Consider the following 56,202-nt stretch of genomic DNA (forward strand, 5'->3'; position numbering starts at 1 on the left):
GCGGCGACGGCACCGCGACGTTCTACGTGGCCGCGCGCGAGACGGGGTACTACGACGTCACGCTCGACTACTCCGCGGACGCACCGACCACGGTGGGCCTGCGGCTCAACGGCCGGGAGGTCGTGGGCCTCGAGGCCGACGCCGCCGGTGCGCGCACCTCGTCGGCGCGGGTGCACCTCGCGCAGGGGATCACGGAGCTCGCGGTCACCGCGCCGGGCGGCATCTCGCTCGGTGCGCTGACGACCACGCGTGCGGCAGGGTCGGACGCGTCGGTCGAGATGGTCGAGGCCGAGGACGTGCTCCAGCTCTCGGGCGGTGCGCGGCTGGAGTCGGTCGCGCAGCCGACCGACGTGTCGGGACGGCAGGTCTCCTGGCTGGGCGGCAGCGAGCAGAGCGTCGCCGTGTGGCCGCGCGCGGAGGGCGTGGGCGCAGGCCAGTACGACCTCGTGGTGCGGTACGCGAACGCGGAGAAGAACACCGGGCACGCGTACAACACCGACGTCATCACGCGCTTCCTCGACGTGAGCGAGGGTGGCGGCGGCACCACGCGCGGCGCCTTCCGGCACAACTACTCGTGGAAGGGCTTCTGGACCCACACGGTGGCTCTGGACCTGACCACCGACGACGGTGCCCTGACGCTCGGCAACGCCACGGGCTGGGCCCCGAACCTGGACACGCTGGCCCTCGCGCCGCTCGTGCTCGACGTGAGCAACGGGGCGTCCTCGCCGGGCGTCGCGGTGGAGGTCCAGGTGCAGCCGCGCTGCCTGGCGGGCACCGCGTACCTCGCCGTGCGTGCGACGAACGAGGAGCCGTCCGCGGTCGACCTCGCCGTCGTCACGGCGTACGGCAGCCGCGACTTCGCGGCGGTCGCGCCCGAGCGCTCCGGCTACCAGTCGTTCGCCGTGCGCGCGGCCCGGCTCGAGGCGGGGACCGTCACGGTGACCGCGTCGACGGACGGGCGCGACGGCCGGTACGACGTCGCGTACGACGCGCTCGACTGCGGCTGACCGGCTGGCCGACGTCGCTCGGGCCCCGCACGGAAGTGGACCGTGCGGGGCCCGAGCGCTGTGCTCTCCAGGGCGGCACGAGGGCCGAGCACCCCGAGGCGGAGCGCCGCGCGGCTACCGCCGGACCTGCTCCAGCGGCTCCGCGAGCCGGGTGCACTCGCTGCACCGCAGGCGTCGTGCCGTCCGCACGACGGGGTTCCCCACGGAGGTGGCGGGGATCCGGATCCTCACCTCGTGGGTGTGCTCCGCGCACGTGGCCGCGCCGCACTCGCTGCACACGGCCGTCGCGACCCGGCCGTCGCGGGGGGTGGTCCCGCACTCTGCACACTGCATGGCTCCTGCTCTCCGCCGGCGCAGGGCGCCGGCTGCTCGGTGACTGCGTCGTCGTGCGCGCCGGGCGTCGTCGCCCGGGCGCGCGTGCCGTTCAGCGGGCGGCGGAGTCCTCGGGGTCCGTCGCGATCGCGCGGACGGGCCGGCACGGGTTCCCCACCGCGACGACGCCCGCGGGGATGTCCCGCGTGACCACGGACCCGGCGCCGATGATGCTGTCGTCGCCGATCGTCACGCCGGGCGTGAGGGTGACCGAGCCGCCGATCCACACGTTGCTGCCGATCGTGACGGGCTCGGGGCGCTCCCAGCCCTCGCGGCGGCGGACGACGTCCTCGGCATGGTTCGGCGTGTAGATCGAGCAGCGCGGACCGATGAGGCAGTCCGGGCCGATCGTGACGAGGCCGCCGCCGATGACCATGAAGTCGGCGTTGATGAAGGTGCGCGCGCCGATCTGCAGCCGGTCGCCGTAGTCGATCGTCAGCGGCGGGCGGAAGTCGATCCCCTCCTCGGCGCCGGGGACGAGCCGGTGGAAGAGGCGGCGTGCCTCGTCGACGTCCTCGAAGTACACGCGCCCGATGCGGGCGCACGTCGCGTGCGCGTCGCGGGTCAGCTCTTGCAGCGCGGGCGACGTGCGGTAGCGCAGCCACCCGCCGGAGAGCAGGCTGCGGAGGTCCTCGTCCGTGGCGGCCAGCTCGGCCATCCTCGTCGTCGGCTCGGTCGTGCTGCTCATCGGACTCCCTCGTCGCAGATTAGTATTTCGATTAAACATATAGGCGACCGCGACGCCGCGCAAGACCCGACGCGCGACCGGTGAGCTCACCGCGGCACGGCCCGTCGGCCGCCGTCGACGGGCGGTCGCCCGCGGCGGGTCAGGACGCGCGGTCGAGCACGCGGCGCAGGCGCGCCTTCTTCTCGTTCTCGCGCACGACCCACGCCACGTCCGGGTCCGACGACCCGCGCAGCGCCGCGAACCGCGGCACACCGGCGGCCGGGTCGCCGACGACGGCGACGCTCCAGCAGTACCCGAGGGCCTGGCGCAGCGTGCGCACGTCGGGGTCGCGGCGCGCGTCGACGGGGAGCGCACCGATCGAGGCGGTCGCGGCCGCGCACGCGTCCAGGGCGGCGGTCGCGGTCGCCGGGTCTCGCAGGAGTCGCGGCTCGCAGATCCCGGCGACGGCGGCGCGGCGGACCAGCGGGTCGGGGTCGGCGACCCACGACGCGACGAGCGTGCGGAGCGTAGCGGGCTCGGCGTCGCCGATCCGTTGGAGCGCCATCGCGGCGGCCTCGCGGACGCGCCACGACCCGTCCGACGCGCGGGCGCGCAGCCGGTCGGTCGGCTCCGCGCGTGCGTCGGCGGGGGCCTCGACGACGAGCCGGCCCAGCCCGCACGTCCCGCAGCACCGGAGGTACTCGTCGGGGTCGTCGGCCAGGGCGCGCACGAGGTCGGCGGGCGCGACGTCGGCGAACGCGCCCAGGAGCTCGAGGTTCGCGCGCGGGCCCGGCAGCCCCGATCCCGCGGTGAGGTGCGCGCGCACCGCCGCCGGGTTACCGCCGAGCGCGCGCAGCGCGGCCCGGTGCTCCTCTCGCACGGTCATGCCGACCACGCTAGGACGCGGCGCCCCCGCCCGACAGGGTCTTTCGGCCGGGCTCGGCCGGGCTCGGGCGGCCGCGAGCCGCGAGCCAGGGGCCGGGAGCCGCCCGAGGGCGCCTGGCCCCTGGCTCAGCGCAGCGGGTCGAACGCGCGGATCTCGTCGGGGGTCTCGCCGGTCGTCACGAGGTGGGCGAGCGCCCGGCCGGTCGCGGGCCCGAGCACCATGCCCCACATGCCGTGGCCGCCCGCGACGTAGACGCCGCGCGTGCGCGTCGCGCCGACGAGCGGCAGGCCGTCGGGCGTGACGGGGCGCGAGCCGACCCACTCGTCGTGCCGGTCGTCGAGGTCGACGCCCTGGAACAGGTGCCGCACGGATGCGAGGATCGCGTCGATCCGCCGGGGCTGGAGCGGCTCGTCCGGGCCGCGGAACTCCATGGTCCCCGCGATGCGGAACCGGCCCTGGTAGGGCGTGCACGCGACGCGGCGCGCGGGCAGGTAGATCGGCGTCTCGACGGGCTCGTCGGTCTTCACGGTGAACGAGTAGCCGCGTCCGGCCTGCACGCGCGTGCGCACGCCGAGCGGCGCCGCGAGCGAGGGCAGCCACGCGCCGGTCGCGAGCACGACGGCGTCGCCCCGCAGCACGACGCCCTCCTCGCGGTCGACGGGGGAGCCGGCCCGGCGCGGCACCCCGGCGTCCGGCCCGACGCCGTCGGTCACCCCGGACCCGTCGCTCGCCCCGGCGCCCACGAGGGCGGGGTGCCGGGCGGCGTCGGGGTGCACGGCGCGCGCGAAGACGCACGCGCCCAGGCGGCCGGGTTCGACGTCGAGCACCTCGAGGCCGGTGAGGATGGTGCCGCCGCGGGCGCGCACGGAGTCGGCGAGCGCGTGGACGTACGGTCCGGGCTCGAGGAAGCGCTGGCCCTCGAGCGCGTAGACGGTGGAGACGCGGTCGGTGAGCTGGTGGGCGCGCTCGCCAGCCTCGACGCGCCGGACGGGGACGGTCTGCCCGGCGGCGGCGACGTGCTCGAGCTCGCGCAGGAAGGGCCGGGCCTCGCGCACGTGCTCGAACGCGACGGTGAACGGGCCGGGAATCGTGCCGGCCTCGACGCCGTGGCCGAGGCTGCCGCCCGCGGCGAGCTCGTCGAACGCGTCGAGCGCGACGCGGTCGATCGGGGTGAGGGCCGCCATCGCGCGGTCCCAGCGGGCCTGCGTCGCGTGCGCCATGAAGCGCGCGAAGAACGTCCACAGGCGCGGGTCGAACCGCAGCGGGACGTGCAGGGGAGCGGCCGGGTCGAGGAGGGCGCGCGGCCCGTACGTCCACAGGGACGGGTCGGCGAGCGGCATCGCCATGCCGGGGGTGAGCCACCCGGCGTTGCCCCACGAGGAGCCCGCGGCGACGCCCTCGCGGTCGACGACGGTCACCTCGACGCCCTGCTCCTGGAGGTGCCACGCGGTCGCGAGCCCCACCATGCCGGCGCCGACGACCACGGCCGTGCGAGGGGCGCGGCCGGGGGGTGCCGACCGGGCGTCGCGAGAACGGGGACGGGGACGAGAGGTCGTGCTCACGCCGGGCTCCTTCGACCGACGCCCGCCCCGCGGGTGGCGAGGCGGGCGCGTGGCTGGTGTGCGGCGGGATGGTGCCGCACGACTCACAGCGTGGTGGATCCTTCGGTGTGCGGCAAGATGTGCCGAAGGATCATCGCTCCCGGCCGCTGCCGCCGCCGCGACGTTCGCCCGCCGACCAGGGGAGGCCCACCGTGCCGAAGGATCTTCGACCGCCCGCGCTGGACGACGTCGACCGTCGCATCCTCGACGTCCTCGCGACCGACGCGCGCGCCACGAACGCGGCGGTCGCCGCCCGCGTCGGCATCGCGGCCTCGACGTGCCACGCGCGCGTCCGGGCCCTCGTGGACCGCGGCGTGATCCGGGGCTTCCGGGCCGACGTCGACCCCGCGGCGCTCGGCCGGGGGCTCGAGGCGCTCATCGCGATCCGCCTCCAGGCCGGGGCCCGCAAGGGCCTGGAGGCGTTCCGCGACTACCTGCTGACGCTGCCCGACGTCGAGGGCGTCTTCTTCGTCACCGGCGACCGCGACTTCCTGCTGCACGTCGCGGTCGCCGACTCGGACGCGCTGCGCGACCTGGTGTCCCGGACGCTCAGCGTGCGCCCCGAGGTGGCCGGGACGAGCACGACGGTGATCTTCGAGCACGCGCGTCCCTGAGGCCCTGGCCTCACGCCACCGTCGTCCCCTCCCGCACGCGCGACCGCAGGACGTGCTTGGTGAGCTTGCCGGAGGGGTTCCGGGGGAGCTCGGTCACGAGCGCGACGTCGCGCGGCACCTTGTAGCGCGCGAGCCGGTCGGCGAGGAAGGCGCGCAGCGAGTCGAGCGTCGGCTCGGCACCGGGCGCGGGGACGACGAACGCGACGACCGTCTCGCCCCAGTCGGCGTGCGGCCGCCCGACGACGGCGACGTCCGCGACCTCCGGGGAGCCGCGCAGCGCCTCCTCGACCTCCTGGGAGTAGACGTTCTCGCCGCCCGTGATGATGACGTCCTTGAGCCGGTCGACGATGAACAGGTACCCGTCCTCGTCGACGCGCACGACGTCGCCGGTGCGGTACCAGTCGCCCACGAGCACGGCCTCGGTCGCCTCCGGGTCGTCGAGGTAGCCGACCATCCGGGTGTCCGACCGCAGCCAGATCTCCCCGGTCCCGCCCGGGCCGACGTCGTCCCCGTCGAGGTCCACGACCCGCACGTCGACGCCGGGCATGCCCGCGTGCCCGATCGAGCCCGCCTTGCGCTCCTGGTCGGCCGGGCCGAGCGCGGTGCCGACCGGACCCATCTCGCTCATGCCGTAGACCTGGTGCAGCTCGCCCGGGTAGGCCGCGCGGATCGCGCGCACGGTGTCGGCGCCGACGGGCGCGCCGCCGGCGAGCCACAGCCGCGCGCTCGACAGGTCGAACGTCGACAGGTCGATGCCCTGCGCGGCGGCGACCTGGAGCGGCGCGACGTACGCGATGGGCGCGCCGAAGAACGCGGTCGTGCGCTCGGCCTCGACCGTCCGCAGCATCTCGATCGGGTGGTACTCGCGCAGCAGCACGGTCGTCCCGCCGAGGAACACCATCGACAGGAACCAGTTGTTGAGGGGCGAGGCGTGCCAGATGGGCATCGCGAGAAGGAAGCGGTCGTCCGCGCGCAGCCCGACGGCCGCCGTCGTGTAGGCCGCGACCGAGCTCAGCCCGCGGTGGGTGTGCTCGCAGCCCTTGGGGGCCGCCGTCGTGCCGGACGTGTAGAGCACCTGGGCGATCGTGTCCTGGTCAGGCGGCACGCCGTCCCACGGCGCGGCGGCCGCGACGAGCGCGTCGAAGTCGTCGCGCCCCGGCGTCCCCTCCGCGTCCTGCCCGACGGCGTCCGCCTCCGTCCACAGCCAGCGCACCGCGGGCGCGGCGGCGGTCGCGACGGGGGCCAGGCTCGCGTCCGCGACGCCCAGCACGGCGCCGCTGTGGGCGACGAGCCGCGCGACCTCGGGCGCCTGGAGCTTGTGGTTGACGGGGACGAGCACGGCGCCCGCGCGCCACAGGCCGAACGCCGCGACGACGAACCCCGGCGTGTTGTAGGTCATGACCGTGACGCGGTCGCCGGGGCGCACGCCGGCGTCCCGGAAGACGGCCGCCGCGCGGCGCGCGGCCGCGTCGAGCTCGGCGTACGTGAGCCGGCGCTCGCCCAGCACGAGCGCCTCCTTGGTCGGGACCTTGCGTGCCGTGCTCTCGAGCATGCTGCCCAGGTGCATGTCGTCCTCCTCGACGTCGTGCGCGGCGTCGTCCTCGACGCCTCCGGCCCGGCGGCCGGTACCGCGATGAATTGAATCATGCTTCAATTCTTCGTGGAAGCCGCCCCGAGGCGGTTCACCCGACGACGACGGAGGACCCGTGCCCTACCGCGAGACTCCGGCGACGCGCGCCGCCCGCGAGCGCAAGCGCGACGCCCTGCTCGACGCAGCGCGGACGATCGTCGCCGAGCACGGGTTCGCCGGCGCGAGCGTGCAGGCGCTCGCGGCGCGCGCCGGGGTGAGCACCGGCGGCGTCTACTCCTACTTCCCGACGAAGGCCGACCTGCTCGTCGCGGTGTTCCGCCAGGCGGCCGACGTCGAGCTCGACGCGGTGCGCGCGGCGGCCGCCGCACGCCCGGACGACCCGCCCGGCGGCGGCACCGCGGTGCGCCTCGCCCGCGCCGTCGACACGTTCGCGCGGCGCGCGCTGCGCGGCCCGACGCTCGCGTGGGCGCTCCTGCTCGAGCCCGTCGACCCGGCCGTCGACGCCGCGCGGCTCGAGTACCGCCGCGCGTACGCGACGACGTTCGCGGACGTCGTGCGCGACGGCGTCGCGGCGGGCGAGATCCCCGACCAGGACGTCGCAGTCGTCGCGACCGCGCTCGTCGGGGCGATCGGCGAGTCGCTCACCGGCCCGCTGTCGCCGCTCGCCGCGGCCCGCGACGGCGGGTCCACGGGCCCGGCGCCGACCCCCGGCGAGCGGGACGCCGTCGTCGCCACGATCCAGCGCTTCTGCCTGGGTGCCGTGGGCGCCCGGACGGTGGCGCCCGCCCCCGCCTGACCTGCCCGCCCGAACCACCCACCTGACCCGACCGTCCGGGCCGCACCCGAGCACCGCCGCACCGACCCGAGCCACCCGCAGAGCCGCAGGAGGACACCGTGACCCCGACCGACACCCGCAGCGACACTCCCACCCGGGCCGCCGGCACCAGCGGGACCGCAAGCGTCACCGACGCCGCGACCGCCGTCCCGCACCCGGCACCCCGCACGACCCACCGCGTGACCAACCAGCCGCCGGAGCGCGAGGGGGTCAACGAGTACCTCGACCACCCCGTGCTGCGCGAGGCGGTGCACGCGTACGGCGGGGCGTGGGGCGAGGACCGGCTCGTCGAGGTCGGCGCGCTCGTCGGGACGGGCGACTTCCAGCGCGCGGCCGAGCTCGCGAACGTCCACGAGCCCGTGCTGCGCACGCACGACCGCCGGGGCCACCGCATCGACGAGGTGGAGTACCACCCGGCGTACCACGAGGTGATCGGGGCGGCCGTCGCGCACGGCGCGCACACGAGCGCGTGGGCGGAGCCCGGGCCGGGCGCGAACGTGGTGCGGGGCGCGGTGTTCTCGCTGTTCGCGCAGGTCGAGCCGGGCCACGCGTGCCCGGTCTCCATGACGCACGCGGCGGTGCCCTCGCTGCGGCACGCGCCGTCGCTCGCCGCGGCGTGGGAGCCGCGCCTGCTCGCCCGCGGGTACGACGGCGCCCTCGCGGCCCCGGGCAGCAAGCCCGGCGTGCTCGTCGGCATGGCGATGACGGAGAAGCAGGGCGGCTCGGACGTGCGCGCGAACGCGACGACGGCCGTGCCCGCCGGGGCCGACGGCGCCTACCTGCTGACCGGGCACAAGTGGTTCTGCTCGGCGCCGATGTCCGACGCGTTCCTCGTGCTCGCGCAGGTGCCGGGCGCATCGGGCGAGGGGGCGCCGTCGTGCTTCCTCGTGCCGCGCGTGCTGGAGGACGGCACGCGCAACGTGTTCCGCATCCAGCGCCTCAAGGAGAAGCTGGGCAACAGGTCGAACGCGTCGTCGGAGATCGAGCTCGACGGCACCGTCGGGTTCCTCGTCGGGGAGCCGGGCCGCGGCGTGCGGACGATCATCGAGATGGTGTCGCGCACGCGGCTCGACTGCGTGCACGGCTCGGCCGCGGGCATGCGCCAGGCGGTCACCGAGGCGCTGTGGCACGCGCGGCACCGCACCGCGTTCGGCGCGGCGCTCGTGGACCAGCCCGCGATGACCGCGGTGCTCGCCGACCTCGCGCTCGAGTCCGAGGCCGCGACGCTCACGTCGGTGCGCCTCGCCGCCGCGCACGACGGCGAGTCCGAGCACGACCGCGCGTTCCGCCGCCTCGCGACGGCCGTGAGCAAGTACTGGGTGTGCAAGCGCGGGCCGCACCACGCGTACGAGGCGATGGAGTGCCTGGGCGGCAACGGCTACACGGAGGCGTTCCCGCTCGCGCGCCGCTACCGCGAGCAGCCGGTCATGGCGATCTGGGAGGGGTCGGGCAACGTCATCGCGCTCGACGTGCTCCGCGCCATGGGCCGCGAGCCCGCGTCCGTCGCGGCGTTCGAGGCGGAGCTCGCCACGACGGCGGGCGCGCACCCCGTCCTCGACGCGCACGTCGCGCGCACGCGCCGTCTGCTCGCGGAGGTCGCGGGGGCCGACGCCGGGGCGCAGCAGGCGCAGGCCCGTCGCGTCGTGGAGTCGCTCGCCCTCGCGCTCCAGGCGTCGCTCGTGGTGCGGCACGCGCCGGCGGGCACGGCCGACGCGTTCGTCGCCGCGCGGCTCGGCGAGGACCGCGGCCACGGCTACGGCGTCCTGCCGCGGGGCACCGACGCGCACGCGATCCTCGCCCGGCACGCGGGGGCATGACCGGCGGCCGGCTGGCGTCTGGAACACACAACCCCCGTCCTGCTTCGGCTACGGTCTCGGAGAGCGGTGGCCCGAGATCGAGGCCGTGATCGGGCCGTACCAGAGGGGGGTCCTCGCGTCGGTGAGCGCCCTCGTCGGCGAGGAGGGGCACGTGGGTTCGTGGGAACGGGGCGACGGCGTCCTCGAGCTGCCCGACGGACGGCGCGTGCGGGGTCGCGGGCTGCGCGCGGGGCTGCCCGGGCCGGGCGACGAGCCGGAGCTCGGCGTCTACCTCACCGGAGGGCGGCCGCCGTCGCAGCCCTGGGAGTCGTGCTGGGTCCGGTGGCCGGACTTCGCGCTGCCGCGGTCCACGCCGGACGCCGTCGCGGTGCTGCGCGAGGCGTACGAGCGGGCCCCCGACGAGCGCGTGGAGGTCGCCTGCGGGGGTGGGACCGGCCGCACCGGCACGGCGCTCGCGCTCCTCGCCGTCTGGGGTGGCGTCCGTCCCGACGACGCCGTCGCCTGGGTTCGCGCGCACTACCGGCCTCGCGCCGTCGAGACGCCGTGGCAGCGCCGCTGGGTCCGCCGCACCGGGGCCAGCACGGTCCCGTAGATCCGGCTCCGGGACAGTGGCGTGCCAGGGAGCGATCGTCCGTGGGTGCCTGGTCGTACCGTCCGGTGCATGGATCGAGAGAGCTTCTGGGAGATCGTCGACGCCGCGCGTGACCGGGCGGGCGCGGGTGCCGACGACCGCGGCGCCGAGGACGACCCGCTGCCCGGCGTCCTGACCGACCTGCTCGTCGAGCGGCTGAGCCCTGACGAGATCCTCGCGTTCGCCGACGTCGCCGGTGCCGTGGCGCGCGACGCCTACGCGTGGCCGGTGTGGGGAGCGGCGTACCTCGTCGAGGGCGGGTGCAGCGACGACGGGTTCATGGACTTCCGCGACGGGCTCGTCCTCGCGGGTCGTGCGACGTTCGAGCGTGCGGTCGCCGACCCGGACTCGCTCGCCGACCATCCCGTGGTCGCCGCGATGGCCGACGGCGGCTCGCCGTGGTTCGGGTACGAGTCCCTCGAGTGGCTCGTCGGCGGTGCCTGGTCGCGCGCGACGGGTGAGGACGACGAGGCGTACCACGCGGCGCGCGAGCGGACGTCGTCCGGGCACTCCCACCGCGAGCCCGCCGGCGAGCAGTGGGACTTCGACGACGACGAGGAGAACGCGCGTCGCCTCCCGCGGCTCACCGCCCTCTTCGCGGTGTGACCGGAACGGGCCGGGGCGCCTCCCCCGGGCGCCGGGGGAGGTGGCGAGGTCAGACCCGCCAGGCGAACAGGCCCGTCGGGTCGTACGCCGCGCGCACCGACGCGAGGCGTGCCGCGGTCCCGGGCGACCAGGCCCGGGCGAGCGCGTCGTCCGTCCAGGGCCCGGGCAGGAAGTTGATGTTCGTCTCCGTCGCGGCCCACGGCTGCGACCACTGCGCGAACGAGGAGGCGGCGGCGACCATGTCCGGCAGCCGCGGCGGGTTGACGCCCACGAGGCTCAGCAGGAACCCGGCGGTGCGGCCGCCCGCGGCGGACCCGCCCTCGACGTCGCGCGCCCCGGCGCCGCCGACGTGCCGCAGCTCGGCCGCGACGAACGGCGACCCGCTGCCCGGCCCGAGCTCGGCGAGGAACCGGTCGAGGAACTCCTCGTCCACCTCCCGCAGGCCCGCGCCGTAGACCCACGACGGCCCGGCGTCCTCCGGGTCCGCGTGGATCGTCGCGACGGCCGTCACGGGCAGCTCGCCCACCGTGTCGGCGAGGGCGGGCGCGAGCGCCCGCAGCGGCGCGGCGAGGCGCTCGCCCTCCGCGGGGTCGCCCGGGTAGGCGAAGCGCAGGGCGAGCACCGTGCGGCCGCGCAGGTGCTCCGGGACGAACGGCAGGCCCGGGAGGGCGAGCACCGCGACCGAGGTCGTGACGTCGTCGGGCGCGGTCGCGGTCCACGACGCCCAGCCGCGCAGGACCTCCTCGACGTGCGGGGCGTCGAACGTGAGCGAGCCCGCGTACAGCGTGCGCAGCGGCACGAGCTCGAGGTCGAGCCGCGTCACGACGCCGAGCCCGCCCTTGCCGCCGCGCAGCGCCCAGAACAGGTCCGGCTCCGTGTCCGGGCCCGCCTCGACGACCGACCCGTCGGCGAGCACGACCCGGAACCCGCGCACCCGGTCCGACGTCAGGCCGTGGCTGCGCGTCAGGGGCCCGTACCCGCCGCCGAGCGTGTACCCGACGACCCCGACGGACGTCGACGAGCCCGTGACGGGCGCGAGCCCGTGCTCCGCGGCCGCGTCGACGACCGCGTTCCAGCGCGTCCCGGCACCGATGCGCGCGACGCGCGACGCCGGGTCGACCTCGACGCCCGCGAGGCCGCTCGTCCCGAGGACGACGCCGTCCGTGATCGGCGACGACTCGCCGTGGCCCGTCGCGTGCGACCGTACGCGCAGCCCGTGGTGGGCCGCGAACCGCACGGCCTCCACGACGTCGGCCTCCGTCTCCGCGAGCACCGCGACGTCGGGGTCGTGCGCGACGAGCGTGCTGTGCGCGGCGACGGCCTCCGCGGCGGTCGGGCCGCCGTCGGGCAGGTCGCCCCGCGCGAGGACGCGACCCGTGACGCGGTCCCGCAGCGCGGCGACGTCGGTGGGCGAGAGCGTGGTGGAGGCGGTCATGGTGCTGGTCCCCTTCGTCGGTGTGCGCGCTGCACGGCCGGAGGTGCGGTCAGGTCACCTGGACGACGACGCGCGGGCACGGTCTGTGACATGCCCGAGGGGTAGGGAGGGCGCCGCCTCAGGTTCGTGCCGTCCCGGCCAGCGGCAGCCAGTCGAGGACGTCCTGGATGGTGCGGTCCCAGAAGCCCCACTCGTGCGTCCCGGGCGAGAACTCCGACCGCAGCGCCACGCCGGACTCATCGGCCACCCGCTCGAACGCCCGGTTGCCGTCGACGAGGAAGTCCTCCGTCCCGCACGCGAGGAACAGCCCGGGGAGATCGGCCGTGCGGCCCTCGGACGCGGCGCGCCGCAGCAGGGCGAGCAGGTCGTCGTCCGAGCCCGCGATCTCGCGGTCGCCGAACACGCGCTCGATGTCCGGCAGGCGCCGCTCGCGGTACGACTCGTCGGCGAGGTCGAGCACCCCGGACAGGCTCGCCGCCGCCGCGAACCGCTCGGGGTGCCGCAGCGCCCAGCGGAACGCGCCGTACCCGCCCATCGACAGCCCCGCGACGAACGTGTCCTCGCGGCGCGTCGACACGCGGAAGAACTGGTCGACGAGGCTCGGCAGCTCCTCGGACAGGAACGTCCAGTAGCGGTGCCCGTGCACCTCGTCGGCGTAGAAGCTGCGCTCCACGCGCGGCATGACGACGGCCAGCCCGCGGTCGGCGACGTACCGCTCGATCGACGTCCGGCGCGTCCAGATCGTCTCGTCGTCGCTCATGCCGTGGAGCAGGTAGAGCACCGGGGCGCCCTCGGCGCGGGCGCTCGCCGACCCGGCCATGCCGATCTGGGTCGTCGTGGCCTGGGGGAGCACGACGGTCATCGACGTGCTCACCTCGAGCACGTCGGAGTAGAAGCTGCAGCGGACGAGAGCCACGGGTCGCCTCCCGGCGGGGTCGGACGGGCCGCCGGCGGTCCGCGGCGGCGGACCCAGTCTGCCCTCCGGACAGGCGGCGGCCGCTCAGCCGCGCAGCGCGTCCAGGAGGCGCTGCACGGACGACCCCAGACCCCAGCGCTCGCCGAGCTCGGCGAGCGCGTCCGGGTCGGCCGGGGCGGTGGGCAGCGCGTCGTCGACGTCGTCGAGCGGGGCGTCGGGCGCGACGCGCACGACGAGCGGGGCGACCTCCAGGTACGGGGCCGCCTCGGTCAGCCGACGGCGCTGGGTCGCCGTCAGTCCCGGGTCGCCCGCGTCGCGCGCCGCGAGCACGCCCGCGAGGTCGCCGTACCTCCCGAGGAGCGCGACCGCCGTCTTCTCGCCGATGCCGGGGACGCCCGGCAGGCCGTCGCTCGGGTCGCCGCGCAGCACCGCCATGTCCGCGTAGGCCGCCCCCGTCGCGACGCCGTACCGCTCGCGCAGGCGCGCCTGGTCGACGACGTCGAGGTTCTTCACGCCCTTCGTCGGGTAGAGCACGCGCACGCCCGCGGCGTCGTCGACGAGCTGGAACAGGTCGCGGTCGCCCGTGACGACCTCGACCGCCGCCCGGCCCGACGGGTCCGGCGTCGCGCCCGCCGCCGCGCGGCGCGCGACCTCGCGCGCGGTGAGGGTGCCGATGACGTCGTCCGCCTCGTAGCCCGCCGCCCCGACGCGCGCGATGCCGAGCGCCGCGAGCACGTCGACGATGACCGGGACCTGCGCGGCGAGCTTCTCCGGGACCTCCTCGACGCCCGTCGTGCCCGGGACGACCTCCGCGACGCGGTGCGCCTTGTACGAGGGGATCGCCTCGACCCGGAAGGCCGGCCGCCAGTCCACGTCCCAGCACGCGACGAGGCGCGTCGGACGACGGTCCGTGACGAGCGTCGCGATCATGTCGAGCAGGCCGCGCACCGCGTTGACGGGCGTGCCGTCCGGCGCCTTGATCGAGTCCGGCACCCCGAAGAACGCCCGGAAGTACAGGCTCGCGGTGTCGAGCAGCATGAGCTCGCCGCCGGGGGTGGCTTCGCTGCGCGCGGGGGCGCCCTCGTCCGTGCTCTGCGTCATGCGGTCATCCTGCCGCACGGCCCCGACACCGGTCTCCCCGGGGAGCGTCGCGCCTGCCCGGCCTGGCCGTCGGGCGGCGCGAGCGGTTCACTGGTGCTCGGAGGTGAGCGACATGTCCACGACGACGCGACGAGCAGCCGGCACGGCCGTCGCCCTCGCGGTGCTCCTGCTCCTGGGGGCGTGCGCGGCCGGGCCGAACGTCGCCGCGAACCCCGGGGGCTACGGGTTCTGGTGGGGCCTGTGGCAGGGCGCGATCCTGCCGGTGACGTTCATCGTGTCCCTCTTCACGGACACGGTGAGCATCTACGAGGTCGACAACAACGGGACCTGGTACGACGTCGGGTTCGTGCTGGGCATCGCGCTCTTCTCCGGCCCTGCGATCGCGCTGCGCGGCCGACGGTCCTGACGAGCGGGAGTCACCCCTCGGCCGGGGCGGTGCCCCGCGCACGGCCGGAGACGAGAAAGATCGCGAGGATCCCGACGAGGACGAACACGACGTTGAAGGTGCTCGCGATCGCGTTCAGCGCCTCGGAGCCGGAGCTCGCGCCGTGTGCGTCGACGCCGTCCGTCGCGAGGAACGTCGTCGGGTCGGTGGCCGCGTGCAGGAGGATCGCGGGCACGATGCTGCCGGTGACACGCATGGAGAGGTACATCATCGTGCCGAAGCCGAACGCGTAGACCACCGTGGTGCCCACGAGCAGGAGGTTCTGCCCCGAGACGAGGTTCGTCGTGTGCAGGAGGCCGAACAGCAGGGACGACAGCACCATCACCGCCTTCTCGCCGTACCCGGCCCGGCGGAGCATCGTGACGGCGACGCCGCGCGTCAGGACCTCCTCGGCGAACCCGACGCACAGGCCGAGCGCGAGGACGGTGAGGACGACCGTGACGTCGTAGGCGCCCCAGTCCGTCGCCGCGAGATGGAGCGCGACCGGGACGAGCACGAGGACGACCGCGACCCACATCCACGGTCGGCCCGCGACCGGCTGCGGCCCGAACACCTCGCGTCGCCACCGGACGGTCCGCAGGAAGACGACGAGCAGCAGGCCCATGACGAGGATCGGCAGCAGCAGCCCGAAGAACACGGTGCCGGACGAGTCGAGGAGCTCCTCGCCGCTGCCCGGCCCCAGCCGGGTGAGCCCGACGAGCCACCCGACCCCCAGGTACACCGCGATGTAGAGGACCGCGAACAGGAAGGCCCGCCACCAGCCGCCGCGGTCCCAGAACCGTTGCCAGCCGGACCGGGGGCCGGCCTCCTCGATCGATCCGGTCAGCTCGGTCATCGTGTGCCTCGCTCGTCGTCGGACGACCGTCGCCGACGGCCGGTCGGTGCGGACGGCGCCACCGACAGGGGCGAGCGTAGGGACAGGAGGACGGGAGCGCGCGGCGAAGCGGCGCTCAGCGCCCCGCGATCTCCGTGAGCGACCCCGCGACGCGGGCGAGGGCGCCCGGGACGAGCGAGTAGTACGCCCAGCGGCCGCGCTGCTCGCGGGTCAGCAGACCGGCGTCGACCAGGATCTTGAGGTGGTGGCTGACGGTCGGCTGGGAGAGGCCGACCGGCCCGGTGAGGTCGCACACGCACGCCTCGTGCCCCTCCTGGGCGGCGACGATCGCGAGGAGCTGGACCCGCGTCGGGTCCGCCAGGGCCTTGAAGGTGCGCGCGAGCTCGCGCGCAGCATCGGGGTCTGCCGCCCCGGTGGCGGCCGGGCCGCAGCAGCCGGGTGCGCCGCGCGGGGGCGCCGGGGGCAGCGTGGCCGTCGTCATGCGGCCATCCTGCCACACATTGACACTCATCGATGGGTGGTCCACGATGCTCGCATCGATAACCTTCAATACGAGGAGTGCTCATGGTCGAGGTGGGGCGGGACGAGCTCCCGGTCGTGGTGATCGGTGCAGGTCCGGTGGGTCTGGCCGCGACGGCGCACCTGCTGGAGCGCGGGCTGGAGACGATCGTGCTCGAGGCCGGCGACGGGCCGGGTGCGGCCGTGGCGTCGTGGGGCCACGTGCCCTTGTTCTCGCCGTGGCGCTACGACGTCGACGCCGCCGCGCGGCGCCTGCTGGAGGCGACGGGGTGGGTGGAGCCGGATCCGGACGCGCTGCCCACCGGCGGGGAGCTCGTGGGGCGCTACCTGGCTCCGCTGGCCGCGACGCCGCAGATCGCGCCCCGACTGCGTACCGGCACGCGAGTGGTGTCGGTCGCCCGCGACGGTGCGGACAAGACACGCTCCCTCGGCCGGGAGCGGCGCGGGTACCGGGTGCGGACGGTGGACGCCGACGGCACGGTGACCGACGTGCTGGCCCGCGCGGTGATCGACGCGTCGGGGACGTTCTCGACGTCGAACCCGCTGGGGGTCTCGGGTCTTCCGGCCGTGGGCGAGGAGGAGTCGGCTGCGTTCGTCACCGGACCTCTCCCGGACGTGCTCGGCACCCGGCGCGACCGGTTCGCAGGCAGGGACACCCTCGTCGTCGGGATGGGCCACTCCGCGGCGAACACGCTCCTGAACCTCGTCGAGCTCTCCGAGTCCGAGCCGGGCACCACGATCACGTGGGCGATCCGCGGTGGTTCCGCGCGTCGCCTCTTCGGCGGTGGAGCCGACGACGAGCTCCCTGCGCGAGGCCTGCTCGGCACGCGCCTGCGGGCCGCCGTGGAGGCTGGGCGGCTGACGCTGCTCACGCGCGTCTCGATCGAACGCCTCGTCCCCGGTGCCGGAACCGTCCAGGTGCTGGGGACCGTGCGCGACGGGGCGCTGAGCCTCGAGGTGCACCAGATCGTCGACGCGACCGGCTTCCGGCCGGACCTGGACATGCTGCGCGAGGTGCGCCTCGACCTGGACCCGGTCGTGGAGGCACCTGCGGCGCTCGCTCCGCTCATCGACCCGAACCAGCACTCCTGCGGCACCGTGCCGCCGCACGGCGAGCAGGTGCTGTCCCACCCGGACGACGGGTTCTACCTCGCAGGCATGAAGTCCTACGGGCGTGCGCCGACGTTCCTGCTCGCCACGGGCTACGAGCAGGTGCGCTCGATCGCGGCGGCGCTGGCAGGGGACCGGGCTGCGGCCGACGCGGTCGAGCTGGCCCTCCCCGCGACCGGGGTCTGCTCGACCGACCTCGCTCTGGAGGCGGACGGCGCGGGGGCGAGCGGGTCGTGCTGCGGCACCGCGCCGGCGGCGCCGCAGCCGGTCACCCTCGGGGTCGGGGCACCGGCCGGGGTCGGGTTCGCGACCGGCGTCGTGCACGGCCGCTCGGGCGACGCGGACCACGGCTGAGCGCCCGGCCGCGCGTCGGGTCCGGGTGGGACCGGCGCGCGGCCGGCTCCTCAGCCGCGCGGGAGAGCGACCGGGGCGACGCCGAGCTCGTCGAGGAGCGTCAGTACGCGGGTGCGGATCTGGTCGCGGATGGGTCGCACGGCGTCGATGCCCTGGCCGGCCGGGTCCTCCAGGGCCCAGTCCTCGTACCGCTTGCCGGGGAGGATCGGGCATGCGTCCCCGCAGCCCATGGTGATCACGACGTCGGACGCCTGCACCGCCTCGGTGGTCAGGACCTTGGGGTGCTCGGCGCGGAGGTCGATGCCCTCCTCCAGCATGGCCTCGACGGCGACGGGGTTGATCTGGTCGGCCGGGGCGGACCCGGCAGAGCGGACCTCCACGGCCCCGCCGGACAGGGCGCGCAGGTACCCGGCGGCCATCTGGGAGCGGCCGGCGTTGTGCACGCAGACGAACAGGGCGGACGGCTTCGCGGTGGCGTTCTCGGTCATGGTGATGTCTCCCGGGGTGAGGCTGGGGGCAGGTCGAGTTCGGGCAGGAGGTCGGCGAGCAGGGCGCGCACGCGGGTGTCGAGCTCGTCGCGGATCGCGGCGACCCCGGCCGGGGAGGCCAGGGCCGGGTCGCCCACGAGCCAGTCCTCGTACCGCGTGCCGGGCAGGACCGGGCACACGTCTCCGCAGCCCATCGTGATCACGACGTCGGCGGCGCGGACCGCGTCGTCGGTCAGCGGCTTGGGGAACGCGTCGTCGGCGGTGATGCCGAGCGCGGTCAGGCTCTCGCGCACGCCCTCGTGGATGTCGGACGCGGGCGCCGACCCCGCGGACCGGACGACGACCCGGTCGCCGGCGTAGCGGCGCAGCAGGGCGGCGGCGAGCTGGGAGCGTCCGGCGTTGGCGACGCAGACGAACAGCACCTGCGGTCGCGCGTCCGCGGGGCGGGTCAGGTCGCTCAGCCGCTGCCGGGCGAACCGTTCCGTGAGCGGCACCAGGTGGGCCGAGACCTTCGCCGAGCGGGCCAGGTCGGTGTACGACTCGCGGACCACGCGCTGCACGACGTCGAACCGCACGTCGGCGAAGGTCCCGGCCAGGTCCTCGGCCAGGTGGTCGAGGGCGGCGTCGACGTCGTCGAGCCCGGCGAGGACGGTCGCACCGTGGCTGGCGCCGAGCGCCGCCGGGGCGAGGGAGTCCAGCAGCGTCGTGACCGCGGTCGTGTATCCCGGCGCGACGCGGTACCAGACCCAGGTGCCGCGTCGCTCGGACGTCAGCACCCCGACGTCGCGCAGCACCTTCAGGTGGTGCGAGACGGTCGGCTGCGAGACGTCCGTGAGCGAGGCGAGGTCGCACACGCACGCCTCACCGGCCGTGGAGGTCGCGATGAAGGAGAGCATGCGCAGCCGCAGCGGCTCGGCGAGGGCCTTGAGCGTCGTGGCGACGGCGCCCGCGACCTCGGTCCCGATCGCGTGCGCCTCGACCTGCGGCGTGCAGTCGGTGTCCGTGACGGTCATCGGCAGGGGAGCGGTGGTCATGGCCTCACCTCTTCCAGCTCTCGTGCTCGGGTCGGGTCGGCGTAGGGGTCGATGGCGAACCAGCGGCGTGCGAGCCACAAGGAGACGTAGACGAGACCGACCAGGACGGGGACCTCGATGAGCGGACCGACGACTCCGGCCAGGGCCTGGCCGGAGGTCGCACCGAACGTGGCGATGGCGACGGCGATCGCGAGCTCGAAGTTGTTGCCCGCCGCGGTGAACGCGAGCGTCGTGGAGCGCGCGTAGCCGAGGCCCAGGGCCTTGCCGGTGACGACCCCGAGACCCCACATGGCGGCGAAGTACACCAGCAGCGGCAAGGCGATCCGGGCGACGTCGAGCGGGTGGGAGGTGACGGCCTCGCCCTGCAGGGCGAACAGCAGCACGATCGTGAACAGCAGCCCGGACAACGCCCAGGGTCCGATCACCGGCAGGAACCGGTCCTCGTACCAGGCACGGCCCCGGGCGCGTTCCCCGACCAGGCGCGAGGCGAACCCGGCGACCAGCGGGACGCCGAGGAACACGAGCACGTTGAGCGCGATCTGCCCCACCGACACGTCCAGGCCCTGGGTGTCCAGGCCCAGCCACGCGGGCAGCACCGTGAGGTAGAAGTAGCCGAGCAACGAGAAGGCGACGACCTGGAACACGGAGTTGATGGCGACGAGCACCGCCGCGGCCTCCCGGTCCCCGCACGCCAGGTCGTTCCAGATCACGACCATGGCGATGCACCGGGCCAGGCCGACGACGATCAGCCCGGTGCGGTACTCGGGCAGGTCGGGCAGGAAGGCCCACGCCAGGGCGAACATCAGCGCAGGCCCGACCAGCCAGTTCAGGACCAGCGAGGAGGCCAGGAGCCGCGTGTCGCCGGTGACCGCACCCACCCGGTCGTAGCGGACCTTGGCCAGCACCGGGTACATCATCACGAGCAGGCCGAGGGCGATCGGCACGGAGATCCCGCCGACCTCCAGCGCGGCGAGCACGTCGGACAGGGCAGGGACGAACCGGCCCAGGACGAGCCCGGCGACCATCGCGAGCCCGATCCACAGCGGCAGCCACCGGTCGAGCGCCGACAGTCGTGGACCCGGTGCGGTGCTGGGCGTGCTCACGGGAGGTCCGGCCCGTCGGTGGCGACGACCCAGGGCCGCGTGGATCGTATCGACATGCTTCTATATTGACAGGTCTCGATGCAGTCGCCAAGTGCGGGTGCCCCTCCTGTGCGGGAGCGTGTCGGGCACCGGGTCGAGATGCTGTTCGTGGACCCCGCGCTGCACGGGCGCGGGATCGGCCGCGCGCTGCTCGACGCGGTCGGGCGCGGTCACCCGGTCGTCGAGCTCGACGTCAACGGAGCAGAACCCGGGCGCGCGGGCCTTCTACCGGGCGCTCGGGTTCGAGGTGACCGGTCGGTCGGAGACGGACGACCAGGGCCGCCCGTTCCTGCTGCTGCACCTCCGCCGCGAGGCCTGATGCCCCGCGACCGATGAGCCGGTGGCCTGCGGCCGGTCGACCCTGAGGAGAGCGGGCGCCCGCCCACGCGACCTCAGGAGGAGACATGCTCGACACGGCGTTCAGCGGGTTCTCGGTCGACGACGTCGACGCGGCGCGGCGGTTCTACGCCGACGACCTCGGCCTCACCGTCAGCGGGGACGACATGCTCTGGCTCGAGATCGGCGACGGTGCGCGCGTGCTCGTCTACCCCAAGGGCGAGGCCCACTCCCCGGCGTCGTTCACGGTGCTGAACTTCCCGGTCGCCGACGTGCCGGGCACGGTCGCGGCGCTCCGCGAGCGCGGCGTGGCCTTCGAGCGCTACGCGGGCACGCCCGTCGAGACGGACGACGACTTCGTCTTCCGCGGGGGCGGCCCGCTCATCGCGTGGTTCACCGACCCGGCGGGCAACGTGCTGTCGGTGATCCAGGACGACGGCGCCTGACGCGTCAGCCGCCGCCCAGCCCTTCCTCGCGCGCCCGCACGATCGCGGCGGCGCGGTCGCGGACGGCGAGCTTGGCGAGGACGTTCGCGACGTGGTTGCGCACCGTCTTGGGGCTCAGTACGAGCCGCCGGGAGATCGACGTGTTGTCGAGCCCGGCCGCGACGAGGTCGAGCACCTCGCGCTCGCGGTCGGTGAGCTGGGGGAACGGTGCACGCACGGCGGAGCGCCCGCCCACGACGTACGCCATCGCCCGGTCCGCGACGGACGGGGAGAGGATCATCGCGCCGTCGGCCACCGCGCGGACGGCGCGCTCGACCTCCGCGGGGCTCGCGGACTTCACGAGGAACCCGCGCGCCCCCGCGCGCACGGCCGCGACGACGGCGTCCTCGTCCTCGTGCATCGTCACGACGAGCACGCGCGCGGCCGGGTCCGCACGCACGAGGTCGCGCGTCACGTCCACGCCCGACCCGTCGCCGAGGTCGAGGTCCAGGAGCACGACGTCGGCCCGCGCCCCGGCGCCCGCATCCTCGCCGGGGTCGAGGTCGAGGTGGGTGCCGAGACCGAGCAGCGCGCGCGCCTCCGTCGCCGACGCCGCGCTCCCGACGACGCGCACGCCGTCGAACGAGTCGAGCAGCGCGGCCATGCCGAGCCGGAACACCGGGTGGTCGTCGACGACCGCCACCCGGATCACGACGCCGCTCCGCGCGCGAGCGCCCCGACCGGGACCAGCGGGAGCGTGGCGCGCACGCGCGTGCCGGGGCGCTCGCCGTCGGGCCGCACCGCGGCGACCTCGAGCCGGCCGCCGAGCTCGTCGGCCCGCTCGCGCAGCGACCGGGAGCCGACGCCGGCCACCGCGTCCGGCGCGACGCCCCGACCGTCGTCCTCGCACGTGACGACGAGCGCGCCGTCCCCGAGCCGTACCGTCAGGCGGCACTCCGGCGCCCCGGAGTGCCGGGCGGCGTTGACGACGCTCTCGCTCGCGATCGCGTACGCGGCCGCGGCGACGCGCGGGTCGAGGCCCCCGCACGGGTCGCAGCGCACGTCCACGACGAACCCGCCGAGGGCCTGCCGCCCCGCGAGCTCGCCGAGCGCGACCTCCAGACCGTGCTCGTCGAGCGACGGCGGCAGGAGGCTGCGGGACAGCGCCCGCACGTCCTCGACGCGCTGCGCCACCTCGACCCCCAGGGCGTCCAGCACCGCGGCCGCGGCCGCGGGGTCGGTCCGCAGCGTGTTCCGCGCGCCCTGGAGCCCGAGGCGCAGACCCACGAGCCACGGCCCGACGCCGTCGTGCAGCTCCCGGCGGATCACGCGCCGCTCGGCGAGGCGCGCGCGGGTCGTGGCGTCGCGCGCCTCCTCGAGCTCGTGCGCGCCCCGCGCGAGCGCGAGACCGGCGCCGAGCACGGGCAGGAGCTGCTCGAGCGCGTCGCGCGTCCGGGCGTCGAGCCGCTCGCCGGCCCGCGCGACGACGTGGACACGGCCGAGCGCCCGCCCGCCGTGCTCCACGGGGAGCGTGACGGCGTCGCCGGACGGGTGGCCGCCGGGGCCCGCCCAGGGCGCCGGGCCCGCGGGGCTGCCGGACGTCGTCGGGCCGGGTGCGGACCGCTCGATCGTCACGCTCTCCAGGCGCAGCGCCTCGCGCACGCCGACGGCGAGGCTCACGACGAGGTCGTCGGCCGTCGACGCGGACGACAGGTGGCGGCCGACGCTCAGGGCCGCCCGGCCCGGGTCGTTCCCCTCCCCGTAGACGAGCGTGCGCACGCGGTGCCGCAGCCACGTGTGCAGGGGCTGCACCGCGAGCGCGACCCCGACCGCCGCGACGACCTGCGCGGCGGTACCGTCGACGACGGTCGTCGCGAGGACGACGACCACGGCGTAGACGATGGCGAGGCCCACGGCCAGCATCGCGGCCACGGTCGCGCGCGAGAGGACGAGGTCGATGCCCCACAAACGGTTGCGCAGCACGCACACGAGGATCGCGGCGGGGAACAGCGCCTGGCACGCGAGGTGCGTGAGGGGGAGCGCGAGGAGCACGTCCGGGTCGGCCCACGTGCCGAGCAGCGGGAGGAACGACAGCGCCATGAGCGCCGTCCCGAGCGCGAGCAGGCCCAGGCCGCGGCGCTCCTCGACAGGCCCGCGGAACCGGCGCCACGCCGTCGCGCCCGCGGTGACGAGCCCCATGACGACGACGCCGACGATCGCAGGGCGCGGGTCGTCGGAGGGAGCGAGGAAGAAGAAGGTGATGGACGCGACGCCGCCCGCGACCCCGCACCACGCGCCCGCGCCGAGCCGCCCGCCGCGCACGAACCACGGGACGAGGACGAAGAGCCCGACCGTGCCCGGCACCCACGCCCACCCGTAGGCGTCCGCGAGCGGCGTGAGCGGGGGCAGGCCGGGGTGGGTCGACGCGTAGCTGCGCCACCCGCCGCCCAGGGCCGCGACCCCGCCGCCGATCGCGGCGAGGGCCACGAGCCAACCCACGACGTGCGGCCGCCGCACGAGGATCACCGCCGCGACCGTGCCGTAGACGAGCGCGACCGTCGCGTCCACGACGACGAACAGCAGGTCGCCCAGCAGGAGCGGCACGCCGGACGTGAGCTGGAGCGCGAGCGCGGACACGCCGAGCACCCAGGCGAGGACGCCGATCGTCCAGCCCGTGCGGGGCATCCCGGCGCGGCCGGGCCCGGGCTCGGCCACGGGCCCACGGTAGGGCCGCGGCACGCGCGGCGAGAAGGGCCCGGGCGGGAGATCACCCGGCCGTGGACGACGGCGAGATCGGCGGTCCCGTGTGGGGTCGGCGGTCCAGACCGCCGATCCCGACCGGACCCGCCGATCTCGTCGCGCGTCGCCGATCTCGCGCGTCGCGCTCAGCGCCGGTCCCCGAGGGCGAAGCCGAGCGCGGTGACGAGCAGCCAGATCGGTCCGACGAACCCCGCCATGTACTGCAGCGGCGACACGCCCGTGAGGAGCGCGAGCCCGCCGAGCACGAACCCGACGACGCCGAGCCAGCGCGGCGCGGCCGCGTGCCGCAGCGCCGCGACGCCGAGCGCGACGCCCGCGACGCCCGCCCCGACCCACAGCCACGGGATCGTCGCGACCCAGTCGCTGTAGAACGCACCCGACTCCGGGACGATGAGCGCCGTGTCGCCGAGGCCGAACAGGAACTGCGTGTCGAGGCCCGAGCCCAGCAGCCCGGCGACGGAGACGAGCACGAGCCCCCAGCCCGCGACCGTCGGGAGGATCGACCCGGCGGGAGCCTGCCCGTCGAGCCGCCGCTTGAGCCCGGCGGCGAAGACGAGCACGAGCAGCGCGCACGCGATCGTCGCGGTGTGGAACACGATCTGCGTGCCCGTGCGGCCGGAGAGGTCGGCGACGATCGCCTCCGCGTCGCCCGCGGTCTCCTCCCAGTTGATGCCGAGCGCCATCGAGGACTGGATCGAGACCAGGCCGAGGACACCGGCGACGACCCCGGTCCAGGCCCACGCGCGGGGCGTCGTGCCGCGGGCGCGGCGGGGCGTGCCGTCGGCGACCGCCGACGGCGTGGTGAGCGAGCTGTCCTGCATGGGACGACCTTCCGTTCGAGGCCGCCACCCGCGGCCGGGGCCCGTCACGCGGTGCGACGGCCCCCGCAGCGTCGGCCGGGCGGCGTCCCGGGTCCCAGGGGCAGGTGTCCCGACCTCCCGGGCAGGTCGCACGGGGCGGGCTCCCGCGCCGCACCAGCGGTTGCGGAACCTCCCGCGCGGCGGGACGGTTGCGGCATGATCCGGTTCCTGCTGAGCTTCGCGATCAACGTGGTCCTCGCCGCCGTGGGCCTCCTCGTCGCCGCGAACGTCTTCGACGGCGTCACGGTGCACGCCTCCGGGTTCACGGTCGCCGTCCTCGTGTTCGCGGTGGCCCAGGGGGTGCTCGCGCCCTTCGTGTTCAACGTCGCGCGCAAGTACGCGTCCGCGGTGCTCGGCGGCATCGGCCTCGTGTCGACGTTCCTCGCGCTGTGGATCGCGACGCTCGTGGGCGACGGCCTGGAGATCTCCGGGGCCTCCACGTGGATCGGGGTGACGGTCGTCGTCTGGCTGATCAGCGCGCTCGGCGGCTGGCTCCTCGGGTGGCTCGTCCTCACCCGCTGGTGGGACCGCCGCCAGGAGGACAAGCGCATCCGCGAGGCGACGGCGCGCGGCTGACGCCGTCCGAGCTGGCCCCGTGCCGCTGACCAGCCGCTGACCGCCCGCCGAGAAGCCGCGACGCGCCCGAGAGGCCGCCGACCACCCGGGTCGCCTAGGCCGACCCGGCGTCCTCCCGGCGCGCCCAGCGCTCGGCGTCGCGGAACCCCGCCTCCAGCGCTCCCAGGACCTCGTCGGTCGCGTCGACGACGGCGTCGGCGCCCAGCTCGTCCACGGTGCCGGTCCGCTCCAGGAGGTTGCGCATCGCGGGGGTCACCCCGACGAGGACGAGCCGGTTCCCCTGCGCGGCGAGCCGTCGGGCGGTGCGGTGGAACAGGTCGATCACCGCCGAGGAGGGGATGTCGGGGAGCGTCCGGAGCACGAGGACGAGCACGGCGCGCTCAGCGCCGGAGCCGTCGGGGAACTGGTCCTCGATGCGGGGGAGCGAGGCGAAGAACGACGTCCCCGCGAACTCGAGCACGGTGACCTCGCCGGAGCGCAGCCGCGCGGGCGTCCGCCGCGACGTCCGCCAGCGCCCGTCGGGCTCCCGGGTGAGCAGGACGAGGCGGGACTGGCGCGCCGCCTGGACGCAGTACAGCAGGAGCGACAGGACCGCGCCGAGGACGATGGCTTGCTGGAGGGGGAGCTGGGTCGTCGCGGCGAACGTGACGACCATCGCGAGCGACGACAGGGGCGACGTCCGCAGCACGAGGAGGATCTCGTGGCGCTTGCCCCGGACGAGCTCGCCGCCGACGACGAGGATGAGCCCCCCGATCACCGGCATGGGGATGAGCTCGGCCAGGCCGCCGAGGAGCAGCACGACGAGCGCGAGGAACACGCCGCTCACGACGCCCGCCCAGCGGGTCCGGGCGCCCGCCTCGGCGGCGACGCCCGTGCGGGACATCGAGCCGCCGCTGGGCAGCGCCTGGAAGAGGCCGCCGGCCACGTTGGCCCAGCCCTGCGAGCGGAAGTCGGCGTTGGTGTCCGACCGGGAGCCGTCGGGGTTGGGCATCGACGGCGCGATGGACGCGGCCTGCGCGAGCGCGACGAGCGCGACGGCGACGGCGCCCCCGACGAGTGCGGGCGCGACCGAGAGGTCGGGCAGCGACAGGCCCGGGAGGGCGGACGGGATCGAGGCGATGTCGGCGACCTGGCGCACGTCGATGCCTGCCGCGACCACGACGACGGTCACGACGACGAGGGACACGAGGAGCGCCACGGGCACGAGGCGGCGGACCGACCGGGCCAGCGCCCACACGAGGACGGTCACTGCCGCGACGAGCGTGGACGCGAGGTCCCACGACGTCACGTGGACGAGCCAGTCGCCGAGCTGGTACAGCCGGTTGTCGCCGCGCGGGTCGTACCCGGTCGCGTCGCCGAGGACCCCTGTGATGATCTGGAGCGCGATGCCGGTCGAGAAGCCCACCATGACGGCGTTGGAGACGAAGCTCATCACGGCGCCGAGGCGCAGCGCGCCGAGCACGAGCATCACCAGGCCGACCATGATCGTCAGCGTCGCGACGTTGGCGGGGTCGGTCGGCTCCAGGCCGGCGGACGCGAGCACGCTCTGCGACGTGAGCGCGATGGCGCTCGTGAGCGTCGTGATCATGAGGACGGTCCGCGCGGTGAGCGAGCCGACGATCGCGGGCACGATGCCCGCGTAGAGGCCCGCGACCGGGTTGAACCCGGCGATGGAGGCGTACGCCATGCCCTCGGGGATGGAGAAGAGCCCGGTCACCATGCCCGAGACGACGTCGGAGCGGCTCGGTCGCCCCGCGCGCCGCAGCAGCCCGGCCGCCCCGCGCCGCCCGGGCGGTGGCGCGGCCCCGGGGTCGGCGTGGACCTCGGCCTCGGCGCCGGCGCCGGTGTCGGTCGTCGCGTCGTCGTCACCGCGCTCCGCCACGACCACCGCCCTCCGCCGTGTGTGCCGGGCCGGGGGTGGTGGCGAGCGCGGGGAACTCGGGGGTCCCCGGGGGGAGGTCGACGCGCAGCGGGGGCATCGAGCGGGCGACGAGCCACAGCGGCAGGACGGCCACGCAGAGCACCGGGAGCAGGTGCACGTCGCCGACGGTGACGGCCGCCATGAAGAGGGCGAGCCAGCCGTCGCGCGCCACGACGAGGACGGCGCCGAGGACGGCGGCGGAGACGGCGATCGCGGGCGGCACGGCGGGGACGAGGGACGACGCCGAGAGGCCCAGGGCGACGCCGATGAACACCGCGGGGAAGATGCGGCCGCCTCGGAACCCGGCAGCAGCCGCGACGACGAGCGCCGCGACCTTGACGACCGCCATGAGCAGGATCGTGGACCAGGCGTACGTGTCGGCCTGCTGCGCGAGCTCCTTCATCTCGTCGAGGCCCTTGAACAGCGTGAGCGGCCCGCCGAGGAGCCCGAGCAGACCGAGGACGAGGCCGCCCGCACCGAGCGCGAGCACCGGGCTGCGGAGGCGGTGGAACAGCCTGTGCACGACCGGGAGGGCGACCACCGCGAGCGCCGTCATGAGGGCCGCGACGGCGCCGATCAGCACGCTGCTCGCGACGTCGCCGAGGGCCGGTCCGGGGTAGTCGGGCAGGTCGACGGAGAACGTCGGGGCCCCGACCGCCGTCATGGTGACGGCCCCCGCACCGGCCGCGGCCAGGGGCGCGAACAGCCGGTCGAACAGGGGGCCGCTCTGCCCGCCGCGCTCCGCGAAGCTCTCCGTGAGGACGAGCGCCGCCGCGACGGGGGTGGCGAACATCGCGCCGATGGTCCCGGCCATCGCGAGCGCCACGGCGCCCGGGACGGGGACGCCGAACCGGGGGCGGCAGAGGAACCACGCGGCGAGCGCGACGTTGAGGGCGATGATCGGGTTCTCGGGCCCGAGGCTCACGCCGCCGGCGAGGCCGAGGACGAGGGCGAGCGCGAGGCCGGGCAGGGCGCGCAGGGGGAGCGGCTCGGAGACCAGCTCGGTCGTCGCGGGGTCGACGCCCGCGTGCCCCGGTGCCCACCGGACCGTGGCGCCCACGAGCAGCCCGGTGACGGTCAGCACGAGGACGGTCCACCACGTCCGCGTGCTCGCGACCCCCCACGCCTCCGGCAGCCGGTCCCACACGAGGTGCTGGATCCACGTCGCGAGCTCGGAGAGCGCGAGCAGCGTCAGGGCGCTGACGATCCCGACGACGAGGGCCGGCACCACCGAGCGCAGGAGGCGACCCGACGTCGTCCCGGCAGCCGGTGCGTCGGACACACGGGAAGAGAACCACGGGGGTGGTCGCACCGCATCCGGAGCCTCGGCATCCCTCACCTCGCGGCCGCGCGGGACGCGGATGCTCGCCGCGCGCGACCCGGGACGCGGGGATACGTTCGACGCGTCACGGGGCGCGACGGCGCGCCCCCGCCGAACGAACGATCCGGAACGAGGTCTGACGTGGCAACGCTCACCGTGTGGAAGTTCGACACCCCCGAGGGCGCCCAGCGCGCCGAGGACGCGCTCCTCGCCCTCCAGAAGCAGGAGCTCATCCAGGTCCAGGACGCGGCCACCGTGTCCTGGGAGGAGGGCAAGAAGAAGCCGAAGACGCGCCAGGGGAACAACACGACGGCGATCGGCGCGCTCGGCGGGACGTTCTGGGGCCTGCTGTTCGGGCTCCTGTTCTTCGTCCCGCTCCTGGGCGCCGCGATCGGTGCGGCGTCCGGCGCCATCGCCGGCGCGCTGACGGACGTCGGCATCGACGACGACTTCATCGACTCCGTGCGCAGCAAGGTCACGCCGGGCACGTCCGCGCTGTTCGTCCTCACGTCGGGCGCCGTCGTCGACCGCGTGCACGAGGCGCTCCAGGCCGAGGGCATCCACGGCGAGCTCATCCAGACGAACCTCTCCGCCGACGAGGAGGCCAAGCTCCGCGCGGCCTTCGACGAGAACGCCTGAGCGGTCCAGGGCCCGCGGCGAGGCCGCACGGGTGAGGTGCCCGACGGCGGTGCGTGACGCCGTCGGGCACCTCGCCCGTTCGCGCGCCTCCGTCCGCGCGCCGTCGTTCCCGTAGCTCCCGCCGTCCCGCCCGGGACCGGACCACGAAGGAGGCCGCCCGTGGGCGCGGCGATCGGCCAGTCCCTCCCCGTCGCGGTCGGCGTGCTCGTGAGCCCGCTGCCGATCGTCGCCGTGGTGCTCATGCTCGTGAGCGGGCGCGCGAAGGCCAACGCCTTCGCGTTCCTCGTCGGCTGGTTCGTCGCGGTCGGTGCGGTGACGCTCGTCGTCGCCCTGGTGGCGGGGTCCGCCGTCCCGCAGGACGGCGGACCGCCGCTCTGGGCGGCGATCCTCAAGCTCGTCCTCGGCGTGCTGCTGCTCCTGCTCGCGCTCAAGCAGTGGCGGGGGCGCCCGCGCGAGGGCGCCGACCCGCCCGCGCCCCGCTGGATGACCGCGATCGACGCGTTCACGCCCGTCAAGGCCGCCGGGCTCGCCGTGCTCCTCGGCGCGGTCAACCCGAAGAACCTGCTGCTCGTCGTCTCGGGCGGCGCCGCGATCGCGTCGGCCGCGCCGGACGACACGACCGCCCAGGTCGTCGCGGCCGTCGTGTTCGCCGTCGTGGCGAGCATCGGGGTGGCGGCGCCCGTCTTCATCTACCTGTTCATGGGTGCCCGCGCGGCCACGATGCTCGACGCGCTCAAGGCCTGGATGACCCACAACAACGCGGTGATCATGGCCGTCCTGCTGCTCGTCCTCGGGGCGAAGCTGCTCGGCGACGGCATCGCGGCGCTCTGACCACGCCGGACCGTCCCGCTAGTCGATGCCCTCGGCGCGCCGCTCGTCGACCGTGCGCTCGGCCTCGAGGTTCGCCTCGCGGTTGCGGCGTCGGCGGCGGGTGGTGCGCCCGTCGTCGTCCCTGTTCTTCCCGTCGCCCTTGCCCCGGGCCGGGCCGTGGCCCTCGGCGTCCGGGTCGTGGAGCATGTGCGACTCGATGAGCTCGTGCCGCTGGAGGTAGGTGTTCCCGACGGCCTGGATCGTCGCGGCGATGGGCAGGGCGAGGAACGCGCCCAGCGCGCCGAACACCGCGCCGAACGCGAGCACGACGACGAAGCTCACCGCCGGGTTCATCTCCAGCGCCCGGGCGGAGACCTTGGGCGAGAAGTAGAGGTTCTCGAGCTGCTGGTACCCGATGATGAACGCGAGCACGCCCAGGGCCTGCGGCAGCCCCTGCGACGTGAGCGCGACGGCGACGGGCAGCGCGCCGCCGATGTACGTGCCGATCGTGGGGACGAACTGCGAGACGACGCCCGTGAACACGGCGAGCGGCAGGGCGTACGGCGTCTGGAGGATCAGCAGGAAGACGAACGTGAACACGCTCGACAGCGCGGCGAGCACGATGCGCGAGTTGATGAAGTCCGACACCTTGACCTGGGTGATCTCCCAGAGGCGCAGCACCTCCTCCTGCCGGTTCGGCGTGAGCCAGCGGCACACGGCCGCCCGGAACCGCGGTCCCGCCGCGAGGAGGTAGTAGGTGACGAGGAGGATCGTCAGGCTCGCGAAGACCCCGCCGACGATCGTCGTCGTCACGACGATCGCGCCGGACGCGACGTCGTCGCCGAAGTCGTTGATGACCTGCTTGAGGAGGTCGTCGGAGTCCGGGATGACGACGTCGAAGCGGTCCGCGACGAAGTCCTGGATGCTCGCGTACAGCGCCGGGATCGACTGGACGAGCTGCACGAGCTGCTGGACGAACAGGTTCCCGAACAGGGCGAGCACGACGAGGATCCCGACGAGCGACCCCAGGAGCGCGACGGCGGCGGCCGCGCCGCGCCGCCAGCCGTGCCGCACGAGCCAGACGACGATCGGCTCGAGCGCGAGCGCGACGAAGAACGCGATGAGGATGTTGACGCCCAGCGCCTTGAGCTGACCGAGGGCGTACCAGGCGAAGACGCCGACGAAGACGGCGACGACGGCCATCGCGAGCGCGCGGGGCACCCAGCGCGGCGGCCGTCGCGAGTCGTGCTGGACCGGGCGGGTGCCGGCGTCCGGGACGCCCGACCACGGGTCGTCGGTGGAGGGCGGCGTCGTCATGGCCACGAACCTAGCGGGGCCGCCGGGCAGCGGTCCCGGGACGCGCCGACCTTCCGGATGCCGAACCGGGCGGCCGGTGCCACGATCGATCCGCACTCTCGTCCGGTCGGGGCTCCACGGTTCTCAGGAGGATGGCATGGCACGCTCGTCACAGGTGACGGCATGGGTCGGCTGGGTGTGGTTCGCCGGCATCGTGCTCGTCACGATCGGCTTCTTCAACGCCATCAGCGGCCTGGTCGCCGTGTTCTCCCCGAACAGCCTCGTCGGCGTCTCCGACGCGGGCATCGTCGTCCTCGACGTGTCGACGTGGGGCTGGATCCACCTCGTCATCGGGGTGCTGCTCGTCCTCACCGGCTTCGCGCTGCTGTCCGGCAAGGGCTGGGCGCGCATGGTCGCGATCGTGCTCGTGGTCGTCAACGCGATCGCGCAGTTCACGACCCTGCAGGTCACGCCGTGGTGGTCGCTCATCACAATCGTGCTCGACGTCTTCGTCCTGTGGGCGCTCGTCGTCCACGGCGACGAGGCCGAGCGCGCCGCACGCTGACGTCGCCCGGCCTGGGCGTCGCAAACCGATCGGCCGACAGAGGGAGCGGACGATGGCCACGTTCACCGTATGGAAGTTCGACTCTCCGGAGGGCGCTGACGCGGCGTCCCGGATCCTGCACGACTCCGCGTCGGAGCACGCCGTCAAGATCGTCGACACCGCCGTCGTGTCGTGGCCCGAGGGCGCCGCCAAGCCGACGACGCGCCACGGCCACCAGGACGAGTGGCGCGGCACGGGCTGGGGCGCCTTCTGGGGCCTGCTGCTCGGGTCGCTGTTCTTCGCGCCCGTGCTGGGCGCCGCGGCCGGGGCGGCGATCGGCGCGTCGACGAAGGCGATGGAGGCCGTGGGGATCGACAAGGACCAGCTCGACCGGATCCGCGAGGGCGTGACGCCCGGGACGTCGGCGCTGTTCGTCGTCACCGAGGACGGCGACCTCGACCGCGTCGGCGAGCGGTTCCACGGGGTCCACGGCACGCTCGTCGCGACGAACCTCACGGACGCCGAGCGGAGCACGCTCCTCGAGACGTTCGGCTGACCCGCGGCGCGTCAGTCGTCGAGGCGCTCCGGGAGCCCGAACAGCGGAAACCACGAGGCCGTGTCGAGGAACGCGTTGATGGCCGTGACGCGGCCACCCTCCGTCTCGACGACCTGGAGCGCCCACGGCTCGTGACCGCCGCCGGCCGCGCGGCGGTACTGGCCGAACCCGAACGTGCCGTTCACCGCGACCGGGACCATCCGCGAGCCCTCGCACTCGTGGCCCGGCCCGGTCATCCACGTGACGATGTCCGCCGGGCCGCGCATCCACAGCGGGTACGGCGGCATCGACAGCGTCGCGTCCTCGTGCAGGATCGCGACCAGCGCGTCCATGTCGTAGCGCTCGAACGCGTCGAGGTAGCGCTCGAGCAGGAGCTTCTCCTCGTCGCCGAGGCCCGCGTTCGCCGCGACCGGCGCGGCGGACCCCGTCTCGTCGCCCAGACCCGAGCTGTCCCAGTGCGCGCGCGCCGCGAGCGTGGCGCGGGCGCGCTGCAGCGCGCTGTTCACCGAGGCCACCGTCGTGTCGAGGAGCTCCGCGACCTCGCTCGCCTGCCAGCGCAGCACCTCGCGCAGCAGCAGCACCGCGCGCTGGCGCGGCGGCAGGAACTGGAGGGCGGCGACGAAGGCGAGGCGGATGCTCTCGCGCCCCACCGCGACCTGCGCCGGGTCGCCGTCGTGCGGGAGCACCCGGTCGTCGGGGACGGGCTCGACCCACGTCTCCTCCGGCAGCACCTGGCCCAGGTTCTCCAGCTCCGGGGCCTGGGGTCCGCCCAGGCCCATCGGGCGCTCGCGCCGCTTGCGCGCACCGAGCGCGTCGAAGCACACGTTCGTCGCGATGCGGTACAGCCACGAGCGCAGGGCCGAGCGGCCCTCGAAGCGGTCGTAGGACCGCCACGCGCGCAGGAACGTCTCCTGCACGGCGTCGTCGGCCTCGAACGACGACCCGAGCATGCGGTAGCAGTAGCCGGTGAGCTCGCGCCGGTGGCCGTCGAGGACGGCGTCGAGGTGCTCGCGGTCGGGCAGAGGGGCAGGGGCGCCAACGGGGGCGGCGGCGGTCGCGGTGGCGTCGCCGCGCAGGGTCGCGGGGGTGGCGAGGTCGGTCATGGTGCTGCCTCTCAGGACTCGGTCGTCTCGACGTGCACGAGGGGTCACGGGATCGCGCGCGGTGCCCGGGGGGAGTGGCCCACCTCACACACGCTACCGCCGCCCTCCGACACCGCACAGGGGCACCGGACGACCGTCCGGGTCAGCCGTCGAGGTCCAGCTCGAACCAGACGGTCTTGGCCGCGCGGCCGTCGACCGCGTCGTCGCCGGCCGCACCGCCGCCGGTCCTGCCGCCCCTGGCCGGGTCACCCTCGGCCGTGCCGCCGTCGGCCGGGTCGTCGTGGAGGTCGACACCCCAGCGCGACGCGCACCGTTCGAGGAACTGCACGCCCCGGCCGCCCGTCTCCTCGGGCCGCGGCGAGCGCAGCCGCGGCAGCGCCGTCGACCCGTCCTCGACGCCGACCCACACCACCCGGTGCCCGACCTCGAGCTCCGCCCGGACCGGCGTCGTGCCGTGCTGCACCGCGTTCGTGAGGATCTCGCTCGTCAGGAGCATCGCGACGCGGCGGACCGCGGGCGACACGTCGCAGCTCTCGAGCACGTCGTCGACCCACCGCCGCGCGGGGCCGATCGCCGTCGACGTGTGCTCGACCGGCCGCGTCAGCACCGACGGGCGCCCGGGCGCCGGCGCCCGCGGGACCGTGTGCCGCACGCGCAGGGCGAGGACCGCGACGTCGTCCCGCTGGTCGGCGACGAGGCGGCGGACGAGCGCGTCCGGGACGGCCGACGTCGCGGTGCCCGCGTGCTCGCCGAGGACGGACCGCAGGCCGGCGAGGCGCTCGGCGAACGAGGTGCCGCGGCGCTCGACGAGACCGTCGGTGTAGAGGAGCAGCGTGTCGCCCGGCGCGAGGCGCGTGCGGTGGTCGTGCCGCTGCGTGCTCGGCAGCACCCCCAGCATGAGGTCGGGCGCGGACTCGAGCGGGTCGACCGTCCCGTCGGCGCGCAGCACGAGGGGTGGGGGGTGGCCGGCGTTCGACCACGTGAGGTCGAACCCCTGCGGGGTGCGGTCGAGCCGCACGACGACGGCCGTCGCGCTGGAGTGCAGCGCGAGCCCGCGGTTCGCGCGGTCGAGCAGGCGCAGCAGCACGGCGGGCGGCTCGTCCTGGCACCAGGCGAACGTCCGCAGCATCGACCGGAGCTGGCCCATCTGCGCCGCGGCACGCATGTCGTGCCCGGTGACGTCCCCGATCATGAGCACGCACGCGTCGTCGTCGAGCACCACCGCGTCGTACCAGTCGCCGCCGACCTGGTCCGTGCGGGTCGCGGACGCGTACGTCGCCGCGAGCTCCGCGCCGCGCACCGGCGGCAGCTCGGTGAGCATCGCGGCCTGGAGGGTCGCCGCGACGCGGTGGCGCTCCTCGAGCAGACGGACGCGCTCGACGGCGTGCGCGACGTACGACGCGATCGTCGTCTCCGTCTTCACGGCGTCGTCGTCGAACTCGCGGACCGTGTCCCACGCGAGCGCCACCACGCCCAGGAGGCGGTCGTCCGCGAGCACGGGCACGAACGAGCGCGCCTCGACCGTGTCGGGCGCGATGAGCGACGCGGCCTCGGGGAACCGCTCGCCGTACTGCACGTGGTCGCGGAAGAACAGGGGCTCGCGCGTCCGCGCCGCGGTCGACACGGCCCGGTCCGCGTCCACGCGCATGCGGCGGAACGACGCCGGGACCCCCGGCTCCAGGTGGTCCAACGTCGTGAACTCGAGGCGGGTGCCGCCGCCGTCGAGCAGGGCGAGGCCGGCGTAGCGCGCGCCGATGGCCGCCCCGACGGCGGCCAGCCGCTCGGCGACGTCGCGGACGGACGTCGCGGCGGCGAACGACTCGGACAGCTCCAGGAGCAGGCGCGACCGCTTGTTCGCCGCGAGCGCGACGCGCTGCATGCGCTTCGCGCGGGCCTGCGCCAGGCGCAGCCGGAGCTCGGACGTGCACGCGGACGCCAGGTCCGCGAGCGTCGCCAGCTCGTCGTCCGACCAGGTGCGGGGCCGCGCGTCGAACGCGCACAGCGACCCGACCGCCCGGCCCTGCGGGTCGAAGATCGGGAAGCCCGCGTAGGCGACGACCCCGATGTCGTCGACGGCCCGCAGCGTGGCCAGGTGGGGGACGGTGCGCGCGTCCTCGACCACGAGCGGGCGCGCCTCGTTTGCCACGAACTGGCAGAACGTGTGGCTGCGGGGGGTCCGGCGGGCCGACTGGTACGGCTCGGGCACGCCGTGCGCGCCGGGCAGCACCGCCTCGTCGTCGAGGACCAGCGTGACGAGCGCCGACGACACCCCGAGCTGCCGGTGCACGAGCCGCGCGAAGCGGTCGAACGACTCGTCCGCCGCGGGCTCGGCGAGCCCCGCCTGGACGAGCTCGCGGATCGCCTGGGCGTCGGTCATGGTCCAGTATCACCGGGACGAGCCTGGTCAAACAGCGCAACCCGCCCAGCGCGGCGCGGCGCCGGGGGTGAAATCGGACAGAAGGGAACGTCGCGGGCAGGTGCTGCGTGTTCCGCTCGTGAGACGACGACACGACGGCGGCCGCCCGCCGAGCAGGGCGGCACGGTGAGCGCGCGGGACCGCCCCGGGCGGTACGAGCTCGTGCTCGAGCAGGGGGACGGGGTGCTGGGGGACGAGGAGCGCGGGCCCGACGACGGGTGGCCGCCCGAGGCGCCGCTCGAGGTCGACGTGGTCGCCCGCCGCACGCGCGACGAGGAGTTCACCGCGTTCATGCGCGAGGCCCGCGACCCCCTGCACCGCATGGCGTACCTCCTCTGCGGGGACCGGCACCGCGCGGAGGAGCTCACGCAGCACGCCCTGGAGCGCACCTACCGCGCCTGGCCCCGCGCGGCGCAGCGCGACCCGCTCGCCTACGCGCGCCGCGTCCTCGCGAACCTGCGGATCGACACGTGGCGGCGCACCCGGCGCGAGGTGCTCGCCGGGCCGGACGAGCTCTCGTCCGCCGAAAGAGCAGCCCGTCCGGTGGGGCGCGACGGCGGGGCGGGCACCGCCGCGGTCGACGACCGGGACGCCGTCGTGCGCGCGCTCCTCGCGCTCCCCGTCCGGCAGCGGCGCGTCGTCGTGCTGCGCCACCTGCTCGACCTCAGCGAGAACGAGGTCGCGGCCGAGCTCGGCATGCCCGTCGGCACCGTGAAGTCGACGGCGTCGCGCGGTCTCGCCCGGCTCCGCACCCTCCTCGGCGCCCCCGCCGACGGCGCCCCCACGACCAGCGGAAGGACAGCCCGATGAGCCGCGAGACCGGTTCGACGCCCACCCCGCCCGACGACGACTTCCTCCTGCGGCTGCGACGCTCGGCCGACGACGCCGTCCCGCCCTCCACGCTCGACCTCGACGTGGTCCTGCGGTCGAGCCGGCGCGGTGCGCAGCGCCGCCGGTCCCTCGCGGGGGTCGCGGGCGTCGTCGCGCTGGGGCTCGTCGGGACGGGCGTCGTCACGGCGGGCGGCCCCGGCGGCGTGCGCGAGCTCGCGCGCGAGGTCGTCACCGGCTCCCCGGGGTACGAGGTGCTCGTCGACGAGCCGACCACGGTCGACGTCGCGCCCGGCGTCGTCGCCGTCGCCGAGCCCGCCACGTACCTGCGCGACGACGGCACGTACGTCCTCGACCTCGGCCTCGGCGCGTGGCGCGACGGCGAGCGGTTCCTCGTCGAGTACGACCCGGCGCCGTCGGCCGGCGAGGATGCGCGGGGTCTGCGGGTCCTCGCGGGAGACGACGACGACCTCGCCGCCCTGCGCCGGGGCGACGACGCCGGGACCCTCGTGCACGACGGCTTCCAGCACCTGATGCTGCTCCAGCGTGCCGGCGGGGAGGACGGGCTCGTGCTGAGCGTGCAGTCGTCCAGCACCTCGGCCGGGTCGGACCCGTCGTGGGAGCGCGACCGCCATCAGACGTGGGTGGCCGTGGCCGGGGAGCCGCCGGGCGCCACCGGCCCGACGTTCCGGCTCCCCGACGCCTGGGCGGGCGGGGTGTTCCTCAACGCCGCGCTCTTCGGGCCGGAGGCGGGGCGGGTGACGGACGTCCGCGGCGTCCTGTCCTCCACGACGTACTCGGACGGGACCTCGAACTCCCTCGACACCTGCGGCTCGCCGCTGACCGACTCGCGCCAGGACCGAGCCTGCCGGTTCTCGTACGACCCGTCGACACGCGAGGTGGTGCCGGTCGAGGCGCCGCCCTCCGTGCTCGACCGGTCGGTCCTCGACCGCCTCCTCCCGGTCATCGCCGAGCCCAGGGACGAGCAGGAGACCGGGCTCCGGACGTGCCTCGCCGCGCGGGGGGCCGAGCCGGACGTGCTGCCGAGCCGCTGGGGCCTCGACCCGAGCGGTGTGGACGGGGACGCCTGGCGCCAGTGCCAGATCGACGTGTCTCTGGTCTCGTCGGCGCGTTTCGCGGAGTGGGCCGAAGCGATCGCGGCCGGACCGTGACCGCCACCCCGGCGCGGGGGCTCGGCTCCAGGTTCCGCCGCGGGCGGCACGGGCCCGTCAGGTGCCCCCGCGGGCCCGGAGGTCCGTGACCGCGTGCTCGGCGCCCTGCGCGTCGAGGTAGGTGCCGCCGCGGACCTCGGGGACGAGCGCGCCGTCGGGCCCGGCCGTGAAGCGGTGGACGAGCGGGTGCCCGGTGGGGACGTCGAGCTCCTGGACCTCCTCGGGCGTGAGGTCGTCGACGAGCACGGACAGGGCGCGCAGCGAGTTGCCGTGCCCGACGACGAGCGCCGCCTCCCCGTGCAGGAGCCGCGCGCGGGTGGCGGCCCAGAAGGGGCGCAGGCGCTCGACGACGTCCGCGAGGGACTCGGCGTCCGGCCGCAGGGTGGCGCGCGCGGCGTCGGGCAGGCGCAGGAGCGTGTCGTCGACGAGGGCGCGCGCCGGGTCGTCGTCGGCGAGCGGCGGCGGCCGGTGCAGGTACGACCGGCGGTAGCGCCAGTAGGCGGCCTCGCCGTAGTCGCGGCGGACGACGTCGCGCAGCTTGTCGGTGAACGCGCCGTAGTGCCGCTCGACGAGCCGCCACTCGACCGCGAGCGGCGGCGGCCCGGGCAGGGCCTCGGCCACGACGGCGGCCGTCGCGGACGCGCGCACGAGCGGCGAGGTCACGACGCGCCGCGGGGCGAGCGCGGGCTCGCGCGCGACGGCGTCCGCGAGGAGCCGCGCCGCGCGGCGCGCCTCGGCGACCCCGACGTCGGAGAGCGGCACGTCGAGCAGCCCGGTGAAGCGGTCGCCCGCGTTGAACGTGCTCTGCCCGTGCCGCACGAGCACGAGCGCCCCGGGCGACGGGTCCACGCGTCAGACCTCCAGCAGCCCGCGCTGGTGCGCGAGCGAGACGGCCTCGGCGCGCCCCGACGCCCCGAGCTTGGCGAGGACGTTCGACACGTGCACGCTCACGGTCTTCCCGGAGATGAACAGGCGCTCGCCGATCTGCCGGTTGGTCAGGCCCTGCGCGACGAGCAGCAGGACCTCCTCCTCGCGCTCGGTGAGGACGGCGGTCGTGGACCGGCGGACGCCGGGCAGCTCGAGGCGCCCCCGACGCCCGAGCGCGCGGACCGCCTCGGCGAGCGGCGCGGCGCCCATGGCCTCGGCCTCCTCGAGCGCCTGCGCCGCCTCGATCTCGGCGGCGTTGCGGTCGCCCGCCCCGAGCAGGGCCTGGGCCCAGCGGAACCGCGACCGCGCGACCTCGTACCGGTAGCCGTAGTCGAAGAGACGCGTCGTCTCCTCCCACAGCGCGGGGTCGTCCGTCCCGGTGAGGCGCGAGTGCTCGGCCGCCGCGCGCGCGAGCCACGCGCGGCCCTCCGGCCCGAGCCGCCCCCCGCGGGGGCGGCCGCGCTCGGCGGTCGTGCGGGCGGCGTCGAGCAGCTCGGCCCCGCGGGCGACGAGCTCCCGGACGGTGGCGGCCCCGGCCGCGCCCTGGAGGCGGGCGGCGTCCGCGGCGTCGGCGAGGGCGGCGAGCGCGAGGGCGGAGATCCAGATGCGGCCCAGGAAGTAGTCGCTCCACGTGCGCCCCAGGTGGTCGACGAGCTCGACGGCGAGCGCCACCGCCTCGTCGCGGCGCCCGGCCCACGTGAGGGCGTCGATCGAGCACCCGCCCGAGATGAGCGCGATCTGCCCGTCCCGGAACCAGTCGCGGCGCAGCGCGGTGCCCCGCGCGATCGCGTCCGCGTCACCGCGCGCGACGGCGGCGTAGAGCTGGACGCACGAGAGCTGCGGCGCTGAGCCCTCGGGCATGGTCTCGCCCGCGGTGTCCGTGGGGGTGAGGTCGCCGAGCACGTACCGGACGAGGTCGCGGAACAGGCGCAGCTCGACGCCGTACGCGCTCCACCCGAGGCCGGTCGCCCGCGCGCGGTCGAGGCCGTCCTCCGTGACTTGCAGGGCCTCGTCGATGCGGCCCGCGTAGTAGCGGTTCGCGGCGATGTTGTACCAGCAGCGCAGCTCCGTGAGGATGTCGCCCGCCTCGACCGCGCGCTCGCGGGCCTGGGCGAGCAGCACGGCGGCGCGGTCGTCGTCGGCGACCTCGAGGATCGCCATCGTGGTCAGCACGTCGGCCTCCACGTCGGGTGCGTCGAGGCGGTGCGCGACGTCGATCGCCTCGGCCGCGACCTCGGCGGCGAGCTCGTCGAGGTCGGCGTTCATCGCGGCGCGCGCCCGCATGGCCAGCGTCCACGCGCGGTCGAGCGACGGCGGCTCGACGGGCAGGACGGCGAGCGCCGCCTCGGTGTGCGCGAGGGTCTCCTCGACCTCCTCCGTGCCGAGCAGGTACCGGGACAGCACGTGCCGCAGCGACGCCTGCCGCATCGGGTCGTCGGCGGTGCCCTCGACGACGCGCCGCGCCAGCGCCACCGCGCGGTCCGGCTCGCCCGCGCGGCTCGCGGCCCCGGCGGCGGCGAGCGCGACGGTGACGCGGTCCTCGCCGAGGAGGGTCGCGGCGTCGGGCACGGCCTGCCACAGCGCGAGCACCTGCTCGAGGTGCCGGAGCTCCTCCGCGGGCGCGAGCACGCGCGCCGCCTTGCGCGCCGCGGCGCGCGACGCGGTGAGCGCGGCCGGGAGGTCGTGCGCGGCGAGCGCGTGGTGGGCCCGCAGGGCGGGGGAGCCGAGCGCCGGGTCGTCGTCGAGCGCCGCGAGGTACGCGCGGTGCACGCCGACGCGCTCGCCCGGGAGCAGGTCGGACGCGACCGCCTCGGCGAGCAGCGCGTGCCGGAACACGACCGTGTCGCGCGCGCCGTCGCCCTCGACCGCGAGCACGTGGTGCGCGATGGCCTCGCGAAGCGCGGCGTCGAACGGGCGCCCGGACGACCGGTCGGCGGGCTCGCCCGCGTCGGTGTCCCGCGCCAGCGCGGCCCGCAGGAGCGGCTCGCTCACCTGGCGTCCCGAGACCGACGCGACGCGCACGAGGTGCTGGACGGCCGGGTCGAGCCCCTCCAAACGGGCGCGCAGCACGTCCGCGAGCGACCACGGCAGCTCGTCGCCCAGGCCCGACTCGACGAGCTCCTCCGCGAAGTAGGCGTTCCCCTCGGAGCGCGTGCGCACGGACTCGAACGCGGCGGGCGGCAGCGGGCTGCCGGCGAGCGCCGTCGTGAACTCCCGCAGCTCGCGCTCGGTAAAGGGCGAGAGCTGCACGTGCTCGACGCGCGGGTGGCGCAGCAGCTCCGCGAGCACCGGGCGCAGGGGGTGGCGGCGGTGCAGGTCGTCCGCGCGGTAGCTCGCGACGACGAGGACGTGCTCCGCGCGCAGGCGTGCGACGACGAAGCGCAGGACGTCGCGGCTCGACGGGTCCGCCCAGTGCAGGTCCTCGACGACGAGCACGAGCGGCGCCTCGGGCGTCCCGGACGCCGCGATCGCGGCGGCGACGCTCTCGAAGAGCTGGAGGCGCTCGCCCTGGCTCTGCTCGTCGTCGGCCGGGGTGCCGGCGTCGAGCAGGCGTGCGAGCGCGGGTCGGGCCGCGACCGTCTCGTCGACGGCGGGGTGCTGGGCGCGCAGGGTCGTGAGCGCCTCGGAGAAGGGGAGGTAGGGGAGGCCGACCTCGCCGAGGTCGACGCAGTGGCTCCACACCACCGTCGCGCCCGTCCCGGCCGCGAGCTCCGCCGCGCGCGTGAGCAGGCGCGTCTTGCCCACCCCCGCGTCCGCACCGACGAGCACGACGCCCGGCTCGCCGCGGCGCGCGCGCTCGACCGCCGCGGCGAGCACGTCGAGCTCGGCCGCGCGGGCCACGAAGGGCGCGCGCGTGGAGGGTCGGGGCACGGTCCCCATCCTCGCAGCGGGCACCGACACGTGACCAGCCGATCGGCCGCCCCCGGCCGGACGGGACCCCTCGCCGGACACGACGACGCCGCCGGCGAGAGGTGCCTCGTCGGCGGCGTCGGGCGGCGCGGTCACCGCGCCGGGTGGTCGTGGCGACGACGACGGCCGCGCCACCAGTGCAGCAGCGCGGGCTCGTCGTGCCGCAGGTCCGCCCGCAGGCGCTCGGCGCGGTACTCGAGGTCCGCGTCGAACGTCGGATCGATGTGCGTGCTCATGGTCGTCCCCGTCTCCCAGGCTCCCTGCCTGTCCGAGACTCACAGTCGTCCTGAGCACCGGGCCGTCGCATCGGTCGACCGCGCACCGTTCGTCGGGGGGTGCCTTAGGCCGAGCGTCGCCCGTGGCCTGAGGCGTCTGAGGTGGGCTCCCGCGTCTAAGGCATCGGCGCGTCCGTCCGTGTCCGGTCCTGGGGCGGTCGCGGTGCTCCCCGCCCTGAGATGCGGGTGCCGGGGTCGCGCGCACGCTGGGAGACCAGCCGAGCACCGAGGAGCCACCATGCGAGCGATGACGTACCGCGGGCCGTACAAGGTCCGGGTCGAGGAGAAGCCGGAGCCGGTGATCGAGCACCCGAACGACGCCGTCGTCCGGGTCACGCGGGCGGCGATCTGCGGTTCCGACCTGCACCTCTACCACGGGATGATGCCCGACACCCGGGTCGGCCACACGTTCGGCCACGAGATCGTCGGGGTCGTCGAGGAGGTCGGGCCGTCGGTGCGGAACCTCAGCGTGGGGGACCGCGTGATGGTGCCGTTCAACATCTACTGCGGCTCGTGCTTCTTCTGCGCGCGGGGCCTCTACTCGAACTGCCACAACGTCAACCCCAACGCGACGGCGGTGGGCGGCATCTACGGGTACTCGCACACGACCGGCGGGTACGACGGCGGTCAGGCGCAGTACGTCCGCGTCCCCTTCGCGGACGTCGGGCCGTCGGTGATCCCGGACTGGCTCCACCCCGAGGACGCGCTCCTGTGCACGGACGCGCTCGCGACCGGGTACTTCGGCGCGCAGCTCGCCGAGATCGCCGAGGGGGACGTCGTCGTCGTCCTGGGTGCCGGCCCGGTCGGGCTCTTCGCGGCCCGCACGGCGTGGCTGCTCGGCGCGGCGCGCGTCATCGTCGTCGACCACCTGGACTACCGGCTCGCCAAGGCCCGCGAGTTCGCGCTCGCGGAGACGGTCAACTTCACTGAGGTCGACGACGTCGTCCTGCACCTCAAGAAGGAGACGGACTGGCTCGGCGCCGACCGCGTGATCGACGCCGTCGGGGCCGAGGCTGACGGCAACCTGCTCCAGCACGTCACGAGCGCGAAGCTCAAGCTGCAGGCCGGGTCGCCGGTCGCGCTCAACTGGGCGATCGACGCCGTGCGCAAGGGCGGCACCGTCTCCGTCATGGGCGCCTACGGCCCGCTGTTCACGTCGGTGAAGTTCGGCGACGCGATGAACAAGGGGCTCACGCTCCGCATGAACCAGGCCCCCGTGAAGCGGCAGTGGCCCCGGCTCCTGGAGCACGTCCGCGCGGGCTACCTCACGCCGCGCGACGTCATCACCCACCACGTGCCGCTCGAGCACATCGCCGAGGGCTACCACATCTTCTCCGCCAAGCTCGACGGGTGCATCAAGCCCGTCGTCGTCGTGGACGAGGATTGAGGAGGAGCACCATGACGCACGCCGCACCGCTCGACCCGACCACCGCGACCCGGCCCCCGGCCACCGAGACGCCGTACGTCGCCGGCCCCGCACGGCGACCCGTGGACGCCGACGCGCTCCGCGCCCGCGTCCCCGGCTGGGGCGTCGACCTCGACCCGAAGGACCGGCCGTCGTACCCGCGCGAGGTCTACGACCCCGCGGCCACGGGTGCCCACTGGGACGTCCCGGAGCAGCAGCCCGAGCTCCGGCCGCGCGAGCGGTCGGTCGAGCACGCGCACCTGACCCCCGTGTTCGGCACGTCGGCACCGCTGCACGGGGCGTCCGGTGCGGTCCGGCGGTACGCGTACCGCCGGTTCAGCGAGGGCCGGGCGGCCCACTGGCTGCTGCTCCTCGCGGGCGACCGCGTCGACGCCGTCGAGAGCCACCTGCGGTCGTTCGCCTCCCTGCACCCGGACGACCCGGTGACCGAGACCGGCGTCGTCGGCGAGCTCCACGGGCACGGGATCCGGTCGCGGCGCGGGCGGGTCGACACGCGGCACCAGGTCCTCGACCCGGTCCTCGTGGCGGGGCCGTGGGTCGCGGCGGCCGGGGTCGGGGTGTGGGCCCTCCGGGCGCTCGCGCGCCGTGCCCGGCACTGAGACCGGCACCGAGACCGGCACCGAGACCGGCGGCGCGGGACGCGGCGACGCGACCCGCGGTCAGTCCGTCTCCAGCTCCGTCGCGAGGACCGGTCGTCCGCCGAGCGGCTGGACCGGGCGCGCGTTGCCCCGGGGGAACTCGGGCCCGTCGAAGAGCTCCTCCAACCCGCTCACCTGTCCCGACGAGAGCGAGCGGACGTCCTGCGCCACGAACCACGTGACGGTCTCGGAGCAGGGCGGCGTCGTGAGCGACCCCGCGTAGGAGTAGACGTCCAGGTCGTCCGGGACGACGCGGTCGAGGGCGAGCCTGACCCGGCGCGCGTCGTCCTCCGGGGAGCCCGGCAGGTCGGACAGGACCGGGCGCAGCGCCGCGTCCGCCGCACGTTCGCGGTAGAGCAGGCCCACGACCGCCAAGCCGCCGTCCGGCGCGGCATGGACCAGGTGCAGCTCCACGGGCTGCGCCACCCCGGAGAGCCGGTGCTCGCTCGGCGTGTGGAAGTGGAGCTGACGCAGCTCGTAGGCGGTGCCGCCCACGTCGAGCGTGCCCGCGCCGGCCGGCACGTCGACCTGCACGGTGTGCCCGGTGTGCCGCACCGTCACCTCGCTTGACCGCGCGTAGTCCAGCGTGACGTCCTCGACGGGAGTGCCGTCGGCGTCGACGGCGGACCCCCGACGGATGTCGACCGGTGACTGGGCGGCGCCCTCGCAGGCCGGGTAGTGGTCGCCCCAGGTCTCCGGTCCTCGCTCGGCGTAGTCCCAGCCGCTCGAGGCGGACGCCGGGACCAGGAAGCCCGTCGCCACGACGGCGACGCCCACGGCGGTCGCCCGTACTCCGGTCCTGCGCACGGCACGAGTCATCCTCGACGCCTCCCCCTTGTCGTTCCGACGCGGCCGGGCGGTCGCTCGGTCGCCTCCAGGACGCTAGGAGCGTCCCGAGACGCTGGACAACACCCCTACGTGGTCTCCGTACACGGCCGCGCGCGCCGGTACGGGACGACCCGTACCGATCGTGGTGTGTCCTGCGTCACTCCTCCCGTTGCCAACGGCGGGACCCCGGCGCAGACTGGACGAAGGACCGGACCCGCTGTGGGGGTGACCTCGTGACCGACACCTACGACATGCTGCCGATGCTGGGCCGTGGCAAGCACCGCAACCCGAAGAAGGGCGCGTGCTTCATGGAGCTCGCGTCGTATCTCGCGGGAGAGCGCTGGAGCGACCATCCACGATGCACGCACCCGCTGCTCGCGATGCTCGCGCGCGCCGTGAACGACCTCACGGTCGACCCGGAGCGCCCGAGGCTCGCGCCGCTCATCCCGTCCGTCATCGGGCTGACGAGCGACGACCCGCACTGGGACGTGCGCATCGCGCTGCGCGCCGCCGTGACGGCGCTGCCGATCGCCCCGGCGGACCGGCAGCAGACGCTCGCGGTGGCGATCATCGGTGCCGAGAAGATGCTCGACGTCCTCGACGACCGCCCCGCGGGCACGCTGAGCGCCGAGTCGGCCGACGCGCTCGCGAGCTGCCCGCGCACCGCGCGGTGGGCGCAGCGGTTCTGCGAGGGCGCGCGACTGCGGCCCACGCGGTTCGTGCGCGACGCCGCACCGAGCATCATCTCCGCGGCGGTGCAGGGCATCGCCGAGGCGTGCGTGAGCGACCCGGACGAGCGCCTGCGCGCGCTGCTCTCCGCGACGATCGACGACTGCCGTGCCTGGGCTGCGGCAGAACCCGCGCCTGCTCTCGACCCCGAGGCGTGGGCGCCGGTCGTCCGGGCCGCCGGGGCGGGGGCGCGGTGACGACGGACCGCGCGCCGAACGTCAACGGCGAAGGTCTCGACGACCCTGCGCTCGCGGCCGCCCTCGCCACCGCCGTGCGCGTCGAGGTGCCCCCGAGCGGCACCGGGTGCGCCGAGTGCGACGAGGCCGGCGGCTGGTGGGTGCACCTGCGCCGGTGCGCGACGTGCGGGCACGTGGGCTGCTGCGACACGTCGCCCGCGCAGCACGCGACCGCGCACTACGACGAGACCGGCCACCGGCTCATGCGCTCGTTCGAGCCGGGTGAAGAGTGGTACTGGGACTTCGAGACCGAGCAGGTGCTCGAGGGCCCGCACCTCGCCGCGCCGCTGTCCCGGCCGCCCGAGCAGGGGTCACCGGGCCCCGCCGACCGCGTGCCGCCCGACTGGACGTCGCTCATCCACCGCTGACGGGGCGCTGCCGGCGCAGCCCGGACAGGCCCGCGGAGCGGCCGGTGCTCAGGGCGCGGTGCTCCACAGGAACAGGTCGGTCGCTCCGGCGAGCGCGAGAGCGTCTCGGGCGTAGTCGCTGCAGCCCAGGATCGTCGGCGGGGCGGGTGCGCCGGCGGCGATCAGGAGGAGGCCGATGCCGGCGGAGTCCAGGAACGTGACTCGCGAGGCGTCGATGTGCAGTGGCCCACCGGCCGTCCCCAGGCGGTGCTTGGCGGCCTGGACGACCGCGTAGTCGACCTCGCCCCAGAGCTCCCACGTGTCGGCCGTCGCGTGCAGGCCCCCGTGCAGCGGGTCGGTGGGATGTGCGGCCGGGGTGCTCTCGTGAGCCATGCGGGTGCCTGTTTCTGTGGAGGCCGGCCGACGCGGGAACTCTGTCGGCTTCCAACCTCCCACACGTGCGGCGTCAGCGGGCTGCCGACCCTCACGCCCGAGACGGTCGCATACCACCTCGACCCGTCGCGCACGCGCCGACGGGGCGGCGTGACGCCTGCCCCCGCGACCCCGATCCGGGGTTCCGTGGTGTGACCTGTTGTCTTTTTCTGGTGGAAGTTGTTTGATTCTGGGGAGACGTTGTGCGGTGCGCCGAGGACGGCGACCACCGGAGCATCGGTGCCCGGTTCGCCGCCGCGTCGTGCAGTCCCTGGATTCACTCGACGAGGAGGAAGCACGGATGCAGTCCATGACAGCGGTAGCACCCCCACGGGGCAGACCGGCGAGGATCCTGGCGGCGGCACTGGCCGCCGCGCTCACGGTGCCCCTGGCCGTGGCGACGGCGGCGGGGGCGACCGCGACGCCGTCGGCCCCGACCGACGAGGCCACGCAGGACGTCGCGGCCCAGGACCTCGCCCTCGACAACGGGCTCAAGGGCGAGTACTTCCTGTCCGGCGGACCGGGCTGGCCGCTCACCGACCTCCGGGCCACGATCCCCGACCAGCGGATCGAGTTCCCCAACCTGGTCCCGACGTTCGCCGAGCTCACCGGCCGCGGCGAGCGCACGTCCGCGCGCTGGACGGGCCAGATCACGCCTGACTACAGCGAGGCGTACACGTTCTCCGCGATCGGCGACAACGGGTTCCGGCTGTGGATCGACGACACGCTCGTCATCGACCACTGGGTCGACGACTGGGACGTCGAGCAGACGTCCGCGCCGGTGCAGCTCCAGGCGGGCCAGGAGTACGCGTTCCGCATGGAGATGTTCCAGAACACCGGCGGGTCGCACCTCCGGTTGCGGTGGCAGAGCCCCTCGCAGCAACGTGAGATCGTGCCGACCGACGCCTTCACGTACCCCGACGACTTCGTCGTCTTCCCCGCGCAGGCCGCGCTCGAGAGCGACGGCACGAGCCTCAACGTGGCGTTCGAGGGTGCCGCGGGCGGTGTCGACGAGAGCCTCGTCGACCACCTCAAGGTCCAGGTCGACCAGCTCGCGTGGCCCGTCGCGCAGGTCGTGGCGCAGGGCGACGTCCTCGGCATCACGCTGGCCGAGCCCGTCGACCGCGCGTCGACCGCGCGCCTCGTCTACGACGGCGAGGGCGACCTGACGGTCGGCGGCGAGAAGGTCGGTCCGCTCAACCTGCCGGTCACCAACGGTTCCGAGTTCCGGATCCAGACCCCGTGGGCCGACGACTTCGACCCGACGAACCCGCTGCCGGAGTACCCGCGTCCCCAGCTCACGCGCGACGCGTGGCAGAACCTCAACGGCGTGTGGCAGTTCGAGGCGGCGGAGTCCGACGACGCCGTGCCGAGCGGCCGTGACCTGGACGAGGAGATCGTCGTCCCGTACGCGGTCGAGTCCGCGCTCTCGGGCATCGAGCGGCGCGAGGACGACATGTTCTACCGCCGCACGTTCGAGGTGCCGCAGGACTGGGCGGTCGGGAGCGGCAACCGCCTGCGCCTGAACTTCGGTGCGGTCGACTACGTCGCGACGGCCTACGTGAACGGCCAGGAGGTCGGCACGCACCGCGGCGGTTACGACGCGTTCTCGTTCGACGTCACCGACGCGCTCGTCGCGGGCGCGGAGCAGGAGCTCGTCGTGCGCGTCGTCGACACGACGGACGGCAGCAACCAGGCCGTCGGCAAGCAGACGCTCAACCCGGGCGGCATCTTCTACACCCCGACGTCGGGCATCTGGCAGACGGTGTGGATGGAGCCCGTCCCGGTGGCGGCGATCGACGCCGTCGTCACGACGCCCGACGTCGAGGCCGGCGTCCTCGCGGTGACCGCGCAGTCGGCCTCCGCGTCCGACGCCGCCCAGGTCACCGCCGTCGTGCGGGACGCGGACGGCACCGAGGTCGGGACCGCGACCGGCGCCGCGAACGAGCTGCTCGCGGTCGAGATCCCGGACGCGCACCTGTGGTCGCCCGACGACCCGTACCTCTACGACGTCGACGTCACGCTCACCGACGGGGACTCGACCGACACCGTGGCGTCGTACGCGGGCATGCGCTCGATCGAGGTCTCCGAGGTGGACGGCGTCCAGCGCATCCTGCTGAACGGCGAGAGGACCTTCCTCATGTCGACGCTCGACCAGGGCTACTGGCCGGACGGCATCTACACGCCCGCGTCCGACGAGGCGTACGTGTTCGACCTCCAGGCGCACAAGGACCTGGGCTTCAACACGGTGCGCAAGCACATCAAGGTCGAGCCGGCCCGCTGGTACCACCACGCCGACACGCTGGGCCTCATGGTCTGGCAGGACATCCCGAGCGGGTGGTTCGACAACGGCGACACGGACCCGGCGTCGCGCGTCTTCTGGGAGCAGGAGATGAAGACGATCATCGACCAGCACCGCTCGGTGCCGTCGATCGTCGGCTGGGTGACGTTCAACGAGGGCTGGGGCGAGTGGAACCTCGCCGACACGGCGCGGATCGGCAACGTGATCGACGAGTACGACCCGAGCCGCATCCTCAACACGCACTCCGGCTACAACTGCTGCGCGTCCAAGGGTGACTCCAAGACGGGCGACATCATCGACTGGCACCAGTACACCGGCCCGGCCCTGCCGAAGCCGGACGCCACGCGCGCCGCGATCGACGGCGAGCACGGCGGCTTCTCGATGAGCGTCCCGGGCCACATGTGGCCGGGCGTGTCCGCCAACCCGTACGGGGGCGTCGCAAACAGCGAGGCGCTGACCGACGCGTACGTGCAGAACACCGAGAAGCTCGTGCGGCCGGCGCAGTGCTACCTGTCCGGCTCGGTGTACACGGAGATCTCCGACGTCGAGAACGAGCTGAACGGCTTCTGGACGTACGACCGCCGCGTGCTCAAGATGGACGCCGCGCGCGTCAAGGACGTCAACGAGCGGGTCGTCGCGGCGGCGGTGCAGGGCTCCGCGCCCGTCGACCCGGGCACCCCGGGGCTGACCGGCACGGGCCGCTGGTCGTTCGACGAGGGCCAGGGCACGACGGCGGCCGACGGCGTCGGCGACCACGCGGCGTCGGGCACGGGCACGTGGGTCGCCGGTCACGGCGACAGCGGGTCCGCGATCAAGCTCGACGGCACGAACCAGTCGTTCACGACCGAGGGGCCCGTCGTCGACACGACCGGTTCCTACACGGTGTCCGCATGGGTCCAGCTCGACAAGACGCCCGGCGGTGCGTGGTCGACGATCGTCGGCCAGGACTCGGTCACGGGCTCGAGCGCGTTCTACCTCCAGTACGGCGGGGGCGGCCGGTGGGCCTTCTCGTACGACGGCGAGCCGCGCGCGGAGTACGTCGTGCAGCCCGTGCTGGGCGACTGGTACCACGTCGTGGGCGTCCGCGACGCGGCCGACCAGAAGCTCAAGCTCTACGTCAACGGCGAGCTCGTCGGCCAGTCCGACGTGTGCGGCGGCACCGCGCCGTCCGGTCCGCTGACGATCGGGCGCGGGCAGTGGAGCGGCAACCCGGTCGACTACTGGCCGGGCACGATCGACGACGTGCGCGTCTTCGACCGCGCGCTGTCCGACGCCGAGGTCGCCCAGGTCTACGCCGGTGACGACGGCGAGGAGCCGACGCTCGACGTGACCGTCACGGCCGAGACCCGCTGCCTCGCGGGCAAGGCCTACGTGGCCGTGCGCGCGACGAACGGCGAGGACGTCCCCGTGGACGTCAGGCTCGCCACGCCGTTCGGGACCAAGGCGGTCACCGCCGTGGCCCCGGGGGCGAACGCGTACCAGTCGTTCGCGGTGCGCGCCCCGTCCGCGGAGGCGGGCGAGGCGACCGTCACCGCCACGGCGACGGTCGACGGCGAGCAGGTCAGCACGGAGGTCGTCGCGCCGTACGGCGCGACCACCTGCGGCTGACGGCCGACCGGCGCCGCAGCGCGGCACCGGCCCGGGGTCGTCCCCCGCCCGTCACGGGCGGGGGGCGGCCCCTCGTCGTACCCCCGGGCGACCGCAGCACCCCGGCGCACCACCCCGGGAACCCGCGTCGTCGCGCCGGTCAGGCCACGGGCGCGCCGCGCTCGGAGGGCAGCTCGGCGGACGTCTCGCCCGGCATCTCGGCCGTCCCGGACACCGGGGCGTCCTCCGGGCCGGTCCGGAGCACGACGAGCGCGACGTCGTCCTCGCCCGGCCCCGGCAGCATCCGCGTGAGCGCCGCCTCGACGACCTCCTCGATGGGCCCGCGGTGCGTGCCCTCCAGCGCGCGGGCGAGGTCGGCCAGGTCGTCGCGCAGGTTGTGGCCGCGACGCTCCACGAGCCCGTCGGTGTACAGCACGAGCGTGTCGTCCGGGTAGAGCTCGACCGTGTGCTCGGTCCGCACGGTGCCGGGGGAGAGCCCGAGCGGCAGGTCGTTGCGCCGCGTGAGCGTGTCGACGCGGCCGTCCGCGCGCACGAGCATCGGCGGCAGGTGCCCCGCGCTCGACCACCGCACCGTCCGGGCCCCGCGGCGACGCTGTTCCGGGCTCTGCTCGATGCGCGCGAGGACCAGCGTCGCGATCGCGCCGTTCCCCAGCGCGAGCCCCTGCACCGCCGTGTCCACGCGCTCGAGGACGCGCGCCGGCGACTCCCCGCTGTCGTAGCCGATCGCCCGCACCAGCCCGCGCAGCTGCCCCATCATCACCGCCGCCGCGAGGTCGTGGCCGACGACGTCGCCCACCACGAGGGTCGTCGCGCCGTCGGGCGTCACGAACCCGTCGTACCAGTCGCCGCCGATGTCGCGGTCGAGCGCGGCGGGCTGGTAGTGCACCGCGACCTGGAGGTGGTCGGGGTCGGGCGGCTCGGTGAGCACCGCCTGCTGGAGCGCGAGCGCGACCTCGCGCATCTGCGCCGTCTGCTCCTCCGAGCGCTCGACCCGCAGCCGCAGCGCGTCCATCGTGGTGCGCAGGCGGACGGCGTCGCGCAGCGCGGCCCCGACCGTCGCGGCCAGGCCGGCGAGGTACCGCGCGTAATCGCGGTCCCAGGGGCGCAGGGGGCTCGCCCGGAGCACGAGGATCCCGGCCACGCCGCCGCGCACCGCGTCGCGCAGCGGCTTGACGACGAGACCCTGCGAGACGATGCGCTGGCGGGTCCGGAACACGCGCTCGACGAGGCGGGTCTCCGCCGGCTCCGCCTCCGGGCCGACCGACCCGACCACGCGGGGGCGCGCGCCGCGCACGTCGTAGAACGCGGCGCGCGCGACGTCGGGGCTCCCGGCGAGGACGTCGAGCACGGGGCGGCCGAACGTCGCCAGGTCGGTGAACGTCGTCGGGAGCGCGCCCTGGAGCTCCCCGAGCATCGCGAGGCGGCGTTGGTTGACGACCGCCAGGGTCGTCTCCGTCGAGATGTCGAGCACGCCCGCGATGCGGCCGTCGTCGTCCCGCAGCGGGCTGTAGGAGAAGGTGAAGAACGTCTCCTCGTCGTAGCCGGAGCGGTTCATCACGAGGTGCAGGTCCCGGTCCGACGACGCACGCCCGGTGCGCAGGACCTCGTCGAACAGCGGCCCGACCTCGTCCCAGATCTCCGCCCACACCACCGCCGCCGGGGCGCCGAGCGCGCCCGCGTGCTTGGCCGTGCCCAGCATCTCCTCGTAGCCGTCGTTGTAGATCAGCGTGAGGTCCGGCCCCCAGACCAGCATGACGGGGAACTGCGTCGAGAAGCACAGGCGGACGGCGTGGCGCAGCGCCTCGGGCCACTCGTCGGGCGGGCCCAGCGGTGTCCGCTCCCACGCGACCTCGCGCGCCTGCCGACCCACGGCGCACTGCGCCGTGGCGTCGACGAACCACTCGGCATCCATCCGCGCATCGTAGGCGAACGGCGGTCGCCCGCCCCCTGGACGGCGTCCGCCCGTGCGGGCGGGCGGCCGGTCTCGCGCGGCGGGTCCGCCCGTCGGCCGACGCCGCAGGTCGGCTAGGGTGTGCCCGGCCCGACGGCGGCCACCGGACCGCGGGCCGCTCGCCCGCGCCGGCCGGCAGGACCGAGACCGACAGGGGCGTGGACGTGCAGCGCAACCTCGTCCACGTGTTCGACGTGACGGGCGCGGACCCGGCGCTGCTCGACGACGACCCGACCGTCCGCCGCTGCCTCGACGCGATCGTCCGCGAGGCCGGGATGACGCCGCTCGGGGAGGTGTCCCACCGCTTCGAGCCGCAGGGCACCAGCGTCGTGCTGCTGCTCGCGGAGTCGCACCTCGCCGTGCACACCTGGCCCGAGGACGGCACGGCCTACGTGACCCTCACGACGTGCCGCGCCCCGGCGTCGGCCACGTTCACGGACGACGTGCGCGCGCTCCTCGCCGCGGAGCTCGGGGCCGCCGACGTCGCCGTGCGGAGCCTCGTGTGAGCAGGACGCCCCGCCCGCGGCTCGCGATGCGCGTCGGCGAGGACCTCGTCGGCGCCCCGCCGCAGCGCGCGACGCCGCGCGCCGTCGCCGTGCTCTCGACCGTGCACGGCGGCTCCACGTTCACGTGGGAGGAGTGGCAGCTCCTCGCCCACGACGGCTCCGACGTGTGGGTCGAGTACGACCACGACACGCGCGACGTGACGCTCCTGCACCCGACCGAGCCGTGGCCGCCCGTCGTCGACCTCGCGGGCCTGCAGACCGGCCGGACCCTCGGGCTGACGCTCGAGGGACGCCAGCACACGCTCACGGTGCGCGAGCACGGGACGGGGCGCGTCGAGCACGTCGAGGGGCAGTTCGCCGAGCCGTTCGCCGTCGGGCAGGAGGTCGAGTACGTCGACCTCTCGGCCCACGGGACGATCGTCTCGATCGAGCGCACGACCGGACCGCTCGGCCCCGTCACCTCCGTCTACCACGGGCGCCGTCTCGACAGCGCCGAGCAGAAGCGCCTGTTCGGGCGTCGCGTCGCGCCCCGCACGGTCCCCGGCGGGCGGTTCGTCGCCTTCGCGGTCGCGGCGGTCGTGCTGCTCGGTCTCGGGTCGTGCGCCGCCCGCGCCGCCTCGGGCAGCGCGTCGTGCACGCCCCGGTCCGTCGTCACGACGTCGCCCACCACGGGCCAGGTCGCCACGACCGACGACGGCACGTGCGTGCGCCGCACCGTCTACGGCGGGGGCGGCGGAGGGCTCGGCAAGTGACGCGACCCGTGCCCGCCCGTCCCGGCCCCGAACCCCTGCACCCGTCCGCCCGTCCCACGACCCGAACCCGGGAGACCCCGTGATCTCAGCCGCCGCCCCGCTGGCGTTCCTCTGGTCCTTCTTCTCGACCGTCCTCTACTCGGTGCTCGGCATCGTGCTGCTGCTCGTCACGCTCGTGGTCGCGAACAAGGTGTTCCGGCTCAACCTGCACCGCGAGCTCGTCGACGAGCACAACGTCGCGTTCGGCGTGATGATCGCGGGCCTCGCGGTGGCGATCGGCCTCATCATCGCGGGGACGATCAGCTCCTGACCGTGCTCGACCAGCAGGAGGTCCCGCCCGGCGGCCCGCCGGGGGCGGACGCGGCCGCGGACCGCGACGCGCCCGCCGGGCGCTCGGGAGCGCGCCACCTCGACCGACCGACCGTGTTCGCCGCCGCGCTGCTCGTCGCCGTCGGCGGGCTCGTCTACGAGCTCATCCTCGGGACGGCAGCGTCGTACCTGTTCGGCGACTCGGTCGTCGCGTTCTCCGTCGCGACGGGGCTCACGCTGTTCGGCATGGGCCTCGGCTCGCTCCTCGCGCCGCGTCTGCAGCGCACCGCGGGGCTGAGCTTCGTGCGCAACGAGCTCGTGCTCTCGCTCCTCGGCGGGACGTCGGTGCTCGCGCTGTTCTGGGCGTACGCGGCGACGGAGCTCGCGTGGGTCGTGTTCGTCGTGCTGTCGCTCGCGATCGGGACGGCGATCGGCGTCGAGATCCCGCTCCTCGTGGCGGTGCTCAAGGAGCGGGGGAGCGAAGGCTCCGTCTCGCTGCTGTCGAAGGTGCTCGCGCTCGACTACTTCGGCGCGCTCGCCGCCTCGCTGCTGTTCCCCTTCCTGCTGCTCCCCTACCTCGGCCTCGTGCGCACCGCGTTCGCGGTCGCGGTGCTCAACGTCGCCGTCGCGGGGTTCATGCTCGCGCGCATGGGCCACCCGCCGCGGTGGTCGGTGCTCGCGGGCGTCACGCTCGTCGTGCTCCTCGCCGGTTTCGCGGCGTCGTCGTGGCTCGAGGCGCGCATCAGCGCGGGGATGTACCAGGACCCGGTCGTCGCGCAGGAGCGCAGCGCCTACCAGCAGGTCGTCGTCACCGAGTACCAGGGTGACACGCGGCTCTACCTCGACAACCAGCTCCAGTTCTCCTCGGTCGACGAGGCGCGCTACCACGAGACGCTCGCGCACGCGGCGATGACGTCCGTCGCGGCGCCCGCGTCCGTCGCGATCCTCGGCGGCGGCGACGGCCTCCTCGCGCGCGAGGTCCTGCGCTACGGCTCGGTCCAGGAGGTCACGCTCGTCGACCTCGACCCCGCCGTCACCGACCTCGCGCGCGAGAACCGGCTCCTCACCGCCGTGAACGAGCACGCGCTCGACGACCCCCGCGTCACGGTCGTCAACGCCGACGCGTTCCGCTGGGTCGAGGACACGCCGCAGACGTTCGACGTCGTGCTCGTCGACCTCGTCGACCCCTCGTCCGAGCGTGTCGCCAAGCTCTACTCGCAGGAGTTCTACGGCATGGTCGCCGCGCACCTGCGGCCCGGCGGCGCGTTCGCGACGCAGGCGACGTCGTCGTACTTCACGCCCGACGCGTTCTGGCAGGTGGTCTCGACCGTCCGCGCCGCGGCGCCCGGGCGCACCGTCGTGCCGCTCACCGTCAACGTGCCCTCCTTCGGGGAGTGGGGCTTCGCGCTCTCGCTCCCGGGCGGACCGGCCGACGTCGTGCCCGGCCCCTTCGCGCGCACGCCCCTCCCGGACGGGCTGCGCTTCCACGACGCCGCGTCCCTCGCGGCGACCACGCGCCTCCCGGCCGACAACCCGCCGCGGGACCTGCCGCCGTCGACCCTGCTGTCCCCGACGGTCCAGCGCACGTACCAGGAGGACATGCGCGCCTGGCGCTACTGATGCGGCGGCGCCGACGGGACGACGTCGGTCGTCAGAGCACGGACGGGAGCTGGTCGCGCGAGGTGATGCCCAGCTTCCGGAAGATCCGGTAGACGTGGTTGTCGACGGTGCGGTCGCTGAGCACGAGCTCGCGCGCGACGTCCTTGTTGCTCAGCCCGCGCGCGACGAGCCGGGCGACCTCGCGCTCGCGCGGGCTCAGGGAGTCCACGGGCGCGACCGGCGGCACGAGCAGGTCCAGCTCCTCGCCCGCGGTCGCCACGAGGGCGCGGAGCCGGTGCGCCTCGTCGGTGGCGAGGGCCGTGCGACCGTCGTCGCGCAGCAGCCGGACGGCGGCCGCGTGGGCCTGGGTGCCGTGCAGCACGAGGCCGCGGGCGCGCAGGTCGTCGGCGGCCGCGAGGAGCGCCTCGGGCGAGCGGTCGGCGGCGGCGGCGACGTAGCGGCCGAGGGCGGGCAGGAGCGTGCCCTGCGCGGCGGCCGCGTGCTCCGCGACCCGCCGGGCGCGACGCGCGTCGGGCCAGAGGGTCACGAGCCAGGCCGCGTCGAAGAGTGCGGCGAGCAGGTACCCGCGGCGGTCCATCGCCTCGACGAGATCCCACGCCGCGCGCGTCGCGGCCTCGGGCCCGGCCTGGCCGGTCGCGAGCGCGAGCTCCGCGGCGAGCGGGTGCGGCCGGGCGAGCGGCGTGGACGCCGCGAGGAGCTGCAGCGCGTCGAGCTGGTGCGCGAGCGAGCGCGCGCTCGTGACGTTTCCCTCCCGGAGCGAGAGCTCGGCGCCGAGGCAGCGCAGTCCCGCGCGGGTGCTCGGGCGCAGGGGCGCGTGCGCGCCGGCGGCGAAGACGC

General features: G+C 75.2%; 53 protein-coding genes (2 of these 53 running past the window's edge). 26 read left to right on the forward strand and 27 right to left on the reverse strand.

Translation table 11 applies throughout. The annotated features are described in order from the left end of the window. Window positions 1-1,007, forward strand: partial view of a hypothetical protein gene (locus MT994_RS10520; RefSeq protein ID WP_354806174.1) — the final stretch only. Its footprint begins 1,897 nt before the window's first position; only the last 1,007 of its 2,904 coding nucleotides appear in the window; its start codon lies off the left edge, out of view; its stop codon occupies window positions 1,005-1,007. 424 nt (window positions 1,008-1,431) lie between these two features. Here MT994_RS10520 and MT994_RS10525 read toward each other — a convergent pair whose 3' ends face one another. The 3 genes from MT994_RS10525 to MT994_RS10535 form a co-directional block, all read right to left on the reverse strand. Next, window positions 1,432-2,067, reverse strand: a complete 636-nt coding sequence (locus MT994_RS10525) for a sugar O-acetyltransferase (protein WP_194521672.1) — start codon at window positions 2,065-2,067, stop codon at window positions 1,432-1,434. A 139-nt stretch (window positions 2,068-2,206) separates the two neighbouring features. Beyond that, window positions 2,207-2,932 (reverse strand): HEAT repeat domain-containing protein, encoded by a 726-nt coding sequence (locus tag MT994_RS10530; RefSeq protein ID WP_354806176.1) that lies wholly within the window; start codon window positions 2,930-2,932, stop codon window positions 2,207-2,209. Between the two features lie 125 nt (window positions 2,933-3,057). Continuing rightward, a complete protein-coding gene (locus MT994_RS10535) occupies window positions 3,058-4,494 on the reverse strand; it encodes an FAD-dependent oxidoreductase (protein ID WP_354806178.1) in 1,437 nt (478 codons plus the stop codon). A 191-nt stretch (window positions 4,495-4,685) separates the two neighbouring features. Here MT994_RS10535 and MT994_RS10540 point away from each other — a divergent pair, with 191 nt between their 5' ends. Continuing rightward, window positions 4,686-5,147 carry an Lrp/AsnC family transcriptional regulator gene (locus tag MT994_RS10540; protein WP_021482652.1) on the forward strand — a complete coding sequence of 154 codons (462 nt, stop codon included), beginning with the start codon at window positions 4,686-4,688 and terminating at the stop codon, window positions 5,145-5,147. A gap of 10 nt (window positions 5,148-5,157) precedes the next feature. Here the strand turns inward: MT994_RS10540 and MT994_RS10545 are convergent, their stop codons facing one another. Then, on the reverse strand, window positions 5,158-6,714 hold the full coding sequence (locus MT994_RS10545; protein ID WP_354806180.1) for an AMP-binding protein: 1,557 nt from the start codon (window positions 6,712-6,714) through the stop codon (window positions 5,158-5,160). 139 nt (window positions 6,715-6,853) lie between these two features. Between MT994_RS10545 and MT994_RS10550 the strand changes: the two genes are divergently transcribed. From MT994_RS10550 to MT994_RS10565, 4 genes are all read left to right on the forward strand, one after another. Then, the gene (locus MT994_RS10550; protein WP_354806182.1) at window positions 6,854-7,534 is read left to right on the forward strand and encodes a TetR/AcrR family transcriptional regulator; all 681 of its coding nucleotides are present in this window, start codon (window positions 6,854-6,856) and stop codon (window positions 7,532-7,534) included. A gap of 98 nt (window positions 7,535-7,632) precedes the next feature. Next, window positions 7,633-9,390, forward strand: coding sequence for an acyl-CoA dehydrogenase family protein (locus tag MT994_RS10555; RefSeq protein WP_354806184.1), 1,758 nt, complete (start codon window positions 7,633-7,635; stop codon window positions 9,388-9,390). A gap of 151 nt (window positions 9,391-9,541) precedes the next feature. After that, entirely contained in the window at window positions 9,542-9,982 is a 441-nt protein-coding gene (locus MT994_RS10560) for a protein-tyrosine phosphatase family protein (RefSeq protein WP_163186682.1), read from the forward strand. A gap of 69 nt (window positions 9,983-10,051) precedes the next feature. Next, the gene (locus tag MT994_RS10565) at window positions 10,052-10,627 is read left to right on the forward strand and encodes a DUF4240 domain-containing protein (protein ID WP_354806186.1); all 576 of its coding nucleotides are present in this window, start codon (window positions 10,052-10,054) and stop codon (window positions 10,625-10,627) included. A gap of 49 nt (window positions 10,628-10,676) precedes the next feature. On the opposite strand, the gene MT994_RS10570 is transcribed toward MT994_RS10565, so the two are convergent. The 3 genes from MT994_RS10570 to MT994_RS10580 form a co-directional block, all read right to left on the reverse strand. After that, window positions 10,677-12,062, reverse strand: coding sequence for an FAD-binding oxidoreductase (locus MT994_RS10570; protein ID WP_354806188.1), 1,386 nt, complete (start codon window positions 12,060-12,062; stop codon window positions 10,677-10,679). Window positions 12,063-12,180: 118 nt separating this feature from the next. Next, the gene (locus MT994_RS10575) at window positions 12,181-12,978 is read right to left on the reverse strand and encodes an alpha/beta hydrolase family protein (protein WP_168945545.1); all 798 of its coding nucleotides are present in this window, start codon (window positions 12,976-12,978) and stop codon (window positions 12,181-12,183) included. Window positions 12,979-13,062: 84 nt separating this feature from the next. Next, complete coding sequence (locus MT994_RS10580; RefSeq protein WP_354806190.1) at window positions 13,063-14,079, reverse strand: 5'-3' exonuclease; 1,017 nt, start codon at window positions 14,077-14,079, stop codon at window positions 13,063-13,065. A 112-nt stretch (window positions 14,080-14,191) separates the two neighbouring features. On the opposite strand from MT994_RS10580, the gene MT994_RS10585 reads away from it, so the two are divergent. Continuing rightward, window positions 14,192-14,485, forward strand: a complete 294-nt coding sequence (locus MT994_RS10585) for a hypothetical protein (protein ID WP_043656410.1) — start codon at window positions 14,192-14,194, stop codon at window positions 14,483-14,485. Between the two features lie 10 nt (window positions 14,486-14,495). On the opposite strand, the gene MT994_RS10590 is transcribed toward MT994_RS10585, so the two are convergent. Together MT994_RS10590 and MT994_RS10595 are read right to left on the reverse strand one after the other, a co-directional pair. Next, the gene (locus tag MT994_RS10590) at window positions 14,496-15,359 is read right to left on the reverse strand and encodes a CPBP family intramembrane glutamic endopeptidase (protein ID WP_354806192.1); all 864 of its coding nucleotides are present in this window, start codon (window positions 15,357-15,359) and stop codon (window positions 14,496-14,498) included. Between the two features lie 115 nt (window positions 15,360-15,474). Further along, entirely contained in the window at window positions 15,475-15,840 is a 366-nt protein-coding gene (locus MT994_RS10595; RefSeq protein ID WP_076403976.1) for a metalloregulator ArsR/SmtB family transcription factor, read from the reverse strand. An 83-nt stretch (window positions 15,841-15,923) separates the two neighbouring features. Between MT994_RS10595 and MT994_RS10600 the strand changes: the two genes are divergently transcribed. Further along, window positions 15,924-17,342, forward strand: a complete 1,419-nt coding sequence (locus tag MT994_RS10600; protein ID WP_354806194.1) for an FAD-dependent oxidoreductase — start codon at window positions 15,924-15,926, stop codon at window positions 17,340-17,342. A 50-nt stretch (window positions 17,343-17,392) separates the two neighbouring features. On the opposite strand, the gene MT994_RS10605 is transcribed toward MT994_RS10600, so the two are convergent. From MT994_RS10605 to arsB, 3 genes are read right to left on the reverse strand one after another with little or no spacing between them, the layout of a single operon-like run. Next, window positions 17,393-17,830: an arsenate reductase ArsC gene (locus tag MT994_RS10605; protein ID WP_354806196.1), complete on the reverse strand. Its 438-nt coding sequence runs from the start codon at window positions 17,828-17,830 to the stop codon at window positions 17,393-17,395. Next, complete coding sequence (locus MT994_RS10610; protein ID WP_354806198.1) at window positions 17,827-18,864, reverse strand: metalloregulator ArsR/SmtB family transcription factor; 1,038 nt, start codon at window positions 18,862-18,864, stop codon at window positions 17,827-17,829. Before MT994_RS10610 ends, MT994_RS10605 begins: the two co-directional genes overlap by 4 nt. Next, window positions 18,861-19,967, reverse strand: a complete 1,107-nt coding sequence (gene arsB, locus MT994_RS10615) for an ACR3 family arsenite efflux transporter (RefSeq protein WP_354806200.1) — start codon at window positions 19,965-19,967, stop codon at window positions 18,861-18,863. The genes MT994_RS10610 and arsB overlap by 4 nt, the downstream gene beginning before the upstream one ends. 138 nt (window positions 19,968-20,105) lie before the next feature. Here arsB and MT994_RS10620 point away from each other — a divergent pair, with 138 nt between their 5' ends. Together MT994_RS10620 and MT994_RS10625 are read left to right on the forward strand one after the other, a co-directional pair. After that, a complete protein-coding gene (locus tag MT994_RS10620; RefSeq protein WP_240696623.1) occupies window positions 20,106-20,342 on the forward strand; it encodes a hypothetical protein in 237 nt (78 codons plus the stop codon). Window positions 20,343-20,410: 68 nt separating this feature from the next. Next, a complete protein-coding gene (locus MT994_RS10625; protein WP_354806202.1) occupies window positions 20,411-20,788 on the forward strand; it encodes a VOC family protein in 378 nt (125 codons plus the stop codon). Window positions 20,789-20,792: 4 nt separating this feature from the next. Here MT994_RS10625 and MT994_RS10630 read toward each other — a convergent pair whose 3' ends face one another. The 3 genes from MT994_RS10630 to MT994_RS10640 all read right to left on the reverse strand — a co-directional run bounded on the left by MT994_RS10630 (window position 20,793) and on the right by MT994_RS10640 (window position 24,348). Continuing rightward, a complete protein-coding gene (locus tag MT994_RS10630) occupies window positions 20,793-21,479 on the reverse strand; it encodes a response regulator transcription factor (RefSeq protein WP_354806204.1) in 687 nt (228 codons plus the stop codon). Beyond that, a complete protein-coding gene (locus tag MT994_RS10635) occupies window positions 21,476-23,482 on the reverse strand; it encodes a histidine kinase (RefSeq protein WP_354806206.1) in 2,007 nt (668 codons plus the stop codon). Before MT994_RS10635 ends, MT994_RS10630 begins: the two co-directional genes overlap by 4 nt. Window positions 23,483-23,652: 170 nt before the next feature. Then, window positions 23,653-24,348: a hypothetical protein gene (locus tag MT994_RS10640; protein ID WP_061268382.1), complete on the reverse strand. Its 696-nt coding sequence runs from the start codon at window positions 24,346-24,348 to the stop codon at window positions 23,653-23,655. Between the two features lie 195 nt (window positions 24,349-24,543). Between MT994_RS10640 and MT994_RS10645 the strand changes: the two genes are divergently transcribed. Next, a complete protein-coding gene (locus MT994_RS10645) occupies window positions 24,544-24,963 on the forward strand; it encodes a phage holin family protein (protein WP_021483470.1) in 420 nt (139 codons plus the stop codon). Between the two features lie 94 nt (window positions 24,964-25,057). Here MT994_RS10645 and MT994_RS10650 read toward each other — a convergent pair whose 3' ends face one another. Continuing rightward, complete coding sequence (locus MT994_RS10650; RefSeq protein ID WP_354806209.1) at window positions 25,058-26,845, reverse strand: SulP family inorganic anion transporter; 1,788 nt, start codon at window positions 26,843-26,845, stop codon at window positions 25,058-25,060. After that, entirely contained in the window at window positions 26,829-28,166 is a 1,338-nt protein-coding gene (locus MT994_RS10655) for an ion channel protein (RefSeq protein WP_354806211.1), read from the reverse strand. The genes MT994_RS10650 and MT994_RS10655 overlap by 17 nt, the downstream gene beginning before the upstream one ends. 180 nt (window positions 28,167-28,346) lie before the next feature. Here MT994_RS10655 and MT994_RS10660 point away from each other — a divergent pair, with 180 nt between their 5' ends. Then, window positions 28,347-28,844: a DUF1269 domain-containing protein gene (locus MT994_RS10660; RefSeq protein WP_061268380.1), complete on the forward strand. Its 498-nt coding sequence runs from the start codon at window positions 28,347-28,349 to the stop codon at window positions 28,842-28,844. 159 nt (window positions 28,845-29,003) lie between these two features. Beyond that, a complete protein-coding gene (locus MT994_RS10665) occupies window positions 29,004-29,675 on the forward strand; it encodes a GAP family protein (protein ID WP_354806213.1) in 672 nt (223 codons plus the stop codon). Window positions 29,676-29,693: 18 nt separating this feature from the next. Here the strand turns inward: MT994_RS10665 and MT994_RS10670 are convergent, their stop codons facing one another. After that, on the reverse strand, window positions 29,694-30,971 hold the full coding sequence (locus tag MT994_RS10670; RefSeq protein ID WP_354806215.1) for an AI-2E family transporter: 1,278 nt from the start codon (window positions 30,969-30,971) through the stop codon (window positions 29,694-29,696). A gap of 136 nt (window positions 30,972-31,107) precedes the next feature. Here MT994_RS10670 and MT994_RS10675 point away from each other — a divergent pair, with 136 nt between their 5' ends. Together MT994_RS10675 and MT994_RS10680 are read left to right on the forward strand one after the other, a co-directional pair. Beyond that, a complete protein-coding gene (locus MT994_RS10675) occupies window positions 31,108-31,515 on the forward strand; it encodes a hypothetical protein (RefSeq protein WP_086149493.1) in 408 nt (135 codons plus the stop codon). Window positions 31,516-31,567: 52 nt separating this feature from the next. Beyond that, a complete protein-coding gene (locus MT994_RS10680) occupies window positions 31,568-32,050 on the forward strand; it encodes a DUF1269 domain-containing protein (protein ID WP_021479816.1) in 483 nt (160 codons plus the stop codon). Between the two features lie 11 nt (window positions 32,051-32,061). On the opposite strand, the gene MT994_RS10685 is transcribed toward MT994_RS10680, so the two are convergent. Next, entirely contained in the window at window positions 32,062-33,153 is a 1,092-nt protein-coding gene (locus MT994_RS10685) for a sigma-70 family RNA polymerase sigma factor (RefSeq protein ID WP_354806217.1), read from the reverse strand. A gap of 142 nt (window positions 33,154-33,295) precedes the next feature. Continuing rightward, the gene (locus MT994_RS10690; RefSeq protein ID WP_354806218.1) at window positions 33,296-35,530 is read right to left on the reverse strand and encodes a SpoIIE family protein phosphatase; all 2,235 of its coding nucleotides are present in this window, start codon (window positions 35,528-35,530) and stop codon (window positions 33,296-33,298) included. A gap of 165 nt (window positions 35,531-35,695) precedes the next feature. Here MT994_RS10690 and MT994_RS10695 point away from each other — a divergent pair, with 165 nt between their 5' ends. Next, window positions 35,696-36,379: a SigE family RNA polymerase sigma factor gene (locus MT994_RS10695; RefSeq protein WP_354806220.1), complete on the forward strand. Its 684-nt coding sequence runs from the start codon at window positions 35,696-35,698 to the stop codon at window positions 36,377-36,379. Next, a complete protein-coding gene (locus tag MT994_RS10700) occupies window positions 36,376-37,569 on the forward strand; it encodes a hypothetical protein (RefSeq protein WP_354806222.1) in 1,194 nt (397 codons plus the stop codon). The genes MT994_RS10695 and MT994_RS10700 overlap by 4 nt, the downstream gene beginning before the upstream one ends. Window positions 37,570-37,626: 57 nt before the next feature. On the opposite strand, the gene MT994_RS10705 is transcribed toward MT994_RS10700, so the two are convergent. The 3 genes from MT994_RS10705 to MT994_RS10715 form a co-directional block, all read right to left on the reverse strand. After that, window positions 37,627-38,418 carry a 2,3-bisphosphoglycerate-dependent phosphoglycerate mutase gene (locus MT994_RS10705; RefSeq protein ID WP_354806224.1) on the reverse strand — a complete coding sequence of 264 codons (792 nt, stop codon included), beginning with the start codon at window positions 38,416-38,418 and terminating at the stop codon, window positions 37,627-37,629. Window positions 38,419-38,421: 3 nt separating this feature from the next. Continuing rightward, window positions 38,422-41,367, reverse strand: a complete 2,946-nt coding sequence (locus MT994_RS10710; protein WP_354806225.1) for an AAA family ATPase — start codon at window positions 41,365-41,367, stop codon at window positions 38,422-38,424. Window positions 41,368-41,498: 131 nt separating this feature from the next. Further along, the gene (locus MT994_RS10715; protein ID WP_158097151.1) at window positions 41,499-41,642 is read right to left on the reverse strand and encodes a hypothetical protein; all 144 of its coding nucleotides are present in this window, start codon (window positions 41,640-41,642) and stop codon (window positions 41,499-41,501) included. Window positions 41,643-41,919: 277 nt separating this feature from the next. Between MT994_RS10715 and MT994_RS10720 the strand changes: the two genes are divergently transcribed. Together MT994_RS10720 and MT994_RS10725 are read left to right on the forward strand one after the other, a co-directional pair. Then, complete coding sequence (locus MT994_RS10720; protein ID WP_194216205.1) at window positions 41,920-43,068, forward strand: zinc-dependent alcohol dehydrogenase; 1,149 nt, start codon at window positions 41,920-41,922, stop codon at window positions 43,066-43,068. An 11-nt stretch (window positions 43,069-43,079) separates the two neighbouring features. After that, window positions 43,080-43,706 (forward strand): hypothetical protein, encoded by a 627-nt coding sequence (locus MT994_RS10725; RefSeq protein WP_354806227.1) that lies wholly within the window; start codon window positions 43,080-43,082, stop codon window positions 43,704-43,706. 60 nt (window positions 43,707-43,766) lie between these two features. Here the strand turns inward: MT994_RS10725 and MT994_RS10730 are convergent, their stop codons facing one another. Further along, window positions 43,767-44,552 carry a carbonic anhydrase family protein gene (locus MT994_RS10730; RefSeq protein ID WP_354806229.1) on the reverse strand — a complete coding sequence of 262 codons (786 nt, stop codon included), beginning with the start codon at window positions 44,550-44,552 and terminating at the stop codon, window positions 43,767-43,769. 254 nt (window positions 44,553-44,806) lie between these two features. Between MT994_RS10730 and MT994_RS10735 the strand changes: the two genes are divergently transcribed. Beyond that, window positions 44,807-45,499, forward strand: coding sequence for a hypothetical protein (locus MT994_RS10735; RefSeq protein WP_021480893.1), 693 nt, complete (start codon window positions 44,807-44,809; stop codon window positions 45,497-45,499). A 74-nt stretch (window positions 45,500-45,573) separates the two neighbouring features. Continuing rightward, complete coding sequence (locus MT994_RS10740) at window positions 45,574-45,906, forward strand: UBP-type zinc finger domain-containing protein (protein WP_354806431.1); 333 nt, start codon at window positions 45,574-45,576, stop codon at window positions 45,904-45,906. 48 nt (window positions 45,907-45,954) lie between these two features. Here MT994_RS10740 and MT994_RS10745 read toward each other — a convergent pair whose 3' ends face one another. Continuing rightward, window positions 45,955-46,278 (reverse strand): STAS domain-containing protein, encoded by a 324-nt coding sequence (locus MT994_RS10745; protein ID WP_354806231.1) that lies wholly within the window; start codon window positions 46,276-46,278, stop codon window positions 45,955-45,957. Between the two features lie 340 nt (window positions 46,279-46,618). Here MT994_RS10745 and MT994_RS10750 point away from each other — a divergent pair, with 340 nt between their 5' ends. Beyond that, window positions 46,619-50,227 (forward strand): LamG-like jellyroll fold domain-containing protein, encoded by a 3,609-nt coding sequence (locus MT994_RS10750; RefSeq protein WP_354806232.1) that lies wholly within the window; start codon window positions 46,619-46,621, stop codon window positions 50,225-50,227. Between the two features lie 139 nt (window positions 50,228-50,366). On the opposite strand, the gene MT994_RS10755 is transcribed toward MT994_RS10750, so the two are convergent. Continuing rightward, the gene (locus MT994_RS10755; RefSeq protein ID WP_354806234.1) at window positions 50,367-52,139 is read right to left on the reverse strand and encodes a SpoIIE family protein phosphatase; all 1,773 of its coding nucleotides are present in this window, start codon (window positions 52,137-52,139) and stop codon (window positions 50,367-50,369) included. 197 nt (window positions 52,140-52,336) lie between these two features. Between MT994_RS10755 and MT994_RS10760 the strand changes: the two genes are divergently transcribed. The 4 genes from MT994_RS10760 to MT994_RS10775 all read left to right on the forward strand — a co-directional run bounded on the left by MT994_RS10760 (window position 52,337) and on the right by MT994_RS10775 (window position 55,365). Continuing rightward, window positions 52,337-52,684, forward strand: coding sequence for an S-adenosylmethionine decarboxylase (locus tag MT994_RS10760; RefSeq protein ID WP_061268374.1), 348 nt, complete (start codon window positions 52,337-52,339; stop codon window positions 52,682-52,684). After that, window positions 52,681-53,436, forward strand: a complete 756-nt coding sequence (locus MT994_RS10765; RefSeq protein WP_354806235.1) for a DUF4178 domain-containing protein — start codon at window positions 52,681-52,683, stop codon at window positions 53,434-53,436. Before MT994_RS10760 ends, MT994_RS10765 begins: the two co-directional genes overlap by 4 nt. 79 nt (window positions 53,437-53,515) lie before the next feature. After that, window positions 53,516-53,746, forward strand: a complete 231-nt coding sequence (locus MT994_RS10770) for a DUF350 domain-containing protein (RefSeq protein WP_034656213.1) — start codon at window positions 53,516-53,518, stop codon at window positions 53,744-53,746. A gap of 2 nt (window positions 53,747-53,748) precedes the next feature. Next, entirely contained in the window at window positions 53,749-55,365 is a 1,617-nt protein-coding gene (locus MT994_RS10775) for a polyamine aminopropyltransferase (RefSeq protein ID WP_354806236.1), read from the forward strand. 31 nt (window positions 55,366-55,396) lie between these two features. Here MT994_RS10775 and MT994_RS10780 read toward each other — a convergent pair whose 3' ends face one another. After that, window positions 55,397-56,202 carry the end of a LuxR C-terminal-related transcriptional regulator gene (locus MT994_RS10780; RefSeq protein WP_354806238.1) on the reverse strand. 1,813 nt of this gene lie beyond the right edge of the window, so only the last 806 of its 2,619 coding nucleotides appear in the window; its start codon lies off the right edge, out of view; its stop codon occupies window positions 55,397-55,399.

The sequence above is a fragment of the Cellulosimicrobium sp. MI9406 genome, assembly GCF_040595865.1.
In the GTDB taxonomy this organism is placed as follows: domain Bacteria; phylum Actinomycetota; class Actinomycetes; order Actinomycetales; family Cellulomonadaceae; genus Cellulosimicrobium; species Cellulosimicrobium funkei.

Coding starts and splice junctions, on each gene's coding strand:
- MT994_RS10525 (WP_194521672.1), bottom strand. CDS start 2,067: ATGAGCAGCACGACCGAGCCGACGACGAGGATGGCCGAGCTGGCCGCC.
- MT994_RS10530 (WP_354806176.1), bottom strand. CDS start 2,932: ATGACCGTGCGAGAGGAGCACCGGGCCGCGCTGCGCGCGCTCGGCGGT.
- MT994_RS10545 (WP_354806180.1), bottom strand. CDS start 6,714: ATGCACCTGGGCAGCATGCTCGAGAGCACGGCACGCAAGGTCCCGACC.
- MT994_RS10565 (WP_354806186.1), top strand. CDS start 10,052: ATGGATCGAGAGAGCTTCTGGGAGATCGTCGACGCCGCGCGTGACCGG.
- MT994_RS10570 (WP_354806188.1), bottom strand. CDS start 12,062: ATGACCGCCTCCACCACGCTCTCGCCCACCGACGTCGCCGCGCTGCGG.
- MT994_RS10580 (WP_354806190.1), bottom strand. CDS start 14,079: ATGACGCAGAGCACGGACGAGGGCGCCCCCGCGCGCAGCGAAGCCACC.
- MT994_RS10585 (WP_043656410.1), top strand. CDS start 14,192: ATGTCCACGACGACGCGACGAGCAGCCGGCACGGCCGTCGCCCTCGCG.
- MT994_RS10590 (WP_354806192.1), bottom strand. CDS start 15,359: ATGACCGAGCTGACCGGATCGATCGAGGAGGCCGGCCCCCGGTCCGGC.
- MT994_RS10595 (WP_076403976.1), bottom strand. CDS start 15,840: ATGACGACGGCCACGCTGCCCCCGGCGCCCCCGCGCGGCGCACCCGGC.
- MT994_RS10600 (WP_354806194.1), top strand. CDS start 15,924: ATGGTCGAGGTGGGGCGGGACGAGCTCCCGGTCGTGGTGATCGGTGCA.
- MT994_RS10605 (WP_354806196.1), bottom strand. CDS start 17,830: ATGACCGAGAACGCCACCGCGAAGCCGTCCGCCCTGTTCGTCTGCGTG.
- MT994_RS10610 (WP_354806198.1), bottom strand. CDS start 18,864: ATGACCACCGCTCCCCTGCCGATGACCGTCACGGACACCGACTGCACG.
- MT994_RS10620 (WP_240696623.1), top strand. CDS start 20,106: ATGCTGTTCGTGGACCCCGCGCTGCACGGGCGCGGGATCGGCCGCGCG.
- MT994_RS10625 (WP_354806202.1), top strand. CDS start 20,411: ATGCTCGACACGGCGTTCAGCGGGTTCTCGGTCGACGACGTCGACGCG.
- MT994_RS10640 (WP_061268382.1), bottom strand. CDS start 24,348: ATGCAGGACAGCTCGCTCACCACGCCGTCGGCGGTCGCCGACGGCACG.
- MT994_RS10645 (WP_021483470.1), top strand. CDS start 24,544: ATGATCCGGTTCCTGCTGAGCTTCGCGATCAACGTGGTCCTCGCCGCC.
- MT994_RS10670 (WP_354806215.1), bottom strand. CDS start 30,971: ATGACGACGCCGCCCTCCACCGACGACCCGTGGTCGGGCGTCCCGGAC.
- MT994_RS10675 (WP_086149493.1), top strand. CDS start 31,108: ATGGCACGCTCGTCACAGGTGACGGCATGGGTCGGCTGGGTGTGGTTC.
- MT994_RS10680 (WP_021479816.1), top strand. CDS start 31,568: ATGGCCACGTTCACCGTATGGAAGTTCGACTCTCCGGAGGGCGCTGAC.
- MT994_RS10685 (WP_354806217.1), bottom strand. CDS start 33,153: ATGACCGACCTCGCCACCCCCGCGACCCTGCGCGGCGACGCCACCGCG.
- MT994_RS10690 (WP_354806218.1), bottom strand. CDS start 35,530: ATGACCGACGCCCAGGCGATCCGCGAGCTCGTCCAGGCGGGGCTCGCC.
- MT994_RS10700 (WP_354806222.1), top strand. CDS start 36,376: ATGAGCCGCGAGACCGGTTCGACGCCCACCCCGCCCGACGACGACTTC.
- MT994_RS10715 (WP_158097151.1), bottom strand. CDS start 41,642: ATGAGCACGCACATCGATCCGACGTTCGACGCGGACCTCGAGTACCGC.
- MT994_RS10720 (WP_194216205.1), top strand. CDS start 41,920: ATGCGAGCGATGACGTACCGCGGGCCGTACAAGGTCCGGGTCGAGGAG.
- MT994_RS10725 (WP_354806227.1), top strand. CDS start 43,080: ATGACGCACGCCGCACCGCTCGACCCGACCACCGCGACCCGGCCCCCG.
- MT994_RS10745 (WP_354806231.1), bottom strand. CDS start 46,278: ATGGCTCACGAGAGCACCCCGGCCGCACATCCCACCGACCCGCTGCAC.
- MT994_RS10750 (WP_354806232.1), top strand. CDS start 46,619: ATGCAGTCCATGACAGCGGTAGCACCCCCACGGGGCAGACCGGCGAGG.
- MT994_RS10755 (WP_354806234.1), bottom strand. CDS start 52,139: ATGGATGCCGAGTGGTTCGTCGACGCCACGGCGCAGTGCGCCGTGGGT.